The organism is Nocardiopsis baichengensis YIM 90130 (assembly GCF_000341205.1).
GTDB classification, from domain to species: domain Bacteria; phylum Actinomycetota; class Actinomycetes; order Streptosporangiales; family Streptosporangiaceae; genus Nocardiopsis_A; species Nocardiopsis_A halophila.
The window spans coordinates 1-54,365 of record NZ_ANAS01000017.1; the positions used below are offsets into that span (position 1 = coordinate 1).

45 protein-coding genes are annotated in these 54,365 nt (G+C 74.8%); 34 read left to right on the top strand and 11 right to left on the bottom strand.

The features are described 5' to 3' along the window. The 3 genes from C892_RS28960 to C892_RS0114640 form a co-directional block, all read right to left on the bottom strand. Positions 1-935, bottom strand: a 935-nt coding sequence (locus tag C892_RS28960; RefSeq protein WP_017557824.1) for a protein kinase domain-containing protein, incomplete at its 3' end; no start/stop codon positions are given. Between the two features lie 550 nt (positions 936-1,485). Next, entirely contained in the window at positions 1,486-1,800 is a 315-nt protein-coding gene (locus C892_RS0114635; RefSeq protein WP_017557825.1) for a DUF2470 domain-containing protein, read from the bottom strand. 146 nt (positions 1,801-1,946) lie between these two features. Beyond that, entirely contained in the window at positions 1,947-2,501 is a 555-nt protein-coding gene (locus C892_RS0114640; protein WP_017557826.1) for a YceI family protein, read from the bottom strand. Between the two features lie 196 nt (positions 2,502-2,697). On the opposite strand from C892_RS0114640, the gene C892_RS0114645 reads away from it, so the two are divergent. From C892_RS0114645 to C892_RS0114690, 10 genes are all read left to right on the top strand, one after another. Continuing rightward, the gene (locus C892_RS0114645) at positions 2,698-3,402 is read left to right on the top strand and encodes an SseB family protein (protein WP_017540416.1); all 705 of its coding nucleotides are present in this window, start codon (positions 2,698-2,700) and stop codon (positions 3,400-3,402) included. A gap of 59 nt (positions 3,403-3,461) precedes the next feature. Next, positions 3,462-4,283, top strand: coding sequence for a prepilin peptidase (locus tag C892_RS0114650; protein WP_017557827.1), 822 nt, complete (start codon positions 3,462-3,464; stop codon positions 4,281-4,283). A 112-nt stretch (positions 4,284-4,395) separates the two neighbouring features. Continuing rightward, positions 4,396-5,574 carry a chorismate synthase gene (gene aroC / locus C892_RS0114655; RefSeq protein ID WP_017540418.1) on the top strand — a complete coding sequence of 393 codons (1,179 nt, stop codon included), beginning with the start codon at positions 4,396-4,398 and terminating at the stop codon, positions 5,572-5,574. 5 nt (positions 5,575-5,579) lie between these two features. Then, positions 5,580-6,110 (top strand): shikimate kinase, encoded by a 531-nt coding sequence (locus C892_RS0114660; protein ID WP_017557828.1) that lies wholly within the window; start codon positions 5,580-5,582, stop codon positions 6,108-6,110. Then, positions 6,107-7,189 (top strand): 3-dehydroquinate synthase, encoded by a 1,083-nt coding sequence (gene aroB, locus C892_RS0114665; RefSeq protein ID WP_017557829.1) that lies wholly within the window; start codon positions 6,107-6,109, stop codon positions 7,187-7,189. The genes C892_RS0114660 and aroB overlap by 4 nt, the downstream gene beginning before the upstream one ends. A 211-nt stretch (positions 7,190-7,400) precedes the next feature. Beyond that, positions 7,401-7,964 carry an elongation factor P gene (gene efp, locus C892_RS0114670; protein WP_017540421.1) on the top strand — a complete coding sequence of 188 codons (564 nt, stop codon included), beginning with the start codon at positions 7,401-7,403 and terminating at the stop codon, positions 7,962-7,964. 34 nt (positions 7,965-7,998) lie between these two features. Beyond that, a complete protein-coding gene (nusB, locus tag C892_RS0114675) occupies positions 7,999-8,412 on the top strand; it encodes a transcription antitermination factor NusB (RefSeq protein ID WP_017540422.1) in 414 nt (137 codons plus the stop codon). A 146-nt stretch (positions 8,413-8,558) separates the two neighbouring features. Further along, complete coding sequence (locus tag C892_RS0114680; protein WP_017557830.1) at positions 8,559-9,362, top strand: methyltransferase; 804 nt, start codon at positions 8,559-8,561, stop codon at positions 9,360-9,362. Positions 9,363-9,701: 339 nt separating this feature from the next. Further along, positions 9,702-10,976, top strand: a complete 1,275-nt coding sequence (locus C892_RS0114685; RefSeq protein WP_239647401.1) for a DNA polymerase IV — start codon at positions 9,702-9,704, stop codon at positions 10,974-10,976. Between the two features lie 369 nt (positions 10,977-11,345). Beyond that, the gene (locus tag C892_RS0114690) at positions 11,346-11,735 is read left to right on the top strand and encodes an SCO2097 family morphological protein (RefSeq protein ID WP_039820710.1); all 390 of its coding nucleotides are present in this window, start codon (positions 11,346-11,348) and stop codon (positions 11,733-11,735) included. A 316-nt stretch (positions 11,736-12,051) separates the two neighbouring features. Here the strand turns inward: C892_RS0114690 and C892_RS0114695 are convergent, their stop codons facing one another. From C892_RS0114695 to C892_RS0114705, 3 genes are read right to left on the bottom strand one after another with little or no spacing between them, the layout of a single operon-like run. Next, on the bottom strand, positions 12,052-14,448 hold the full coding sequence (locus C892_RS0114695; protein WP_275041827.1) for a transglutaminase TgpA family protein: 2,397 nt from the start codon (positions 14,446-14,448) through the stop codon (positions 12,052-12,054). Further along, entirely contained in the window at positions 14,445-15,644 is a 1,200-nt protein-coding gene (locus C892_RS0114700; RefSeq protein ID WP_017557833.1) for a DUF58 domain-containing protein, read from the bottom strand. Before C892_RS0114700 ends, C892_RS0114695 begins: the two co-directional genes overlap by 4 nt. A gap of 3 nt (positions 15,645-15,647) precedes the next feature. Beyond that, positions 15,648-16,640: an AAA family ATPase gene (locus C892_RS0114705; protein ID WP_017557834.1), complete on the bottom strand. Its 993-nt coding sequence runs from the start codon at positions 16,638-16,640 to the stop codon at positions 15,648-15,650. A gap of 456 nt (positions 16,641-17,096) precedes the next feature. Between C892_RS0114705 and mraZ the strand changes: the two genes are divergently transcribed. The 19 genes from mraZ to C892_RS31350 all read left to right on the top strand — a co-directional run bounded on the left by mraZ (position 17,097) and on the right by C892_RS31350 (position 42,013). Further along, a complete protein-coding gene (mraZ, locus tag C892_RS0114710) occupies positions 17,097-17,528 on the top strand; it encodes a division/cell wall cluster transcriptional repressor MraZ (protein ID WP_017540430.1) in 432 nt (143 codons plus the stop codon). Positions 17,529-17,718: 190 nt separating this feature from the next. After that, positions 17,719-18,693 (top strand): 16S rRNA (cytosine(1402)-N(4))-methyltransferase RsmH, encoded by a 975-nt coding sequence (gene rsmH, locus C892_RS0114715; protein WP_193374782.1) that lies wholly within the window; start codon positions 17,719-17,721, stop codon positions 18,691-18,693. Positions 18,694-18,730: 37 nt separating this feature from the next. Further along, a complete protein-coding gene (locus C892_RS0114720) occupies positions 18,731-19,228 on the top strand; it encodes a cell division protein FtsL (protein WP_017557836.1) in 498 nt (165 codons plus the stop codon). A 203-nt stretch (positions 19,229-19,431) separates the two neighbouring features. Further along, the gene (locus C892_RS0114725; RefSeq protein ID WP_017557837.1) at positions 19,432-21,372 is read left to right on the top strand and encodes a peptidoglycan D,D-transpeptidase FtsI family protein; all 1,941 of its coding nucleotides are present in this window, start codon (positions 19,432-19,434) and stop codon (positions 21,370-21,372) included. Positions 21,373-21,618: 246 nt separating this feature from the next. Next, the gene (locus C892_RS0114730) at positions 21,619-23,193 is read left to right on the top strand and encodes a UDP-N-acetylmuramoyl-L-alanyl-D-glutamate--2,6-diaminopimelate ligase (protein WP_017557838.1); all 1,575 of its coding nucleotides are present in this window, start codon (positions 21,619-21,621) and stop codon (positions 23,191-23,193) included. Positions 23,194-24,950: 1,757 nt separating this feature from the next. Then, complete coding sequence (locus C892_RS0114735) at positions 24,951-26,387, top strand: UDP-N-acetylmuramoyl-tripeptide--D-alanyl-D-alanine ligase (RefSeq protein WP_017557839.1); 1,437 nt, start codon at positions 24,951-24,953, stop codon at positions 26,385-26,387. Between the two features lie 41 nt (positions 26,388-26,428). Next, the gene (mraY, locus tag C892_RS0114740) at positions 26,429-27,442 is read left to right on the top strand and encodes a phospho-N-acetylmuramoyl-pentapeptide-transferase (RefSeq protein ID WP_051060546.1); all 1,014 of its coding nucleotides are present in this window, start codon (positions 26,429-26,431) and stop codon (positions 27,440-27,442) included. A gap of 3 nt (positions 27,443-27,445) precedes the next feature. Next, positions 27,446-28,858: a UDP-N-acetylmuramoyl-L-alanine--D-glutamate ligase gene (gene murD / locus C892_RS0114745; protein ID WP_017557840.1), complete on the top strand. Its 1,413-nt coding sequence runs from the start codon at positions 27,446-27,448 to the stop codon at positions 28,856-28,858. A 662-nt stretch (positions 28,859-29,520) separates the two neighbouring features. Then, entirely contained in the window at positions 29,521-30,894 is a 1,374-nt protein-coding gene (gene ftsW, locus C892_RS0114750) for a putative lipid II flippase FtsW (protein ID WP_017557841.1), read from the top strand. Next, positions 30,891-32,057, top strand: coding sequence for an undecaprenyldiphospho-muramoylpentapeptide beta-N-acetylglucosaminyltransferase (murG, locus tag C892_RS0114755; protein ID WP_017540439.1), 1,167 nt, complete (start codon positions 30,891-30,893; stop codon positions 32,055-32,057). The genes ftsW and murG overlap by 4 nt, the downstream gene beginning before the upstream one ends. After that, complete coding sequence (murC, locus tag C892_RS0114760; RefSeq protein ID WP_017557842.1) at positions 32,054-33,484, top strand: UDP-N-acetylmuramate--L-alanine ligase; 1,431 nt, start codon at positions 32,054-32,056, stop codon at positions 33,482-33,484. The genes murG and murC overlap by 4 nt, the downstream gene beginning before the upstream one ends. A 44-nt stretch (positions 33,485-33,528) precedes the next feature. After that, positions 33,529-34,263, top strand: coding sequence for a cell division protein FtsQ/DivIB (locus C892_RS0114765; RefSeq protein WP_017557843.1), 735 nt, complete (start codon positions 33,529-33,531; stop codon positions 34,261-34,263). Between the two features lie 446 nt (positions 34,264-34,709). Further along, positions 34,710-36,158, top strand: a complete 1,449-nt coding sequence (gene ftsZ, locus C892_RS0114770) for a cell division protein FtsZ (RefSeq protein WP_017557844.1) — start codon at positions 34,710-34,712, stop codon at positions 36,156-36,158. Positions 36,159-36,282: 124 nt separating this feature from the next. Next, positions 36,283-37,005 carry a peptidoglycan editing factor PgeF gene (gene pgeF / locus C892_RS0114775; protein WP_017557845.1) on the top strand — a complete coding sequence of 241 codons (723 nt, stop codon included), beginning with the start codon at positions 36,283-36,285 and terminating at the stop codon, positions 37,003-37,005. Positions 37,006-37,418: 413 nt separating this feature from the next. After that, positions 37,419-38,183 (top strand): YggS family pyridoxal phosphate-dependent enzyme, encoded by a 765-nt coding sequence (locus tag C892_RS0114780; RefSeq protein WP_017557846.1) that lies wholly within the window; start codon positions 37,419-37,421, stop codon positions 38,181-38,183. A 124-nt stretch (positions 38,184-38,307) separates the two neighbouring features. Further along, positions 38,308-38,838: a cell division protein SepF gene (locus C892_RS0114785; protein WP_017540445.1), complete on the top strand. Its 531-nt coding sequence runs from the start codon at positions 38,308-38,310 to the stop codon at positions 38,836-38,838. A gap of 39 nt (positions 38,839-38,877) precedes the next feature. Then, on the top strand, positions 38,878-39,183 hold the full coding sequence (locus C892_RS0114790; RefSeq protein ID WP_017540446.1) for a YggT family protein: 306 nt from the start codon (positions 38,878-38,880) through the stop codon (positions 39,181-39,183). 156 nt (positions 39,184-39,339) lie between these two features. After that, positions 39,340-40,266, top strand: a complete 927-nt coding sequence (locus tag C892_RS0114795; RefSeq protein ID WP_017557847.1) for a DivIVA domain-containing protein — start codon at positions 39,340-39,342, stop codon at positions 40,264-40,266. 1,285 nt (positions 40,267-41,551) lie between these two features. After that, positions 41,552-42,013, top strand: a complete 462-nt coding sequence (locus tag C892_RS31350) for a hypothetical protein (RefSeq protein WP_152513399.1) — start codon at positions 41,552-41,554, stop codon at positions 42,011-42,013. Between the two features lie 379 nt (positions 42,014-42,392). On the opposite strand, the gene ileS is transcribed toward C892_RS31350, so the two are convergent. Beyond that, positions 42,393-45,581 carry an isoleucine--tRNA ligase gene (ileS, locus tag C892_RS0114805; protein ID WP_017557848.1) on the bottom strand — a complete coding sequence of 1,063 codons (3,189 nt, stop codon included), beginning with the start codon at positions 45,579-45,581 and terminating at the stop codon, positions 42,393-42,395. A 615-nt stretch (positions 45,582-46,196) separates the two neighbouring features. On the opposite strand from ileS, the gene C892_RS0114810 reads away from it, so the two are divergent. The 5 genes from C892_RS0114810 (at position 46,197) to C892_RS28970 (ending at position 50,001) form a co-directional block, all read left to right on the top strand. Further along, a complete protein-coding gene (locus C892_RS0114810; protein ID WP_017540448.1) occupies positions 46,197-46,460 on the top strand; it encodes a divalent-cation tolerance protein CutA in 264 nt (87 codons plus the stop codon). A 349-nt stretch (positions 46,461-46,809) separates the two neighbouring features. Further along, positions 46,810-47,205: a TraR/DksA family transcriptional regulator gene (locus C892_RS0114815; protein WP_017557849.1), complete on the top strand. Its 396-nt coding sequence runs from the start codon at positions 46,810-46,812 to the stop codon at positions 47,203-47,205. 35 nt (positions 47,206-47,240) lie between these two features. Continuing rightward, the gene (gene lspA, locus C892_RS32265; protein WP_017557850.1) at positions 47,241-47,996 is read left to right on the top strand and encodes a signal peptidase II; all 756 of its coding nucleotides are present in this window, start codon (positions 47,241-47,243) and stop codon (positions 47,994-47,996) included. Next, positions 47,993-48,919, top strand: coding sequence for an RluA family pseudouridine synthase (locus C892_RS0114825; protein WP_017557851.1), 927 nt, complete (start codon positions 47,993-47,995; stop codon positions 48,917-48,919). Before lspA ends, C892_RS0114825 begins: the two co-directional genes overlap by 4 nt. A gap of 152 nt (positions 48,920-49,071) precedes the next feature. Beyond that, on the top strand, positions 49,072-50,001 hold the full coding sequence (locus tag C892_RS28970) for a LysR family transcriptional regulator (RefSeq protein ID WP_051060545.1): 930 nt from the start codon (positions 49,072-49,074) through the stop codon (positions 49,999-50,001). Between the two features lie 602 nt (positions 50,002-50,603). Here C892_RS28970 and C892_RS0114835 read toward each other — a convergent pair. The 4 genes from C892_RS0114835 to C892_RS0114850 form a co-directional block, all read right to left on the bottom strand. Then, positions 50,604-52,289, bottom strand: coding sequence for a thiamine pyrophosphate-dependent enzyme (locus C892_RS0114835; RefSeq protein WP_017557853.1), 1,686 nt, complete (start codon positions 52,287-52,289; stop codon positions 50,604-50,606). Between the two features lie 182 nt (positions 52,290-52,471). Then, complete coding sequence (locus C892_RS0114840) at positions 52,472-52,789, bottom strand: AzlD domain-containing protein (protein ID WP_017557854.1); 318 nt, start codon at positions 52,787-52,789, stop codon at positions 52,472-52,474. Then, a complete protein-coding gene (locus C892_RS0114845) occupies positions 52,786-53,547 on the bottom strand; it encodes an AzlC family ABC transporter permease (RefSeq protein WP_017557855.1) in 762 nt (253 codons plus the stop codon). The genes C892_RS0114840 and C892_RS0114845 overlap by 4 nt, the downstream gene beginning before the upstream one ends. A 147-nt stretch (positions 53,548-53,694) precedes the next feature. Beyond that, positions 53,695-54,183: a hypothetical protein gene (locus C892_RS0114850; protein WP_017557856.1), complete on the bottom strand. Its 489-nt coding sequence runs from the start codon at positions 54,181-54,183 to the stop codon at positions 53,695-53,697. Between the last annotated feature and the right edge of the window lie 182 nt (positions 54,184-54,365).

The following is a 54,365-nucleotide window of genomic DNA, read 5'->3' on the forward strand; positions in this document are numbered from 1 at the left end:
GCGGCGGGCGCCTCCCGGCGCCCCTCCACCACCTCCGGGGCGGCGTACTCCTCGGTGACGGCCAGGGTGCCGTAGACGCGGCTCATGGTGGCGCGCACCGCGCCGCCGAAGTCGGTCAGCGCGAACACCGGCGGGTCGGCCGACCGGATCAGCAGGTTCTCCGGCTTGACGTCGGTGTGGTTGTGCTGCAGCTCCTCCTGCCAGTGCCGCAGGCACTCGGCGACCGCCCCGACCAGCTCCTTTGCCCGGTCGTCGTCCAGCGGCGCCTGCTCCAGCAGGGTGCGCAGCGAACCGTCGGGGAAGTACTCCTGGGCCTCCCAGGCGACCTGGTCGCCCCAGGCGCTGCCGGCGTGGCCGTAGCCGTGGATGGAGGGCGTGTGCGGGTCGGCCGAGCCCCGCGCCTGCAGCCGCTCCAGCAGCTCGCGGTTGATGTCGTGGCCCGGCCGGTACACCTTCAGCGCCAGCCGGGTGCCGGTGCCCTCCCCGGCGGGGGCGGCGGGCTCGGCCAGGTAGACGACGGCCTCGCCGCCGGCGCCGATCCGGCCCAGCACGGTGTAGCGGCGCCGCAGCTCGGCGGGGACCGCGTAGTCGAGCTCGCCGGCCGGGCCGACCACGACCCGCGCCATGATCCGGGCGAACCAGGAGGCGACGGCGGCCGCGGCCCTGCGCCACCAGGACGGCCGGCCGGAGGTGTGCACGGCGGTGGCCCCGGCCGAGGGGCCGCCGCGCGGGGCCGCGGTGGTGCGCGCGGTGGGCCGCGGGCGGGGCGTCGTGGTCCCCGCGCGGTCGACGCGGACGGTGGGCCCGTCGTCACCGCCGGGGCGCAGCACACGGGTGACCCACCGCGTCTTGCCGTCCGCGGCCGGGTCGAGCCGGGTGGTCGGCGCGGCCGGGTCGGAGGGGGTGTCGGGTTCGCTGTGCTGCGGATCGGCCATCGTGCGCGCGGCGTCCTTCGTCTGCGGTCGGGACCCGGGCCGGACGACCCGGGGAGGGGGCGGTCGGGGCGCTTCCCAGACTAGGCGAGCCGAAGCGGCGGGACGGGGGCCGAATACCCCATTCTTCCCCTACTGGGGTGCTCGGACCTGTGAGCGGGCCGAGTACACGGAGGCGGGCACCAGGAACGGTCGGAAGGGCCGGTGGGTCCAGAGGGCCGGAGGGGAGGCGAGCGTCGAGCGGGTCGCGCCCGTCCCCTCCACCCCCTCCACGCACAGGCGCCGGATGCGCGCGGCTCCAGCGGGCGGACGGCGGTCGGCCGGTCTCACCGCTCGAACCCGGCGGAGGCCGTGAGGGGCCGCTCTGGAGGGCGGTCGGCGTCCCTGCGTGCATCGAGGGTGGTGAATCCACCGCCCTCGGTCGCCGGTCCCTGCCATGGGGACAGCGGGGCGGTGGCCGTCCCACGGAACCGGCGGAACCGAAGGAGGTGTCACCTAGGGGGCGCAGGGGGTCGGGGGAGGGGCCTGGGGCAGGGGAGGGGAGCCGCTGCCCTCAGTGCTCCGCCCGGGGCCGCACGCCCAGCTTCTCGCAGGCCTCCCCGTACATGCGCACGACCTCGCGGCGGATCTCGCCGCGTCCGGTGAGGCGGTGCGCCCAGGGGATGCGCACCCGGACCTCCTCGCCGTCCACGGTGGCGGCGTACTCTCCCGCGACGTCGTCCAGCCCGGTCATGCGGGCCGCCGACGCCTCGGGGACGCCGCCCAGAGCCCGGCAGATCAGCAGGGTGTCCTCGGCGTGGTCATCGTTCATGTGCGCGGTCACGGCCCGGACCACCTCGGGCGCGAACGGAGAGCCTTCGGACGGCACGGCTGTCCTCCCAGGGCGTCGGCGGGTACGGGCAGGGCCGCCGCATCGGCGGCGGCCCTCCGAGACTATCGGGCCCGCCCGCACGGCCCCGCCCGCGCAGGCCCGCTCGGCCGGGTGACCGGGCCGGTCCTCCTCCGGCCCCCGGCTCAGCCCTCGTCCAGGGTGAACTCGGCGTCGATCTCGATGCCGATGCGGTCGCCCACCACGACGCCGCCGCCCTCCATCGGCATCTCGATGTCCACACCGAACTGCTTTCGGCTGATCTGCGCCTCGGCGTGGAACCCCGCGCGCTGCATCCCGAAGGCGTCCTTGAGCGCCCCGTTGAACTCCAGCGACAGCTCCACCGGCTGCGTCGTTCCCTTGATCGTCAGCTCGCCCCCGAGCAGGAACTCCTCGCCCGAGGGCCGCACCCCCGTGGACACGAACGTCCACTCCGGATAGGCCTCGACCTCGAAGAAGTCCGCCGAGCGCATGTGGTTGTCGCGCTGCTCGTTGTCGGTGTCGATGGAGGCCGGGTCGATGGTCGCCCGCACGCTGGAGGCCAGCGGGTCCTCCGGCACCGTCAGGACCGCGTCGAACCGCTCGAAGCGCCCCCGCACCTTGCTCACCATCATGTGCCGCACGGTGAACCCGACCACCGAGTGCGCCGGGTCGATGCGCCACGTGCCCGGGTACAGCCCGTGCTCCGCCGTCTGCGTCATGGATCCCCCCGTCTGTCCGTGCCGGCGGCCGTCACCGGCACCGGAATTCCGATTGTGCAGGAGCGACCTCCAACGGCGAGTAATCCGAACGGCAACGGTCCCCCGACCGGCGCGGAGGTGACATCCGACTCGCCTGTGCACCGGAACCGCCGTTCCCCCTCCTCTGACCGCGCCCGGGTGGGTAGAGTCGCGAGTCGTGACAAGACCGACCATCATCGGCGCCGAGCGCTACCGAGACGACGACGGCTCCCCCGACCCTCAGGTGGCCGCCCGCCTGGAGGCCCATTCCCGCGGGGAGGTCGGCGACCGCCAGGTGCTGGCCGTGCTCGCCCCCTCCCGCCTGCTGGTCCCCGTGGTCGCCGTGGCCACCGACGTCGGCGAGGGCGCCGGCGGCCTCGCGGTGGACAAGGAGAGCGAGGTCGCCATGCCGGTGATGGTCGGCAAGGACGGCCGCCGCGGCGTGCTCGCCTTCACCGGCGTCGACGCGGTCAAGCAGTGGCGCGAGGACGCCCGGCCGGTGCCGGTGCCCGCGGCCGAGGCCTGCCGCGCCGCCGTCGACGAGGGCGCCGACGCCCTGGTCGTGGACGTGGCCGGCCCCTACCCCTACACCGTGCAGGGCCGCTTCCTGAGCGTGCTCGCCGAGCGCGGCGAGGTGCCCGCCCCCAAGGACGACCCGCAGGTGCTGGCGGTCATCTACCGCATCACCCACACCGAGTTCGGCATCGAGCGGGTGCGGGTGCACGCCTCCGAGCGCGCCGACATCGGGGTGCGCCTGGAGCTGGACCGCCGCGACGACGCCCAGCTGCGCCGCGTCGCCGAGCGGCTGGCCGACGACCTGGCCCCGATGCTTCCCGGGGGCGTGGAGCTGAGCGCGGTGGTGCGCGCCCGCAAGGAGCGCTGAGGCGCCTGCCGGCCGGGCGCGGCGGCGCGCCGGGCCCCCGGTTCCGGTAGGTTTCCGGCATGCCCACCCCCCTCGACCTCGTCCTGGCCGCGGTGCTCGCGCTGGTCGGCGCCGCCGTCGGTGCGGCGTCCGGGCGGCTGGTCCGGCTGTTCACCCCGCACGAGCCCGAACCCGGCGACGAGTCGGGCCCGCCGCCTCCCGCCTGCCCGCACTGCGCCGCCCCGGTGCCCTTCCTGCGCGCCCTTCCCGCCCCCGCGGTGCGCGGCTTCGCGCTGCGCGGGGCCTGCCCGGTGTGCGGCCGCGCCCTGCCCACCTCGGCCGCGGTGGCCGCGGCCACGGGCGTGCTGTTCGGGCTCGTCGGCCTGACCGCCGGGGCCTGGGAGGGGAACACCGCCCCGGTGGGCATCGCGGCCCTGCTGTTCCTGGCCGCCGTGGGCACGGTGCTGGCGGCCGTGGACGCCCGCGTCAAGCGCCTGCCCGACGTGCTGGTGCTGCGCTCCTACCCGCTCGCGGCCGCCCTGGTCGCCGCCGCCGCGCTGAGCTCCGGCCCCGACTGGCGCGCCCTGGCCGGCGCGCTGGGCGGCGGGGCCGGGCTGTTCGCCTTCTACTTCGTGCTCTGGTTCATCCACCCCGCCGGGATGGGGTGGGGCGACGTGAAGCTGTCCGGGCTCCTGGGCCTCTACCTGGGCTGGCAGGCCGGGGCGGGCGGGGTGGTCTCGGGCACCCTGCTGGCCTTCGTCGGCTCGGCCGCCGTGGGGCTGTTCCTCATCCTGCTGGGCAAGGCCACCCGCAAGACCGAGATCCCGCTGGGGCCCTTCATGATCGGCGGCGCCCTGGCGGTCCTGGTCTTCGGCGACCCGCTGGCCGCCCTGACCGCCTGAGAGGCGCCGGTCGCGGCGCCGCGCGGCGCCGCCCCGCCCGAGGGCCGGCCCCGACCTGACGCAGGGGCCCCTCCGATGTGTGCCCCGCCCCGCGCCGTGGGAAGATCGTGCCATGTTGCGCTGGCTGACCGCGGGTGAGTCCCACGGGCCGGCCCTGGTCGCGATCCTGGAGGGCCTCCCGGCCGGCGTGTCCGTCTCCTCGGACGACATCGCCGCCGCGCTGCGCCGCCGACGCGCCGGGTACGGCCGGGGAGCCCGGATGAAGTTCGAGCAGGACCAGGTACGCCTCATCGGGGGCGTCCGGCACGGCCTGACCCAGGGCGGGCCCATCGCCGTCGAGGTGGGCAACTCCGAGTGGCCCAAATGGGAGAAGGTGATGTCGCCGGATCCGGTGCCGCCCGAGGAGCTGGAGGGCGCGGCGCGCAATGCACCGCTCACCCGGCCCCGCCCCGGCCACGCCGACCTGGTCGGCATGCAGAAGTACGGGCACACCGAGTCGCGCCCGGTGCTGGAGCGCGCGAGCGCGCGGGAGACCGCCGCCCGGGTCGCCGTGGGCGAGGTCGCCCGCCGCTTCCTGGAACAGGTCCTGGGCGTGCGCGTGCTCAGCCACGTCGTCGCCATGGGGCCGGTCGAGGTGCCCGAGGGGACGCTGCCCGGGCCCGACGACCTGGAGCGCGTCGACGCCGATCCGCTGCGCGTGTTCGACCCCGAGACGAGCGCGCGCATGGTCGAGGAGGTCGACGACACCAAGAAGTCGGGCGACACCCTCGGCGGGGTCGTAGAGGTCCTGGCCTACGGCCTGCCGCCCGGCCTGGGCAGCCACGTGCACTGGGACCGCCGCCTCGACGCCCGCCTGGCCGGCGCCCTCATGGGCGTCCAGGCCATCAAGGGCGTGGAGGTGGGCGACGGGTTCCGCACCGCGGCGCGGCGCGGGTCGGCCGCCCACGACGAGATCGAGCCCGGCCCCGACGGGGTGCGGCGGCGCACCAACCGCGCCGGCGGCGTCGAGGGCGGCATGACCACCGGGGAACCGCTCCGGGTGCGCGCCGCCATGAAGCCCATCGCCACCGTCCCGCGCGCGCTCGACACCGTCGACGTGGTCACCGGCGAGCCCGCCCAGGCCCACCACCAGCGCAGCGACGTCACCGCGGTGCCCGCCGCCGGCGTCGTTGCCGAGGCGATGTGCGCCCTGGTCCTCGCCGAGGCCGCGCTGGAGAAGTTCGGCGGCGACTCCGCGGACGAGACCGCGCGCAACCTCAAGGCCTACACGGACGCGCTGGAGATCACCTGAGAGCCATGAGCACACCCATCACGGTCCTCATCGGATCGCCGGGGGCGGGCAAGACCACCGTCGGCGAGGCCCTGGCCCGGCGCCTGGGCGCCGAGCTGCGCGACACCGACGCCGAGATCGAGGCGCGCGCCGGCAAAGCGGTCGCCGACATCTTCGTCGAGGACGGCGAGGAGGCCTTCCGCGAGCTGGAGCGCCGCGTCGTCGCCGAGACCCTGGCCGGGTGGGACGGGGTCGTGGCCGTGGGCGGCGGAGCCGTCCTGGACGCCGACACCCGCCGCGACCTGGCCGACCACCACGTCGTCTACCTCCAGGTGGGGTTCGAGGACGCCGCCAAGCGGGTCGGGCTGAACCAGGCCCGCCCGCTGCTGGCGGTCAACCCCCGCGCCCGGCTCAAGAAGCTGCTGGAGGAGCGGCTGCCGGTCTACGAGAGCCTGGCCACCGCCACCGTCCCCACCGGCGGCCGCCACCCCGAGGAGGTCGTCGACGCCATCGTGGAGCTGCTGCCCGAGAGCGACGGGGACGGGGGCGGGCGGTGAGCGCCACCCGCATCCCCGTCAGGGACTCCTCGGCCCCCTACGACGTCGTCATCGGCAGCGGCGTGTTCGGCGAGCTGCCCGGCCTGGTCGGCGAGCGGGCCGAGCAGGTCGCCGTGGTCCACCCCCGAGGCCTGGGCGAGCTGGCCCGGCCCGCGGTCGGCGCCCTGGAGGCCGCCGGGTACCGCGCCCACCCCGTGCCCGTGCCCGACGGCGAGGCCGCCAAGGACGCCGCGGTCGCCGCCGACCTGTGGTCGCGCATGGGGCGGCTGGGCTTCACCCGCACCGACGCCGTGGTCGGCGTGGGCGGCGGCGCCACCACCGACCTGGCCGGCTTCGCCGCCGCCACCTGGCTGCGCGGGGTGCGCGCGGTGCTGGTGCCCACCACCCTGCTGGGCATGGTGGACGCGGCGGTCGGCGGCAAGACCGGCATCAACACCGCCGAGGGCAAGAACCTCGTCGGCGCCTTCCACCCGCCGGCCGGGGTGCTGTGCGACCTGGCCACCCTGCCCGGGGTGCCGCGGGCCGACTACATCGGCGGACTGGCCGAGGTGGTCAAGGCCGGGTTCATCGCCGACCCGGCCATCCTCGACCTGGTCGAGAACGACCCGGAGGGCGCCGGGCGCCCCGACGGCCGGCACACCCGCGAGCTCATCGAGCGGGCCGTGGCGGTCAAGGCCGACGTGGTCTCCTCGGACCTGAAGGAGAGCGGGCGCCGGGAGATCCTCAACTACGGGCACACCCTGGGGCACGCCATCGAGCGCGCCGAGAACTACACCTTCCGGCACGGCTACGCGGTGGCGATCGGCATGGTCTTCGCCGCCGAGCTGGCCCGCCTGCACGGGCGCATCGGGTCCGACCTGGTGGACCGCCACCGCTCCATCCTGACCTCGGTCGGCCTGCCGACCGGCTACGCCTCCGAGGCCTGGCCGGAGCTGCGGGAGGCCATGCGGGTGGACAAGAAGACCCGCGGCGCGGTGCTGCGCTTCGTCGTGCTCGACGGCCTGGCCGCCCCCGGGACGCTCGAAGGCCCCTCCGAGGAGCTGCTCGACACCGCCTACGAGGCGGTCGCTGCCTCCTGAGGAGGGGCCCGACCGGGCCGGACTGCGCATCCGCACCCGGTGAAGCCACTAGACTGCCATGTACGAACCGGCGCACGGCGCCGCCTGAGCGCGCACCTCCCGCCTCCCGCGGGCGGCACGCCGTGCCGGAGCGGCCGGGCCGCGACCCGCGGCCAACGGAGGCCGGCGCCGGAGGACCGGGCCCCACCGACCCCTTGGAGAGACGACCGAAGTGGCCACGACGAACGACCTGAAGAACGGCATGACCCTGAAGCTCGACGGCGGCGAGCTCTGGAGCGTCCTGGAGTTCCAGCACGTCAAGCCCGGCAAGGGGGGTGCGTTCGTCCGCACCAAGCTCAAGAACGTCAACTCGGGCAAGGTCGTCGACAAGACGTTCAACGCCGGGATCAAGGTCGAGACCGCAAACGTCGACCGCCGTGACATGCAGTACCTGTACCACGACGGCGATTCCTTCGTCTTCATGGACAACCAGACCTACGACCAGCTCAACGTCCCGCAGGAGGTCGTCGGCGGCGCCGCCGACTACCTGCTGGAGAGCGCGGTCGTCACGGTCGCGACCCACGAGGGCAACCCGCTCTACGTCGAGCTGCCCGCCGCCGTCGAGCTGGTGATCTCCCAGACCGACCCGGGCGTGCAGGGCGACCGCTCCACCGGCGGCACCAAGCCCGCCACCCTGGAGACCGGCGCCGTCGTCCAGGTGCCCCTGTTCATCACCACCGGCGAGCGGATCAAGGTCGACACCCGCAGCGGCGACTACCTGGGCCGCGTCAACTGATGCGGAACTTCCACGGCGAACGGGGGGAACGGCAGTGAGCGGGGCGCGGCGCAAGGCCCGCAGACGCGCGATCGAGGTGCTCTACGAGGCCGAGCTGCGCGGCGCGACGGTGCCGGAGGTGATCGAGCGGCGCCGGGCCCAGCCCGAGCCGCCGATCAACGAGTTCACCGAGCAGTTGGCCGCCGCGGTCGACGAGCACCGCGGGCGGATCGACGCGCTGCTGGACGAGTACGCGATCGGCTGGACGCTGGAGCGCATGCCGGTCGTGGACCGCAACATCCTCAGGATGGGCGCCTACGAGCTGCTGTGGGCCGGCGACATCCCGGACGGAGTGGCGATCGCCGAGGCGGTGGCCGTGGCCAAGGAGCTCTCCACCGAGGAGTCGCCGACCTTCATCAACGGGCTGCTCTCGCGGCTGATGGAGAACAAGGCCGGGCTGGCCCTGTAGGGCGCGGCGTCCGCGGGCGCCGCGCCGGCCGAGTACGAACCGAGGACCGCCTCCGAGGGGCCCGGGACCGGCCCCGGCGCCCGGCACGCCGGTGCGGCGGCGCCGGGAGGGACCGCGGGGACGCGGTCGGCAGGGAAGGGGACTGCGTGAGCGAGAAGGCGGTCGGCACCGCGGAGGGCGAGGCGGCGCGGGCCGCCGCCCGGTCGGCGCCGTGGACGGCGCGCAGCGCCGTGGTGTGGGAGGCCCTGCGGGAGCTGCTGGCCGAACTGGCCGAGCGGGGGAGCCGCGGGGGAGGCCCCCTGCGCATCGTGGACGCGGGCGGCGGGACCGGGGGAGCCGCGGTTCCGCTGGCCGCCCTGGGGCACGAGGTGACCGTGGTCGAGCCCAGCCCCGACTCCCTGGCGGCGCTGGAGCGCCGCGCCGCCGACGGCGGTGTGCGGGTGCGCGGCCTGCAGGGCGACACCCGCGACCTGGCCTCCCTGCTGCCCGCCGGGGACGCGGACCTGGTGGTGGTGCACAACGTGCTGGAGTACGTCGAGGACCCGCAGGCGGCGCTGGCCGACGTGGCGGCCGCGGTGGCGCCCGGGGGCGCGGTGAGCGTGCTGGCGGCCAACGCCTCGGCCGCGGCGCTGCACCGGGTGCTGCAGGGCGGGGTCGCCGAGGCCCACCGGATGCTCCGCGACCCGCAGGGCCGCTGGGGCGAGGCCGACCCGATGCCCCGCCGGTTCACCGCCGAGGGGCTGGCCGCCCTGGCCGCCGCCGTCGGCCTGGAGAGCCCGCGGGTGCGGGGGGTCGGGGTCTTCTCCGACCTGCTGCCCGGGCGGGCCTACGACGCGGGCACCGTCCAGGAGGAGGAGTTGACCGACCTGGAGCGCGAGGCGTCGTCCCGCCCGGAACTGGCCGGGATCGCCACCCAGCTCCACGTGGTCGCCCACCGCCCGGAGGCCTGAGCCGGAGCTCTCGGGAAGGACCCGGACCGAAACGGCCGACGGCCGCCCCCCGCGTGTGCGAGGGCGGCCGTTCGGCGTTCGAGGACCGACCACGGGGGCGAACACCGGGGGCACGGCGTGCACCTGCCGAAGCGTTCGGCCGGCGGTGTGTGCCGCCCGCACCGGTGGCGCCCCGACGGATCCGCGCGGCACGGGCACGAGGAATCCACTGCTCGGCGGAGGGGGCGGCCTCCTCCGCGCCGATGGGGAGGCCGAGCGCGTGGCCCGGGGCCGCCGACCGCCTCTCCGTCCGCTCTGAGCCCGTCCGCGGCCGTGCCCACCAGGGGGCACACTGGACGCATGAGCCGACGGCAGCTGGAGCGGGGCGAACCCGTGCGGGGGATGGTCGGCGCCGGGGGCATCGAGCCGCTGAGCGCCGCCCGGCCCGAGGACGAGGCCGACTGCGGCATCCTCCACATCGACATGGACGCCTTCTTCGCCAGCGTCGAGGAGCTCGAGCACCCCGAGGCGCGCGGCAGGCCGGTGATCGTCGGCGGCACCGGCCCGCGCGGCGTCGTCTCCTCCGCCAACTACCTCGCCCGCACCTTCGGCGTGCACTCGGCGATGCCGATGGTGCGGGCCCTGCGCCTGTGCCCGGACGCGGTGGTCTTCCCGCCCGACGGCGCCGCCTACCGCACGGTCTCCGAGGCCGTCATGGACGTCTTCCGCTCGGTCACGCCCGAGGTGGAGCCGCTCTCCATGGACGAGGCCTTCCTGGACGTCTCCGGGGCGCGCAGGCGCCTGGGCGGCGCGGTGCGCATCGCCGAGCTGATCCGCGAGCGCGTCCGCGCCGAGCAGCGGCTCACCTGCTCGGTCGGGATCGCCTCCACCAAGTTCACCGCCAAGCTCGCCTCCACCCGCTGCAAGCCCGACGGGCTGCTGCTGGTGCCCACCCGCAACGTCACCGCCTTCCTCGAACCGATGCCGGTGGGGGCGCTGCCCGGGGTCGGGGAGAAGACCGAGCGCGCCCTGACCCGGCTGGGGCTGCGCACCGTGGGCGACGTGGCCCGGGTGCCGCGCGAGACGCTGCGCTCCGAACTGGGCCAGGCGCTGGGGGAGCAGCTGGCCGACCTGTCCCGGGGCCGCGACCCGCGCCGGGTGGTGCCCACCTCGCCGGACAAGAGCATCGGCGCCGAGGAGACCTTCCCGACCGACGTGGACGATCCGGCGGCGATCCGCCGCGAGCTGCTGCGGCTGTCCGAGAAGACCGCGCGCCGGCTGCGCGCCTCCGGCCAGGTCGGCCGGACCGTGGTGGTCAAGCTGCGCCGGGCCGACTTCACCACGGTGACGCGCTCGCGGACCCTGTCCGACCCCACGGACGTGGCCCGGGACATCAGCGCCGTGGCCCGGGACCTGTACGCCTCGGCGGGGATGGAGCGGGTGCGGCTGCGCCTGGTCGGGGTGCGGGTGGAGGGGATCATGGCCGCCTCCGAGGCGCACCACCAGCCCACCCTGGACGAGCCCGAGCGGGGGTGGCGCGAGGCCGAGCGGGTGATGGACGCGGTGGCGCGGCGCTTCGGCAGCGCGGCCCTGCGCCCGGCCAGCCTGGCCGAGCGCGAGGGGGACGACGAATGACCCGGGAAAGGGAACGGAACACGGCACTTTCGCGTCGGACCGTACGTTCAGCCGACACCGGGCGTTCGTCCGTGCGACGACGTCCGATCGGCCCCGGGTTGCCGGACGGTGCCTCGGGAACAATGGAGGGACACCCGGCGGTCGGTCCGGGACCGGATCGCCCGCAGGGCGGGAGGAACAGCGGAAGCGGGGTGGCCGTACCGGTGTGGAGTTCTAACGGTGAGGGTAATGTGACCGATGTGGGACGGCTACAGGCTCGGCGCTTCTTTCCAGTAGGCGCTAGGGCACCGTATTCTGGGCATATCACTGACCAACAGACCGTCGTTCAGTACCCGTCGCCCCAACCGGGGACTGTCTTTGGGAGGCGCCGTGCCGCTCTCTGAACACGAGCAGCGAATGCTCGACCAGATCGAGCAGGCGCTGTATGCCGAGGACCCGAAGTTCGCGAACACCGTTCGGCACACGAACCCCGCGGTCCACTACAAGCGCTGGATCATCAAGGCCTCCATCGGCTTCGTCCTGGGGATCGCCGTCCTGATGGGCGGTATGGTCCTCCAGCAGCCGGTGGTCGGCGCCCTGGGGTTCCTCATCATGCTCGCCTGCGCCCTGTGGGGGCTCTCGGGCTGGCGCAAGGGCTCCGGGGGAAGCGAAGGCGGGGCCGCGAGCGCCCCTAAGGCCAAGCAGCCCCGGCAGCAGAAGCCGGGGATGATGCACCGCTTCGAGGAGCGCTGGCGCCGCCGCCAGGAGGGCGACGGCTGACCGCGCCCGCCGGCGCCACCGCCCGGCTCTAGCCGGACCCACCACGACGGGCCAGCCTGCGCCGCCGCAGGCGGGGACGACGACGAGGTGAAGGCGCGCCCGACCGTGCGATCGGTCGGGCGCGTTTTCGTGCTTCCCCGGTGAGGTCCGCGCAGCGGAGAGGGGCCCCTGGCGCCCTTGTCGGCGGCCGCCACGACGGAGGCCGCCCGAATGCCGTGCGTTCGGCGGCGCTACCGCTGGAGCGGTGTCACCCCCCCCGTCCCCGGCACCCCCCGTGTCGTCGATCTCGGGGAGGCCGGCCTTAAGAGGTCCTCTGTCAGGTCGATCTCCCCGAGATCATCGCGGGTCCGGCCCGGTGGGCCGCCTCCTGCCGGCGGCGCGGCCGCAGCCCCATGGTGACGAGCGAACGGGGCAGCAGGGCGGCACGGACCCGGGCGCCCCGGGAGGCCGATGCCCGCAGCGCCGTCCTGGTCCTCCTCATGTCGGCGACGAGGGCCCCCGGGGTGGTCGCCGCCGGCTCCGGGGCGTAGCGCGCGGCCTCCTCGGCGAGGGCCAGCCGCCACAGCGCCTCGGTGCCCTCCCGCGCCGGCCCGCAGGCGCCGGTGAGCCTGCGCGCCGCTGCGCGCGGGGACTCCGCCGGGGTCCAGCCCAGCCCCAGGTCCTCGGCCTGGGCCCGGACCTCGCGCCAGGCGGCCGACGCCGCCTGTGCGGGCGCGCCCCCGCGGCCCGCGCGGGCCACCCGGGAGCGGCGCGCCACCGTACGGGCCGCCGCCGGGAGCAGCAGGAGCACCAGCACCCCGACCGCGGCCGCGGCGGCCGACGCCGCGGAACCGGCCCACTCCGGCCACGCGAGGCCCCCGTCGGACCGCGGCCCGTCCGGGGCGTCGGCGCCGCCGGCGGCCTGCTCCTCCTCCGGCTCGGGCTCCTCCTCGTCCTCCTGCGGCCGGTCGGGCCCGGAGGTCTCCTCCGGCCGGTCCGGGGAGGCGGTGGCCTCGGGCTCCTCCGCCTCCTCCAGCGCCCCGGGCGCGGCGTACTCCGGCACCGTCGCCGACCCCTGGCCGTCCGACGAGGACGGCGTGGGCTCGAAGCGCAGCCACCCCGCCCCCTCGACGTACAGCTCCGGCCAGGCGTGGGCGTCGGACTCGCGCACCTGCCACGCGTCCCCGCCCGCCGGGGAGCCGGAGGTGTAGCCCACCGCCACCCGCGCGGGGATGTCCAGGGAGCGCGCCATCACCGCCATCGCGGCGGCGAACTGCTCGCAGTAGCCCACCCGGTCCTCGAACAGGAACCGGGCCAGCGGGTCCTCGCCCTCGGGCACGGCCGGGGGGTCGAGGTCGTAGGTGAAGGCGCCGGCGGTGAACCACTCCTGCAGGGCCACGGCCTGCTCCAGCGGGCCGCCCTCCTCCCCGGCCACCGATCGCGCCAGCTCCCCGACCCGGGGGTCCATCCCTCCGGGCAGGTCCGTGTAGCGGCCGGAGACCCCCGGGGACGAGGAGCGGTCGGCCAGGTCGGCGGGGTCGGGTGCGGCCAGGCTGGTCACCGTGTAGCGGGGCTCCACGTCCTGGTCCTCGACGCTGAACACCATCAGCGAGTCCGGGTCGGCGTACCAGCTGCCGTCGACGTCGACCCGCCGCGCCGGGTAGGGCAGCGGGAGGAAGTCGACCTCGCCGGGGTCGCGCCGGAGCCGCACCTGGGTGGTGACCTCCCGGGCGGGCGCCGCCGGGCCCAGCCCCGGCGGCGGGGGGAGATCCCCGCCGACCCGGGTGCCGTCCTCGGCGCGGACGGACGACATGGTCCAGTCGGTGCCGTCGAAGGAGTCCAGGGTGAAGGTGCGCAGGTAGCCCGGGGCGTCGGTGTCGGTGGTGTAGTCCAGCACCACCGTGTCCGAGCGCGAGCCCAGGTCCCGCCGGAGGGACACCAGGGGGTGCTGGGTGGTGACCGTCTCCTCGCCGAACCGGGTGGGGTCGGCGATCCGGTGCACCTGCCCGTCGCTCAGCCCCGGCACCGCCGACGGCACCACGAGCGCGAGCACGAGCGCCCCCGCGGCGGCTCCGGCGCCCGCCGTCCCGTGCCACAGCGCCCCCAGGGCGCGGGCCTGTCCGGAGGAGGCCATGGGGGACCCCGCCGCGCCCTCGGTGCCGCGCAGCAGACCGTCGACGGCCAGCAGCGCGACGAAGCCGCCGGCGGCCAGGGCGAAGGGGCCCGGGCCCAGGCCGGCGTCGTCGACGGCCAGCGGCACCGCGGCGAAGGCCGCCACCGGAAGGCCGACCAGCGCGGGCGTGCGCGCCACCGCCGTGAACAGGTCGGCGACCAGGGCGACCAGCACCGCGGCGGCGGCCACGATGAGGGAGAGCGCCGGGGTGCCGTCGATCGGCGGGGGGCTGGCGTCGATCTCGGCGCGCCCCTGCGCGAACAGCTCGGCGGCGTGCTCGAAGGACGCCCCCGTGGGCACCACGCCCAGCACCGCCTGCCCGGGGGCGGCCAGCGCGGTGACGACCGCGACGCCCACCAGGACCTGGACCGGTGTGGCGGCGGGGGCGGCGCGCGGCACGGCCCGCAGGGCCGCCCCGGACAGCGCCATCGCGATCACGGCCGCCACCGCGGGGTGGGCCCACTCCGGCCCGGTGAACAGGGGCGCCAGCAGCGGGAGCGAGCACAGCACCGCGCCCCCCGCGGCGAGCGTCAGGGCGGCCGAGCGCATTCCGGCCCTCATCGCGGGCCTCCCACCGCGGCCGGCAGCGCCGCCCATGCCCGGGGCAGGTCGTCGATCCCGCGGATGCGCAGGGTCCTCCAGCCCGACCGGGCCAGGGCGGCCTCGGCCTCGGCGATGCCCGGGGCGTCCGGGGAGCACAGGAGGGCCACGCGGTCCCGGTCGGCCCCGATCGCCGAGAGCGCCTCGGCGTCGGCCGTGCCGAGCGCGCCGGCCACCGCGACCAGGGGGCCGCCCGAGGAGTCGGCCTCGGCCAGGGCCCACGGCCCGGGGGCGTCCGGGCGGTCGGCCGGGGCGAGCGCCAGCGCCTCGGCGATGCGCGCGCCGCCGCCCTGCACCGCGTCGGCCTCGGCGATCCGGCCGGAACCGGTCACCACCCGCACCCGGCGCCCCCGCGCCTGCAGGTGCACCGCCACCGACGCGGCCGCGCTCACCGCCGTCTCCAGGACCGGGCGGGACGCCCCGCCGCGCATGTCCACCAGCACGTCGGCGTCCTCGGCGTGGTGGGCCTCCTCGCGCCGCACCATCAGCGCCCCGTGCCGGGCCGTGCTGCGCCAGTGCACCCGGCGCAGGTCGTCGCCGCGCTGGTAGGGGCGGGGCACCGGGTCGTCCTCGCCGCCCGCGGCCATCGACCGGGTCGGGCTCTCGCCCAGCTCGGCCGCGCCGCCCTGCGGTCCGTCCGGGCCCAGCGGGACGAGCCGGGGCGTCACCAGGAGCGAGGCCGCGTCCCCCAGGCGCCGGCGCAGGCGGGCGCACCCCAGGGCGTCGGTCAGCACCACGTCCAGCGGACCGACGGGGTGCAGGCCGCGCTCGGCCGCGGCGACCCGGTAGGCCATGTCGTGCGCGCCGCGCGGCGGCAGCAGGCCGATCCGGAACCGCGGCCGCTCGCCCAGGGCGGGCGGCAGGGCGTCCTCCGCCTGCACGCCGCCGATCGAGCGGACGGGGCCCGCGTTGGCGACCCGCACCATCACCAGCGCCTGCGCGCCGACGGGCACGCGGGCCGGGCGCAGCGTCCGGCTGTGCACCAGCGACCGCCGGGCCCCGGCGAGGGAGAGCAGCGACAGCAGGGGGAGCGCCAGCAGGAGCACCGCCACCGCCGCGAGCGCGCGCTCGCCGATGAACAGTCCGGCGCCCAGGAACACCGCGCCGGCGACCAGTAGTCCCGTACCTCGGGCGGTGAAGGGGGGCAGGGTGCTCACCTCTCAGCGGGGGCTGGGAATGGGCAGGCGCGCCACGAGTTCGGCGACGACCTGCTCGGAGGTGCGGCGCTCCACCCGGGCCTCGGGGGCCAGCAGGAGGCGGTGGGCCAGCACCGGGACCGCCAGCGCCTGCACGTCGTCGGGCACCACGTAGCCGCGCCCCTCCAGGGCCGCGTACGCGCGCGCCGCCCGCACCAGGTGCAGGGTGGCGCGCGGGGAGGCGCCCAGCCGCAGGGCGGGGGAGGTGCGGGTGGCGGCCACCAGGTCCACCACGTAGCGCCGCACGCCCGGGGCGACGTGCACGGTGTGCACCTGCTGCACCATGGACCGCACGTCGGCCACGGAGGCGGCCGGGGCGATGCGGTCCAGGGGCGTGTCGGCCCCGTGCATGTCGATCATGTCCAGTTCGGCCTGGGGCGTGGGATAGCCGACCGCGATGCGCGCCATGAACCGGTCGCGCTGGGCCTCGGGCAGGGGGTAGGTGCCCTCCATGTCCCCGGGGTTCTGGGTGGCCACCACCATGAAGGGCCGCTCCAGCGGGCGCGGGGTGCCGTCGACGCTGACCTGCATCTCCTCCATGCACTCCAGCAGCGCGGACTGGGTCTTGGGGGAGGCGCGGTTGATCTCGTCGCCCAGCACGATGTTGGCGAAGACCGGGCCGGGGTTGAACTCGAACTCGCCCGTCTCCTGGTGGTAGACGCTCACCCCGGTGATGTCGCCGGGAAGCAGGTCCGGGGTGAACTGGACGCGCTGGACCGAGCAGTCCACCGCCTTGCCCAGCGCCTTGGCGAGCATCGTCTTGCCCACCCCCGGGACGTCCTCGATGAGCAGGTGCCCCTCGGCCAGCAGGACGGTCAGCGCCATGCGCACGACCTCGGGCTTGCCTTCGATCACCGACTCGACCGCCTGGCGGATGCGGGCGGCGGCCGCCGGAAGCGGTTCGGCCGCCCCCGGGCCCGGGTGGCCCTGGCCGTTGTGGTGGGTGCCGAGTGACACGTGTCCCCTTCCCGGTGGAACGGCCGACGGTTGCACCGGCGCCCGGAGAGGAGGGCGCCGCGGAATTGAGGCTAGAAGGAAAAGGGAGGAAAGCAAACCTAAACGGAACAACCCGTAGCGGCCGGTCCGCGGCGGGGGAGCGCGCGCGGCTCCGGTGGGAATCGGGTGCCGGACGCCGGCGCGACGGTCGGCCCGGCTGTCGGCCCGGCTGTCGGCCCGGATGGCGGAGCGGCCGGCGGAGCGGCCGGCGGGGTGGGGCGACAGGGGGTGATCCGCGCCGCCCCCGGTGCCCCTCCCCGCGCCCCCCACTCCGCCCCACCTGTTCTGACCTGCGCGTTTGTGGCCCGAAATGCCGCGGAAGCGCGATTGGAACTGTTGACGGTGGGGAAGAGTGGAGTACAGTGGGGCAACGTGGAGGAGGAGACTGCTCCACCGGGGCTTGGGAGGTGGGGCCGGATGTTCCTCGGCACGCACTCCCTGCGCCTCGATGAGAAGGGGCGGCTGTTCCTTCCGGCGAAGTACCGCGACGAACTGTCGGGGGGACTGGTGATCACGAAGGGCCAGGAGCGCTGCCTCTACGCCTTTCCCGTGGACGAGTTCCAGCGGATCACCGAGAACCTCCGGACGGCGCCCGTCACCGCCAAGGCGGTGCGCGACTACAGCCGCGTCCTGTTCGCCAGCGCGTCCGACGAGGTCCCCGACAAGCAAGGGCGGATCACCGTGCCGCCCGCCCTGCGCGGCTACGCGGGGCTGGAGCGGGAGTGCGTCGTCATCGGGGCCAACACGCGCCTGGAGATCTGGGACGCCGGCGCCTGGGCCGACTACGAGGCCGAGCAGGAGCAGGCGTTCGCGGAACTCTCCGAGGAGGTGTTGCCGGGGGTGCTGTGAGCGCGGCGCCCGATCCCGATCTCATCACCGCCCCGCCTGGACCCCCGGCCTTCAGACGCGGCCCGGTGCCAGCTGACGTGACTTCCCCGGCGCCAGGTGGCCCCCGCGTCTGAAGGCCCGTCCGGGCGGGGGCGGAGCGGGGGACGGCCGCCGAGGGCGGCAACGAGCAGGACCAGGGGGAGCTGTGCTGATGGGGGAGACCGACGCCGGAGAGGGCGAGCGCGCCGCGCACGTTCCGGTGATGCTGGAACGGATCGCGGAGGTGCTGCGCCCGGCGCTGGAGGCGCCCGGCGCGGTCGTCGTCGACGGGACACTGGGCCTGGGCGGGCACGCCGAGGCCCTGCTGCGCGCGCACCCGGCGCTGCGCCTGGTCGGCATCGACCGGGACACCACCGCCCTGGACCGCAGCCGCGCCCGCCTGGCCCCCTACGCCGACCGGGTGCACTTCGCCCACGCCGAGTACGACGCCGTCCCCGGCGTCCTCGACGGGCTGGACATCCCCGAGGTCCAGGGCGTCCTGCTCGACCTGGGCGTGTCCTCGCCCCAGCTGGACGAGGCCGGCCGCGGCTTCGCCTACTCCTACGACGCCCCCCTCGACATGCGGATGGACCGCACCCAGGCGCTCACCGCCGCGGAGGTCGTCAACGCCTACCCCGCCGCGGACCTGGCCCGCATCCTGCGCGACTACGGCGAGGAGCGCTTCGCCGGGCGGATCGCCCAGGCCATCGTCCGCGAGCGCGCCCGCACCGCCATCGACTCCACCCGGCGCCTGGCCGAGCTGGTGCGCGAGGCGATCCCGGCGGCCACCCGCCGCACCGGAGGCAACCCCGCCAAGCGCACCTTCCAGGCGCTGCGCATCGAGGTCAACGGCGAGCTGTCGATCCTCGAGCGCGCCCTGCCCGCCGCGATCGACCGCCTGGCCGTGGGCGGGCGCATCGCGGTGCTGTCCTACCACTCCCTCGAAGACCGCATGACCAAGCGGGCGCTGACGGCGCTGGCCACCGACACCACGCCGCCCGACCTGCCGGTCCCCCTTCCCGACCGGCAGCCCGAGCTGCGCCTGCTGACCCGGGGCGGAGAGGTCCCCGGCGACCAGGAGAGCGAGCGCAACCCCCGGGCCGCCTCGGCGCGTCTGAGGGCCGCGGAGCGGACGCGACGGCGCTGAGCGGCCGCCGCGAGGACCGGTAGAGGGAGGGCAGGAGATGACCACGACCACCCGAGGCGCCCCCCGCGGTACGCGTGCCCCCGCCGGCGGCCCGCGCACGGGCGCCGCCGCCCCGGCGCGCACCCGTCCGTCGGAGAAGGGGAAGGGGGCGGCCCCGCGCACCCGCACGGCCGGCGCGCCCCGCCGCACGGCGGCGCAGGCGCGCGCCCCGCGCATGCCGTTCGTGCTGCTGGTGCTGGGGCTGCTGGCCGGAGCGCTGATCAGCCTGCTGGCGCTGCGCACCGTGCTGGTGGAGGACTCCTTCACCATCTCGCGCCTGCAGGCCGAGAACAGCGAGCTCACCCACCGGCAGGAGGGCTTGGCCGAGGAGGTCACGCACGGGGAGTCCACCGAGCGGATCGCCCGCGAGGCCGAGGAGCTGGGCATGGAGCAGGGCGATGCGCCCGTGTTCCTCTACACCGAAGAGGGCCGGATCAGCGGCGAGGGCGCCGAGGAGGGCGCGGACGCCGGAGCGGCCTCCGGAAACGGCCGATGAGGCCCCTCGGGGCGACCGACGGACGGCAGGGCGCGGGGACGGCGGGCAGGGCCCGCCGGCCCCGTCCCGGGCGCGGCGCGCCGGAGGCGGCGGCGCGCGGGGCGCGAGCGCAGGGGGGCCGTGGGCGCACGAGGTGCACGGAAACGGAGAGGACGGCAGGTGAGCGCGAGACCAGTCCGCAGAGGTAGAGCGGAGGGCCGCCGTTGAGCTCGTCCCGAGACGGGCGCCCCCGCGACCCGCGGCGGCCCGCCCGCGGCCCGGCGCCGCGCGGCGCGCGCCCGGACCGCCCCCGCGGCCAGAGCGCCCGCCCCCGTCGGCCCGCGGGGCAGGAGCCGCCGCGCCGCCGCCCCGCCTCCCGGCCCCGGTCGGGCGGAGGGGCACCGCCCTCCCCGCCGCCGCTGCTGCGGCGCCGCTTCCGCCGGGGCGACTCGCAGCGGCGGCTGCGCATGGCGGTGCTGATGATGGCGGCGGTGATGCTGGTCTTCTCCGGCCGCCTGGTCTACGTCCAGGGCATCAACGCCGCCACCTACGCCGAGAAGGCGGCGGGGTCGCGCATGGCCACCATCGACATCCCCACCACCCGCGGGTCCATCACCGACGTCGACGGCAACCCTTTCGCCCTGTCGGTGGAGGTGCGCACGGTCTTCGTCGACCCCGAGGAGATCCGCGACGACGAACGCGACCGGGTCGTCTCCGAGCTGTCCTCCCGGTTCGACCTGGACCCCGACGCGGTCGCCGAGAAGGTCGACGCGGCGCCCGACCGCTACAAGGTGGTCGAGCACGACGTCTCGCCCGAGGACTGGAAGGACCTGTCCGACCTGGGACTGCAGGGGGTCGGTGCCCAGAAGGACTACAAGCGCGTCTACCCGGAGGAGTCCGGAGCCGCCGACCTGGTCGGGTTCGTCGGCGACGACGGCTCCGGCCTGGAGGGTCTGGAGGCGGTGCTGGACTCCACCCTGGCGGGGCGGCCCGGCAAGCAGCAGGTGGAGATGGGGGCCACGGGCACCCAGATCCCCATGGCCGGCGGGTACGCCGAGGAGCCGGTGCCCGGCAAGGACGTGCGCCTCACCCTCGACCAGGACGTGCAGTGGTACGCCCAGCAGGCCCTGGCCGAGACCGCCGAGGAACTGGGGGCCCTGGGCGGCAGCGTCATCGCCATGCGCCCCACCGGGGAGGTGGTGGCGATGGCCGACTACCCCACCTACGACCCCACCGACATCGCGGACACCGATGCCGAGGACCGTAAGAACGGCGCGGTCGCCGACGTGTTCGAGCCGGGCAGCACCAACAAGGTGATCACCGCGGCCGGGGCGCTGGAGGAGGGGGTGACCACGCCGGAGACGGTCTACACGGTGCCGTTCGACATGCAGGTGTTGGACCGCACCTTCAAGGACTCCTCGTTCCACGACACCGAGCGGATGACGCTCAACGGGATCATGGCCCAGTCCTCGAACGTCGGCACCATCAAGGTCGGCCAGCAGCTGGGTGCCCAGGGGCTCTACGACTACCTGACCAAGTTCGGCTTCGGCCGCCCCACCGGCCTGGACCTTCCGGGGGAGGAGGCCGGCGTGCTCAAGCACCCCGACGACTGGTGGGGCACGCAGCTGGCGTCGGTCTCCTTCGGGCAGAGCCTGTCGGTGACCGCGATGCAGATGGCCAGCGTGTACGCCACCGTCGCCAACGGGGGCGTGCGGGTGGAGCCCACCGTCGTCGCGGGCACCGAGGACGAGGCGGGGGAGTTTCACCCCTCGGAGGAGCCCGCCAAGGAGCGTGTGATCAGCGAGAAGACCGCCGAAGAGGTGTCGCTGATGCTGGAGGCGGTCACCGGGGAGCACGGCACCGCCCAGCAGGCGCGGATCGACGGCTACCGGGTGGCGGGCAAGACCGGCACGGCCAACAGGGTCGACCCGGAGACCGGGCAGTACGAGAAGCGCAGCTACACGGCGATGTTCGTGGGCTTCGCCCCGGCGGACGACCCGGAGCTGATCGTGCAGGCGGTCCTGCACAACCCGCAGGAGAAGTACTACGGGGGCGAGGCCGCGGGGCCGTTGTTCAAGGACGTGATGTCGTTCGGGCTCAAGACGTTGAAGATCCCGCCGACAGAGACCGAGCCGCCCAACATCAAGCTCTTCGAGGACGAGTAGTCCGAGTGGCCCGAGTGGCCCGAGTGGCCCGAGTGGCCCGAGTGGCCCGAGTGGCCCGAGGGATCCGAGTGGTGTGCGCGGGCCTTTCCGCGCGCCTGCCGGGCCCCGCCTCAGAGGCGGGGCCCGGCAGGCGCCCGGGGGAGCGGGCCACCGGAGGAGCGGCCGCGGCCGCGTGCCGAGGAGCACGGCGCGGTGGATTATCCGTGGGCCCCGAACAGCCGATAACCTCTCGGCGTGCCACCCCTTATGCGACCTGACCACAAGCAGCTCCGCCCGCTCTCCGAGCTGGCCCGCCTCCTGGGCCCCGACGCCTTCGTCACCTGCGTCGACCAGGGCCTGGACGAGGAGGCCGCCGACCCCGGTGCGACGGTGATCACCGGGATCACCCACGACTCGCGCGCCGTGCGGCCCGGCGACCTCTATGCGGCCCTGCCGGGGACACAGGTGCACGGCGCCGACTTCGCCGACCAGGCGGCCCGCGCCGGCGCGGCGGCGATCCTCACCGACCCGGCCGGTTACGACCGGGCGGCCGCCACCCGGCTGCCCGTGGTGACCGTGGGCGACCCGCGGTCGGTGCTGGGCGAGGTGGCGGCGTGGGTGTACGGCCACCCGGCCGACCGGATGATGCTCATCGGCACCACCGGCACCAGCGGCAAGACCACGGTCAGCTACCTGGTGGAGTCGGGGCTGCGCGCCGCCGGGGAGAGGACCGGACTGATCGGCACCGTGGAGATGCGGGTGGGCGGCGAGCGCGTCGACTCCTCGCTCACCACCCCGGAGGCCACCGACCTGCACGGGCTGTTCGCCGCCATGCTGGAGCAGGACGTGGCCGCGACCGCCATGGAGGTCTCCAGCCACGCCCTGGCGCTGGGGCGGGTCGACGGCACCACCTACGACGTGGCGATCTTCACCAACCTGTCCCAGGACCACCTGGACTTCCACTCCGACCTGCGCGAGTACTTCGAGGCCAAGGCGCGGCTGTTCACGCCGGGCTTCACCAAGGTCGCCGTGGTCAACCGCGACGACCGGTTCGGGCGGGCGCTGGTGGACATGGTCGCCGCCGACGGCGAGGTTCCGGTCACCACCTTCTCCTCGGAGGGCGACACGGAGGCCGACTGGCGGGCCGAGGGCGTGCGCCTGGGCGCGCAGGGCAGCACCTTCCGCGTGGTCGGCCCCGGCGGGGTGGAGCTGGAGGCGTCGGTCGGCCTGCCCGGGCCGTTCAACGTCTCCAACGCGATGGCCGCCATCGTCGGCCTGGTGGAGGCGGGCGTGCCGGTGCACACCGCCATCGACGGTGTCGCGGCCGCGCCGGGGGTGCCGGGCCGGATGCAGCGGGTCGATGCGGGCCAGGACTTCACCGCGGTGGTGGACTACTCGCACAAGCCGGGCGCGATCGAGGCGGTCCTGACCTCCCTGCGGGAGGTCACCGAGGGGCGGCTGACGATCGTGGTGGGCTGCGGCGGCGACCGCGACCGGTCCAAACGCCCCCTCATGGGGGAGGCGGCGGCGCGGTTGGCCGACGCGGTGGTGCTGACCGACGACAACCCGCGCAGCGAGGACCCGGTGGCGATCCTCGGGTCGATGCTGGAGGGCGTGGCCAGGGCGCCGCGCGAGGAGCGGGCGCGGATCACGGTGGAGCCGGACCGGGCGGAGGCGATCGCCCTGGCGGTCGACCGGGCCGGGGCCGGGGACGTGGTGGTCGTGGCCGGGAAGGGCCACGAGCGGGGGCAGAAGATCGGCGGCGAGGTTCTCCCGTTCGACGACTGCGAGGTCCTGGAGGAGGCTCTCCGCCGCCGCGTGGCCCGCGAAAAGGAGCGCTGACGAGCCGCAGGCACTGACGAGCCCCCGGGGAGCGCTCGCGGTCGGCCGCGGCGCGGTGGGGGCGAGTGGTCGCTGGAGTCCGCGGAGGCCGTCAGGCCTGCGTCCTTCGGGCGGGGCTTCGGTCCCGCAAGTCCTGCGGTGCGGGGCGGGAGGTGCGGTCGGTGCATCCAGCCCAGGGTGGTGGATTCACCACGCTCGACGGACCCGAGACCTCTGCGGCGCCCGGGTAGTGCGTTTGTGAAGGTGCGCCGCTCGAATGGCCGCCATCCGCGGTCGCGCACTTCTTCCACCACTCCAGCGGACCCCGCCTGAGTCGAGGTCGATGGGTGACACCGGTGCACGGGTGGTCGTCGTCCGGGCCGATCGAGGGGGCGGTGCTCCGTCTGCTCATAGGTGGGGCCGAACGGGGCCAGGCGGGTCTGAGAACGCTCCTTGGAGCTCCCCGGGCCCTTCGGGCCGCCCCCGCATCGTTCTTGCCCTCCTCGTCGGCCTGAGGCGTCCGAAACGCGGGCTCCGGCCGACTGAAAACCCGTATCGCGCCCGGAATGTTCGGTTTGGGCGGAGTTCTGTCCCTCTTGGATCCCCCTCCGGCAGCCTGATCGTCCGCGAGGGAGGCGGCGGTGTGCGAAGTCGGCGACACCAGAACCGGATTCGGTGCCGAATCGCCCGCTTGTGGCACGCCAATGCCGTTTGTGGTGGCGGATATCACTCCCGGTAGTCGGATTCGGGTCGGCTGAGCGGGCGAGGGACGGGGAGGGGAGGAATCGGGGTGCGGTCGACCCGAACCGCGTTCTGGTCGCGCCGTCTCCGTATCCGCAGGTCGTGTCCGCTGGCGTGGTGGAGCTCTCCGGGCCCCGGCCGCCCCGGGGGGCACTGCCTGCCGCCCGCATCGATACCCCCGTTGATCTCGGGAGAGTCGGGGTAATACCGGCGAGTATTACCCCGACTCTCCCGAGATCAACGGCGAGGAGGGGGCGCGCTCGCGGGGCGGGGAACGGTGCTCGTCGTTGCTGCTCGTCACCCGGAGTTCCGGTGGGCCGGTGGTCGGATCAGGCCCCGTTGGTGCTCCGGTCGTCGCTGCCGCTGTCCTGAGCCGGGGGAAGCAGGGTAGGGGGGAGAGGACCGTGCGGCGGCGTTCGCCGGACGGTCGGCCGGGTGTGCGGCGGGATGGCGCATCCGCGTGGAACTCCATGCGAATTCTCCTGTTTCTTCCCTCCCCGACTCTTCGGCTCTCCTCGGCATGGTGGCGCCATGAAAGCGGACAAATGGGATGAAAGTGTGTCGTGGTGACGATGCACGGGAATCTGCTTCGGGATCGTTACCGACGGCCGATGCCGGGAACGCGAGACGGGGGCGCCTCCCGCCGTGAGCGGTCGGCGGGGTGCCTCCGATCGGCTCCGCGCGTGCGGTGACCCTGCGCACGCGGCACCCGATCGCTGCAGGTGGGGGCTGTGGCCCCGGGGTCGTGCGCGCGTTCCGGCCGAACGTCGGCGGGCGCGGTTCCGGAGTGCGCCCGTGGGGCGGGCGATTCGAACGCCGATCCGGTCCCGCAATGCGGCCGTGACGCAACCCCCGATATCCCGGATGCTCTAAGGTGGGTCCGGCAATCGCTGCCCGGCCCCGCGGCGTGCCGCTGCCGCCTCGCGGTCGACCAGCCCCAGCGCGATCCCCGGACCGGCGCCGTGCATGGGCTGTGTCCGCCACCCCGATCGAGGCGCCGCAGGCGCGGAGGACCGGGCCCGACATGAGGAGTGGATTTGATCGCGCTGACGCTCGATCGGATCGCTGAGATCACCCGAACCCGGATACGCGGATCCGCGCGCCCGGACACCGCCGTGACCGGCCCGGTCGTCGTGGACTCTCGGCAGGCCGGTCCAGGCTCGCTGTTCGTGGCGCTCGGCGGGGAGCGCACCGACGGGCACGACTTCGCCGGCGCCGCCCTCGCCGCCGGCGCCGCGGCCGTCCTCGGGTCCCGGCCGGTCGAGGCGCCGCAGCTGCTGGCCGACGGCGGCGACGACGAGGTCGTGGCCGCGCTCGGCAGGCTCGCCCGCGAGGTGGCCGACCGCGTCACCGCGGCCGGGGCCGACATCGTGGGGGTCACCGGCTCGTCCGGCAAGACCACCACCAAGGACCTGCTTGCCCAGGTGCTCGGGGGACTCGGCCCCGTGGTCGCGCCGGCCGGCTCGTTCAACAACGAGATCGGCCACCCGCTGACCGTGCTGCGCGCCGACGCCGACACCCGCTTCGTGGTCATGGAGAAGGCCGCGCGCGGTATCGGGCACATCGCGCACCTGTGCACCATCGCCCCGCCGCGCATCGGCGTCGTGCTCAACGTCGGCAGCGCCCACATGGGCGAGTTCGGCGGGCGCGAGGCCATCGCCCAGGCCAAGGGGGAGCTCGTCGAGGCGCTGCCCTCGGCCGCCGACGGCGGGGTCGCGGTGCTCAACGCCGACGACGACGCCGTGCGCGCCATGGCCGCGCGCACCTCGGCCCGGGTGGTGACCTACGGCCGCGGCGAGGACGCCGACGTGCGCGCCCGCGACGTCCGGATGGACGGCGCCGGGCGGGCCGCCTTCACCCTGGAGATGAACGGCGGCAGCGCCCCGGTCCGGCTGGCGGTGGTCGGCGAGCACCAGGTGCACAACGCGCTGGCGGTGGCCGCGGTGGCCGCCGAGTTCGGCATGGACGCCGCGGCGGCCGCCGCGGCGCTGGCCCAGGCCGGCCCGGTGAGCCGCTGGCGGATGGAGGTCGGCGAGCTGGCCGACGGCACCACCGTCGTCAACGACGCCTACAACGCCAACCCCGAGTCCATGGCGGCGGCGCTGCGCACGCTGGGCGCCATCGCCGGGGACCGGCGCCGCTCCTTCGCGGTGCTGGGGGCCATGGCCGAGCTGGGCGGCGAGGCGCGCGAGGCGCACGAGGAGACCGGGCGCCTGGCCGCCTCCCTGGGCGTGGACGGGCTGATCGTGGTCGGTGAGGAGGCCGCCCCCATCGCCGACGGGGCGGCGCGGGTCGCCGGCTGGCAGGGGGAGGCCGTCGCCGTCCCCGACGCCGCCGGCGCGGCCGAGGCGCTGCGCACGCGCCTGCGGCCCAAGGACGTCGTCTTGGTGAAGGGATCGCGCGTGGCCGGGCTGGAGAAGGTCGCCGAGAAGGTGGCCGAGGGGCTTACCGCGTCGGGGAAGGACGCCCAGTGAGCAATATCCTCATCGCAGCGGCGATCTCCCTGGTCATCTCCATGCTGGTGATGCCGCCGCTGATCCGCATCCTGTTCCGGTTCAAGTTCGGGCAGGAGGTCCGCGACGACGGCCCCGAGGGCCACAAGACCAAGCAGGGCACGCCCACCATGGGCGGCATCGTCATCATCCTGGGCGCGGTGCTGGGCTACTTCGGCTCGCACCTGGCGCTGATGACCCGCCCCACGGTCTCCGGCCTGCTGGTGATGTTCCTGTTCGTCGGGATGGGCGCGGTCGGCTTCCTCGACGACTTCATCAAGATCTACAAGCGCCGCAGCCTGGGCCTGCGCAGCGGCGCCAAGATGCTCGGCCAGACCGTGATCGGCGTCGGCTTCGCCTACGGGGTGACGAAGTTCCCCAACGGCTACGGCTACACCCCCGCCTCGCCCCAGCTGTCGTTCCTGCGCGACTTCGGGCCGCCGCTGTGGATCGGCATCTTCGTGATCTGGGCGCTCTTCCTCATCGTGGGCTTCTCCAACGCCGTCAACCTCACCGACGGCCTGGACGGGCTGGCGACCGGCGCCACCATCCTGACGCTGGTCTCCTACGTGATCATCGGCAACTGGCAGCTGCGCCAGAGCTGCAGCGAGGCGCTGCTCTCGCCCAACTGCTACCCGGTGCGCGACCCCCTCGACCTGGCGGTGGTCGCCGCCGCCGGACTGGGCGGCTGTATCGGCTTCCTCTGGTACAACGCCCCGCCCGCCAAGATCTTCATGGGCGACACCGGCTCGCTGGCCCTGGGCGGCCTGGTGGTCGGCCTGGCCATCACCACCCGCACCCAGCTGCTGCTGCTCGTCATCGGCGGCCTGTTCGTGCTCATCACCGCCTCGGTGATGCTGCAGGTCAGCTCGTTCCGCCTGACCGGCAAACGGATATTCCGGATGGCGCCCCTCCAGCACCACTTCGAGCTGAAGGGCTGGGCGGAGACGACCATCGTCATCCGCTTCTGGATCATCCAGGGCCTGCTGGTGGGCACCGGCATCGGCCTGTTCTACCTGGAATGGATGCCGAGGTAGCCGATGGCGGACGGATTCGAAGAGGGCCTGCGCGGCAGGCCGGTGTGCGTGGCCGGGCTCGGTGTGTCCGGCCCGCCGGTCGCCCGCGCGCTGCTGGCGTGCGGCGCCCGGGTGACGGTCGTGGACGGCCGGGACGACGCGGCCTCCCGCCGGGCGGCCGAGGAGCTGCGCGCCGAGGGCGCCCGCGTGGTGCTGGGCTCGGACGCCCTGCCCGAGGACACCTCCCTGGTGGTCACCTCCCCGGGGTGGCGGCCGGACGCGCCGCTGCTGACCGCGGCGGCCGGCGCCGGGATCGAGGTCATCGGCGACGTCGAGCTGGCCTGGCGGCTCAAGCCCGCCGACCAGGTCTGGCTGGCGGTCACCGGCACCAACGGCAAGACCACCACGGTGCGGATGCTGGAGGCGATGCTGCGCGCCGACGGCCGCGACGCCCTGGCCGTGGGCAACGTGGGCACCCCCATCATCGAGGCGGTCCGCCCCGGCCCCGACGGGACGTGCCCGCAGGTGCTGGCGGTGGAGCTGTCCAGCTTCCAGCTGCACTGGTCGAGCTCGGTGCGCCCGCAGGCGGCCGCCGTCCTCAACCTGGCCCCCGACCACCTGGACTGGCACGGCGGGTTCGACGCCTACGCCGAGGCCAAGGGCCGGATCTACGCCCGCGGCACGGTGCGGGTGGCCAACACCGCCGACGAGCACTCGGTGCGCCTGGCCTCCGAGGGCGACCCGCACACCCCGCTGGTCGGCTTCGGGCCGGGCACCCCGCGCCCCGGTGAGCTGGGCGTGGTGGAGGACCTGCTCGTGGACCGCGCGTTCGTGGACGACCCGGTGCACACCGCCGAGGAGCTGGCCGCCCTGCAGGACGTGCGCCCGGCGGCGCCGCACCAGGTGGCCAACGCCCTCGCGGCGGCGGCGCTGGCGCGGGCGGCGGGCGCCGCCCCCAAGGCGGTCCGGGAGGGGCTGGCGGCGTTCGGCCCCGAGCCGCACCGCATCGCCCCGGTGGCCACCGTGGACGGCGTGCTCTACATCGACGACTCCAAGGCGACCAACGCCCACGCGGCCGGCGCCTCCCTGGCGGCCTACGAGCCGGTGGTGTGGATCGCCGGGGGACTGCTCAAGGGTGCCGAGGTGGACGAGCTGGTGCGCTCGGCCGCGCCGCGCCTGCGGGCGGCGGTGCTGCTCGGCCGCGACCGCGCCGAACTGCGCCGCGCGCTGGACGAGCACGCCCCGGAGGCGGACGTGGTGGAGGTCGCCGAGACCGGCGACGACGCGATGGACCGGGTGGTGGCCGAGGCCCGCGCCCTGGCCCGGGAGGGGGACACCGTGCTCCTGGCCCCCGCCGCGGCGTCGATGGACATGTTCACCGACTACAACGCCCGCGGCGACCGCTTCGCCGAGGCGGTCCGCAGACTCCGGGCCTGATCGGCCCCATGCGTGCCCGGAGCCCCAGGGGCTCCGGGCACGCGGCGTGTACGGGGCCCTGCGCGGGTCCTTCCCGGTGCTCCTCCTGCCCCCGGGCGTCCACCGGGCCGGCGAACGACCGGGGCGGCTCCGCCACGCCCGATCAGCGGTGCGCTCCGGAGATACCGGTAGGGCGCCCGCCGGGGCGGCGGAGCTTCCGGCGGCCGTGGCCGCCGTCGGCGGGCGGCCTTCGGCCGTCCGCCGACGGGCGGGGCGCCGGTCGGGGCTGCGAAGGCGGCCCGGGTTCGGCCCGGAGCCGTGACGACGGCGCTGAAGTGGTCGGACGGAAACGACACCGCTCCGATGGACGCCATCGATACCGGGAGCGACCTCAGGGGCGCGGCCGCCGGTCGCACGGCCACGGTCCCGGCGGGCACGTGTGCCCCCTCCGGTGCCCCGCGACCGTCTCTCAGACGCCTTCCCGCGGGGTTCCGGTGCGGTCCCGGCGGGCGATCCGGTCCGTCCCGGACCGTCCGTTCGGTCGCCGAGTGCCCCGTTCGCCCGTCCTGCGCGCCTGTGTGGGAGAAAAGAACCCCAACACGCGCGTTATGTCCGACGCTTGCGCCACCGTAGCCACCACACTTGTTCGACGCTGGGAAAGTGTGTCGCGGCGGAGGTGGCGTATGGCGGTGGTGCCCCGTGGGGGAGCGCCCGGGAAGAAGAAGGCGGCCCGGACGCGTCCGCCCGGCGGTCGCCCCGGGAGCGCTCCGCGCGCCTCGTCCGGGGGCGGCGCGGGCGCGGGCGGCAACTGGCTGCGCGAGCTCGGCCGGCGCCCGCTCACCTCCTACTACCTCATCTTCGGTACCAGCGCCATGCTCATCGCCCTGGGCCTGACCATGGTGCTGTCGTCCTCGATGGTCGACTCCTACACCGAGACCGGCTCGCCCTACAGCCTGTTCCAGAAGCAGGTCCTCGCCGCCGCCGTGGGCCTGCCGCTGATGGTGCTCGCCTCGCACATGCCCATGCACGTGTTCCGCGCCCTGGGCTACCCCGCCATGCTGGTCTCGGTCGCGCTGCTGGTGCTCACCGTCTTCAAGGGCGAGGAGTACAACTCCGGCGCGATGCGGTGGGTGGAGATCGGCGGCATGACCATCCAGGCCTCCGAGCCGGCCAAGCTCGCCTTCGCCCTGTGGGGCGCCAACGTGCTCGCCCGCAAGGAGGAGCTCAAGGAGCTCAAGGAGTGGCGCCAGCTCCTCTTCCCGCTGATGCCCGGGTGCGCCGTGCTCGTGCTGCTGGTGCTGCTCGGCACCGACCTGGGCACCACCATGGTCCTGCTCACGATCTTCCTGGCGCTGCTGTGGGTGGTGGGCGCCCCGGGCAAGCTGTTCGTGGGCATGCTGGGCCTGGTCGGGACCCTGGTGGCGATCATGGTGGCCGTCGAGCCGTTCCGCATGGCCCGCGTGACCTCCTTCCTCAACCCCGAGGCCGACCCCACCGGGTCCGGCTTCCAGCTCATCCACGGCCTGTACGCGCTGGGCACCGGCGGCCTGTTCGGGGTGGGCATCGGCGGGAGCCGGGAGAAGTGGGGCTTCCTGCCCCACCCCGAGAGCGACTTCATCTTCGCGATCATCGGCGAGGAGCTCGGCCTGGTCGGCACCCTGGTCGTCGTCGGACTCTTCGGCGTCCTGGGCTACGCTGGGCTCCGCGTCGCGTCGCGGGTCGACGACCCCTTCGTGCGCCTGGCCGCGACCTCGGTCACCGCCTGGATCGTGCTGCAGGCCATGGTCAACATCGGCACCGTCATCGGCGTGCTGCCGGTGACCGGCATCCCCCTGCCGCTGGTCTCGGCCGGGGGGTCCGCGCTGATCCCGACCATGCTCGGCCTGGGGGCGCTCCTGGCCATGGCCAAGACCGAGCCGGACGCCCGCAGGGCGCTGGCCGCGCGCGGTCCCGGCCGGGTGGAAAGGGCTCTAAGCTGGCTGGGCCTGGGCACCGCGATCGAGCGGCGCGACGGCGACCACGGGCAGGTTCAAGCGAGGAGGAATCGGCGACGATGAGGGTAGCCCTCGCCGGAGGCGGCACGGCCGGGCATATCGAGCCCGCGCTCTCCCTGGCAGACGCGCTGCGGCGGATCGACCCCGACACCCGGGTGATGTGCCTGGGCACCGAGCGGGGGCTGGAGACCCGGCTGGTGCCCATGCGCGGGTACGAACTGGGGCTGATCCCCGCCGTCCCCCTGCCCCGCCGGCTCACCCCCAAGCTGCTCCAGGTGCCCGGCAAGCTCGCCGGCGCCATCAGCGCCGCGGGCGACCGCCTCGACGAGCTGCAGGCCGACGTCCTCGTCGGCTTCGGCGGCTACGTGGCCACCCCCGGCTACCTGGCGGCCCGGCGCCGCCGGATCCCCATCGTCGTCCACGAGGCCAACCCGCTCCCCGGGCTGGCCAACCGGCTGGGGGCGCGGCTCACCCCGCACGTGTACACCGGCCACCCGCACACCGAGATCCGCAACGGCCGCTTCATCGGCATCCCGCTGCGCGAGCAGATCTCCACCCTGGACCGCCTGGCCATGGGCGACAAGGCGCGCGCCCACTTCGGCCTGCGCTCCGACCTGCCCACCCTGCTGATCTTCGGCGGCTCCCAGGGCGCCCAGGCCGTCAACGAGGCCGCCTTCCAGGCCCAGCCCGCGCTCACCGCCGCCGGGGTGCAGGTCCTGCACGTGGTCGGCCCCAAGAACGCCGAGGAGCCCCAGGACCGCACCCGGGACGGCGTCCCCTACGTCGTGGTCCCCTACGTGGACCGGATGGACATCGCCTACGCCGCCGCCGACATGGCCATGTGCCGCTCGGGCGCCATGACCTGCGCCGAGCTGACCGCGGTCGGCCTGCCCGGCTGCTTCGTCCCGCTGCCCATCGGCAACGGCGAGCAGCGCCTGAACGCCGAGCCCATCGTCGAGGCCGGCGGCGGCCTGCTCATCAACAACGCCGACCTGACCGCCCGCTGGATCACCGAGGAGCTCATCCCGGTGCTCACCGACACCGACCGGGTCGTGGCCATGTCCGAGGCCGCCTCGGCCATGGGCCGCCGCGACGCCGACGCCGAGCTGGCCCGCGAGGTCCTGGCCGTCGCCCGCGGGGACAACCCGGGCGACGAGGTGCCGGTGCCCGAGGACGACGATGACGAGGACGACACCTTCGTCGACGACGGGAAGGACGCCCGATGAGCCTGGTGCGGCCCACCGAGCCGCTCCCCGTCGAGGAGATGGGCCGGGTCCACTTCGTCGGCATGGGCGGGGTCGGCATGTCCGGCATCGCCCGGGTGCTCCTACAGCGCGGCGCCGAGGTCTCCGGCAGCGACGCCAAGGACGGCGCACTGCTGCGCGAGCTGGAGGAGCTGGGCGCCCGCGTGCACGTGGGGCACGACGCCGCCAACGTCGGCGACGCCCAGACCCTGGTCGTCTCCTCGGCCGTGCGCGAGGACAACCCCGAGGTCGCCGAGGCGCGCCGCCGCGGCCTGCGCATCCTGCCGCGCGCCGCCGCCCTGGGCGGCCTGCTGCTGGGGCGCACGGGCGTGGCCGTGGCCGGCACCCACGGCAAGACCACCACCACCTCCATGCTCACCGTGGTGCTGCAGGAGCTGGGGGCCGAGCCCGGCTACATCATCGGCGGCCGCCTGGTCACCACCGGCCTGGGCGCCGACGCCGGGGCCGGGGACGTCGTCGTCGCCGAGGCCGACGAGAGCGACGGCTCCTTCCTGATGCTCTCGCCCGAGATCGCCGTGGTCACCAACGTCGAGGCCGACCACCTGGACAACTACGGCGGACTGGACGAGATCCACGCCGAGTTCGCCGCGTTCGCCGACCGGGTCGGGCGGACCCTGGTCGTCGGGGTGGACGACCCCGGGGCCCGCAAGGTCGCCGAGAGCGCCCGCGCCCGCGGCCTGCGCGTGGTCACCTACGGCCAGGCCCCCGAGTCCGACTTCCGGGTCGGCGGGATCGGCGCCGAGGGCTTCTCCACCCGCTTCACCCTCACCCCTCCCGAGGGCGAGCCCCTGGAGTGCGTGCTGGCCGTGCCCGGGCTGCACAACGTGCTCAACGCCGCCGCGGCGATCGCCGTCGCCGACGAGCTGGGCCACGACCCCGAGGTCGCGGTGGAGCAACTGGCGCACTTCACCGGCGCCGCCCGCCGCTTCGAGCCCAAGGGCGAGGCGGCCGGCACCGCGGTCTACGACAGCTACGCCCACCACCCCACCGAGATCGCGGCGGACCTGCGCGCCGCCCGCGCCGCCCTGGACTCCCGCCCCGCGGGGGAGGGCGCCTCGGCGCGCGTCGTGGCGGTCTTCCAGCCCCATCTGTACAGTCGCACCCGGATCTTCGCGGCGGAGTTCGGCGAGGCGCTGGCCCTGGCCGACGAGGCCGTGGTGATGGAGGTCTACGGGGCCCGGGAGGACCCCGAGCCCGGCGTCACCTCGGCCCTGATCACCGACCGGGTCGGCCACGGGCGGGTGCACCGGCCCGCCACCCGCGACCAGGCGGTGGCGGCGGCGGCCGAGCTGGCCCGCCCCGGGGACATCGTGCTGACCATGGGCGCCGGGGACGTCACCGAGCTCGGCCCGCGGATCGTCGCGGCCCTGGAGGAGCGCGGCGCCTGAGGCGGCGCCCGCGCGGGGCCCGCGTGGGAGGGAAGGTGCTTGCCGTGGCAGGCGGCGCTGCTCAGGCGGGCCGCGCGGGCGGTGCGCCCCGCTCCGACCCGTGGAAGGCCGCCTTCATCGTCCTGCTCATCGTCGCGCTGCTGGCGGTGGTGACCTGGGTGCTGCTGGGGTCGCGGCTGCTGGTGGTGCGCGAGGTGCGGGTGGAAGGTCTGGACCGGATCGACCGCGAATCCGTCGTGGGGGCGCTGGACGTGCCCACCGGCACCCCGCTGGCCCGGGTCGACACCGAGGCCGCGGCCGGCCGGGCCGCGAAGCTGCGGCTGGCCGAGCGGGTCGAGGTGGACCGGTCCTGGCCGGCCGCGCTCACCGTGCGGGTGCACGAACGCGAGCCGCGCCTGGCGGTGCGGGCCGGGGACGGGTTCCGCCTCGTCGACCACGACGGGGTCCGGATCACCGACGCCGACTCCCGCCCCGAGGCCTACCCGCTGGCGCGGGTCCGGGGCGAGGTCGAGGGCAACCCCGCGGTGGCGGCGGCGGCCTCGGTCGCCGACGCGCTGGACGGGGCGCTGCCCGCCTCCACGGCCCGGGTCGCCGCCATCGACGCGCGCGACGCCGACTCCATCACCGTGGAGCTGGAGGGCGGCGCGACGGTGGAGTGGGGCGACGCCGAGGACGGCGGGCGCAAGGCGCGGATCCTGGAGGTGCTGGCGGGCGAGCACCCGCCCGACTCCGAGCGCGTCTACGACGTCAGCTCCGTCGACATGGCCGTCGTGGGCTGAGGTCCGGGCGGTGCGGGGCCCGCGCGGCCCCGGGCGCGGTGCGGAGCGGCGGGCGGCGGCCCAGGGGCGGCGCGGAGCCCGGGACATTCCAGACGCGACGCGCCGGGACGGCGCATCGCTTCCGGAGCCGACACGCCGTTAGGCTGAACACCTGGTTGGTTGCCCGTCGGCAGGCCGCGGCCTACTGTCGGGAGGCAGACCATGGTTGACATAAGTATGGACTCGAACCGATAGGGGCGAAAGTCCCGTGGGCCCCGGGGAACCCGGGGCCGGGGCCCAGCCCCTGGGCGGTCCGGCCGGCGGCGGTCGGCCCGGGGCGCCGCAAGTAAGACTGTAGAACCGGACAGCCGGTCGGCCCGACCCGCGGTCGGGGAGCGCGGCCCAGGCCGCGGTCGCCGACGACACTCGGTAGCGACCGGCCGATGCGAGCGGAAAGGCCCCTCGTCGTGGCAGCACCGCAGAACTACCTCGCGGTCATCAAGGTCGTCGGTATCGGCGGCGGCGGCGTCAACGCCGTCAACCGGATGATCGAAGAGGGACTCAAGGGCGTCGAGTTCATCGCCATCAACACCGACGCTCAGGCGCTGCTCATGAGCGATGCCGACGTCAAATTGGACGTCGGGCGCGAGCTGACCCGGGGCCTGGGCGCCGGGGCCGACCCGGACGTCGGCCGCAAGGCGGCCGAGGACCACCGAGAGGAGATCGAAGAGGTCCTCAAGGGCGCCGACATGGTGTTCGTCACCGCCGGAGAGGGCGGCGGCACCGGCACCGGCGGTGCGCCCGTGGTCGCCAACATCGCCCGGTCGCTGGGGGCGCTCACCATCGGCGTGGTCACCCGCCCCTTCGGGTTCGAGGGCAAGCGCCGCGCCACCCAGGCCGAGTCCGGCATAGCGATGCTCCGCGACGAGGTCGACACCCTCATCGTCATCCCCAACGACCGGCTGCTGTCCATCTCCGACCGCCAGGTCAGCGTGCTGGACGCGTTCAAGGCCGCCGACCAGGTGCTGCTCTCCGGTGTGCAGGGCATCACCGACCTGATCACCACCCCGGGCCTGATCAACCTGGACTTCGCCGACGTCAAGTCCGTCATGCAGGGGGCGGGGTCGGCCCTGATGGGCATCGGCTCGGCACGCGGGGACGACCGGGCGGTGGCCGCCGCGGAGATGGCGATATCCTCGCCGCTGCTGGAGGCCAGCATCGACGGGGCGCACGGCGTCCTGCTGAGCATCCAGGGCGGCTCGGACCTCGGCCTGTTCGAGATCAACGAGGCGGCCCAGCTGGTCGCCAACTCCGCCGCCCCCGAGGCCAACATCATCTTCGGCGCGGTCATCGACGACGCCCTGGGCGACGAGGTGCGGGTCACCGTCATCGCCGCCGGGTTCGACGAGCCCCGCTCGGAGTCCCCGGCGCCGCCCCGCGCCACGGCCGCGGCGCCTGCGCCCGAGGTCGAGCGGCGCCCGGAGCCGGCGCCGCGCCCCGAGCCCGCGCCCCGGCCCGAGCCCGCCGCGCGGCCGGAACCGGCCGCCGCCGAGCCCGCCCCGCGCCCGGAGCCGGCCCCGCGCCCCGAGCCCGAGCAGGCGGCCCGCCCGGCCGCTCCGGAGCAGGTCCGCCCCGAGCCGGAGCCCGAGCCCGCGCCCGCCGAGCCCGAGCCCGAGCCGGCCCCGCGCGCCGAGCCCGCGGCGCGGCCGGAACCGGCCCCCGCGCAGGAGGAGCCCGAGCCGGAGCCCGAGCCCGAGGAGGAGGCCCGTCCCCGCGGCATCCACGCGGTCGGCGAGAACGGGTCGCGGCGCACCGGCACCGACGGCTTCTCCCGTCCGGGCGAGGTGCCCACCCCGCGTCGCCGGGTCATCTTCGACGACCCCGACGACCTGGACGTGCCCGACTTCCTGAAGTGAGGCGCACGTGAGCCGCGCGGCCCGCAGGCCCGCGCCACCCGTCGGAGCAGGCGTACCGGCGGCGGGATCCCCGCCGCCGGTACGCTTTTTCGCGTCCCGACCGCACCCGTCCCCAGGGAGGGCCATGAGCGCCGCATTCGAGTTGGCACCGGGCGTGCTCGCCGGGTTCACCGGCCGCTACGACGCAGGGGTGAGCGCCCCGCCGTTCGACACCTTCAACCTCGGCAAGAGCGTGCCGGACGAGGCGGCGGCCGTCGAGGAGAACCGGCGCGCCGCCGCCGCCCTCTACGGCTTCGACCACACCCGGGTGGTGTGGATGGAGCAGGTGCACAGCGCCGACGTGGCGGTGGCCGCCGAACCGGGCGGGGCCGGCCGGGTGGACGCGGTCGTCACCGCCCGCGACGACCTGGTGCTGGCGGCGCTGTCCGCGGACTGCCTGCCGATCGTCGCCGCCGACCCCGGGGCCGGGGTGATCGGCGCGGCCCACTCCGGGCGGGTGGGCACCATCAAGCGGGTCGCCCCCGCGCTGGTGGAGGAGATGGTGCGCCAGGGGGCCGACCTCGAGCGGATCAGGGTGGTGCTGGGACCCTCCATCTGCGGGCGGTGCTACGAGGTGCCCGCGCACATGCGCGACGAACTGGCCGCGCACACCCCCGAGGGCGCGTCGGAGACCCGGGAGGGCACGCCGGCCGTGGACATGCGCGCCGCGGTCGAGGCGCAGCTGCGCGCGGCCGGAGTCGGCCACGTCAGTGCGGACGGGCGGTGTACGTATGAGACCGCGGACCTGTTCTCCCACCGGAGGCAGGCCCCGACCGGGCGGCTGGCCTCCTACGTATGGCGGACCTGAGGGGCGGCGCAGGGGACCTAGGGCACGGCCTCTAGGACACCGCCCCTAGGACACGGGCCGAGGAGACGGACCTGAGAGGCCGCCCCGGGTCGGACCCGGGGTCGTCCCGGGAGGACGGGTCGGCGGGGTCCCGGACGACGGATCCCTAGAGGGTCCGGAGGGTACGGACGCGCGGCCGAGCCCGGGCGGCGGAGCCGGCGCGGGGCGTTTCGAGGCGCGGAGCCCGCGTGGGGCGGGGGCACGCGGGGCGGTCCGGGCTGCGGCACCGGAGGAGACGGCGGAACCGGGGCTCCCGGGGCGGCTCCGTACGGAGCGCTCCGGACCGCGGCGGCGTCGGAGGAAGAGGACGGCCGCCCGGCGCCGCCCCCGGCGGGCGGCGGAGACGCGGCAGTGACGAACGAGCGGAAAGAGCGATGGCAGCGGAACACGGCGGACATGCGGAGCGGGCGGAGGCCGGGGAGGCGGCCCTGCGCCGGCGGCGCATCGCCGCCAACCTGGAAGCGGTGCGCGAGCGGGCCGCCACGGCCTGCGAAAAGGCGGGGCGTCCGGCCTCCGATGTGAGCATCATCGCTGTGACCAAGACCTATCCCGCCTCCGACGTGCGCATCCTCGCCGGCCTGGGGGTGGGCGACGTGGGCGAGAACCGCGACCAGGAGGCCTCCGCCAAGGCGGCCGAACTCGGTGATCTGCCCCTCACCTGGCATTTCGTCGGGCAGCTGCAGACCAACAAGGCGCGGTCGGTGGCGCGCTACGCCGACGTGGTGCACTCGGTCGACCGGGGGCGGCTGGTGAGCGCGCTCGGCGGCCGCGCCCGTCTGGAGGGGCGGCGGCTGACCTGCCTGGTCCAGGTGAACCTCGATCCCGACTCCCAGGCCGGGGTGATCGGCCCGCGCGGCGGGGCGGACCCGCGCGACGCCCCGGCGGTCGCCGACCTCATCGCCGCGGAGGAGGGCCTGGAGATCGGCGGCGTGATGGCGGTCGCCCCGCGGGAGGGCGACCCGGGGGCCGCGTTCGCCCGTCTGCGCGCGGTCGCGGCGGGGATCCGGGATCGCTACCCTCAGGCCAAGGTGATATCCGCGGGCATGAGCGGGGACATGGAGGCCGCCATCGAGCACGGCGCGACACACCTGCGCGTGGGTACGGCGTTGCTCGGTGATCGGGGTCCGAACGTGGGGTAATGTCCCCACATGGACCTTGGCGCCCATCTGTCGAGTTCGCCCGCAGCGCGGGGACCGGCGGGCACGGGCGAACTCAGAGAAGTCTTCTGCGGTGCCGCACCACAGGGACGACGGAGGACATGAGATGGCCGGCGCGATGCGCAAGATGGCGGTCTACCTCGGCCTCGTGGAGGACGACCGCTACGATCACCGCTATGCGGACGAATACGATGACTTCGACGACTTCGAAGAGGCCGTCGAGGACAGGCGGGAGCGGGAGACCGACCCGCATGGCGGCGATCTGCGCTCCGACGCCGTGAGCGAGGGAGAGGACCGCACCCCGCTGGCGGGCGGGGCGTCCGAGCGCCGCGTCTCCGCGGCGACGGCGATGGCCGACCTCGCCCGGATCACCACGCTCCATCCGCGCACCTACAACGAAGCGCGTACTATCGGAGAGCATTTCCGGGAGGGCACCCCGGTGATCATGAACCTCACCGAGATGGTCGACAGCGACGCCAAGCGTCTGGTCGACTTCGCGGCGGGGCTCATCTTCGGGCTGCACGGCAGCATCGAGCGCGTGACCAACAAGGTGTTCCTCCTGTCCCCGGCTAATGTTGAGGTGACGGCTGAAGACAAGGCACGGATCGCCGAGCGAGGCTTCTTCAACCAGAGCTAGACCACCACGGCTGTACACAGATTGGGTCGAGGAACGACCGTGAGCATCGTCCTGTACGTACTCCTCATCCTGCTGAACCTCTTCATGCTGGTGCTGATAGGGCGGCTGGTGTTCGAACTCGTGCAGTCGTTCGCCCGGTCGTGGCGCCCCTCGGGCTTCTCGCTGGTGCTCGCGGAGAGCGTCTACACGATCACCGACCCGCCGCTGAAGTTCCTCCGGCGGTTCATCAAGCCCATCAGGTTGGGGAGTGTGGCGCTGGACCTGAGCTTCACCGTCCTCTTCCTCTTCGTGGTGATCCTCATCCAGATCGTGCGGTACGCCATGTTCACGACCGCGACCGTGTAACCGGTGCTTCCCTGCGGTGCCTTCCGGAAAGGCATACATGTCGGACGGGTAAGCTCCGGTTCCGATATGTGGTCTTGGTCATGATCCGGATTGCCGTAAGGTCACGATCAGGTAGCGTCCCTACGGACGGAGTCCAAGCGCGCCAAGGAGACGAACATGCCGCTGACACCCGCGGATGTGCGGAACAAGCAGTTCAGTACGACCCGGCTACGGCCGGGCTACGATGAAGAAGAGGTCGACGCCTTCCTCGATGAGGTCGAGTCCGAGCTCGACCGTCTGATCCAGGAGAACGAGGAGCTTCGGGGCAAGCTGGCCGAGTGCCTGCGGGGCAAGGTGCCCAACGCCGGCATGCAGGACTTCCAGCAGCAGCCCCAGGAGCAGATGCAGCCGGAGCCGCAGCAGCAGCCGGCGCAGCAGCAGCCCGAGCCGGCGCCGGCGCCGGCCCCGGCGCCCGCCCCCGCGCCCCAGGCGGTGGAGCAGCAGCTTCCCGCGATGGCCGCCCAGATGGGCCTGCCGGGCTCCGAGGAGAACATGGACACCGCCGCGCGTGTCCTGGCCCTCGCCCAGCAGACCGCCGACCAGGCCATCTCCGACGCCCGCCGCGAGGCCGACGAGACCCTGGGCCGCGCCCGGCACGAGGCCGACGACATTCTCGGCAAGGCCCGCCGCCAGGCGGAGCAGATCGTCAACGAGGCCCGCGCCCGCTCCGAGAACCTGGACCGCGACGCCCAGGAGCGGCACCGCCAGGTGATGGGCTCGCTGGTGCAGCAGCGCGAGGAGCTGGAGCACAAGGTCGCCGAGCTGAAGGACTTCGAGCGCGAGTACCGCAGCCGCCTGAAGGACTACTTCGAGCGCCAGCTGCGCGAGCTCAACGAGGGTGGCCAGGAGCCCAGCGGCGCACCGGCCAACCCCAACACCACCGGCGGCTTCCAGACCATGTCGGCGCCCACCGGTGCGGGGCCGGCCCTGCAGCACGGCGGCCCGGCGGCTCCGGCCGGCGGCAACCCGTTCGCCCAGCAGCAGCCCGAGCCCGCGCCGCACGGCGGGTTCCACCCGGGCGAGGCGCCGCACGAGCGCCGCTGACCGCCCGGGAGGGCACGCCACCCTCGAAGGAACCCACCAGTAAAGGCCCTCTCGACCAGTGTTGATCCTCGGCAGCCTCGTCGTCCTGGCGGCGGCCCTGCTCCTCATCGCGATCGCCGTGGTGCTCGCCCAGGCGAGCCTGGTGTACATCGCGCTCGCCCTCGGCGGCGTCGGCGCGGTACTGCTCATCGCGGAGGCGGTGCGGAGCCGCGAGCAGCTCGGAATCCGCGAGGCGGGCACGGGGATATCGACGGCGGTGCGACGTGCCCGCGAGCAGGCGGGCGCACGGACGGACGGATTGGGGAAGGCGTCCGTCCCCGCCGCAGTCGCCCGGGTTCGGCCCTCAGGGGCCGCCGGCCCGACCCCGCCCCCCGGGGCGGCCGGTCAGGGCCCGGCAACGCCGCAGGCCGGTACGGACCGGCCCGGCGCACCGGTCGGAGGGGCACGGCAGGAGGGTTTCGCCGGGGCAGCGTCCCCGTCCGCACCGCAGGCGCGGACGGCCGCGCCCGGTGCGGGCGCGGCGGGCGGACCGGGCACAGGCCCGGCCGTCCCCGGCCCCCGATCGACCGAGGCCCCTGATCCCGGCCCGTCGACGCAGGCCGAGCCCTCTGAGCCTTCCTCACCCACCACCCCCCGACCCCCCGAGACCTCTCCCGGCGGCGGCGACGGCGATGCCCCGTCCGCCGAGGAGCCCGCCCGGACCGGCGCCCACCCGCTCCCGCCCGAGGACGCGGCCACGGAGGCCGGACCGGACGACGACACGGGCACGGACGCGGAGACGACGACCTCCGCTGTGTCCGAACCGGAGCCCGAGATGGAGCCGACGGCGGACACGTCGGCCGACCCGGTACCCGACTCGGCGGACGCCCCCGTGGCCGAAGGGCCGTCCGAGAAGGCCGAGCGCTCCGGGCTCTCCGAGCGTTGGGAGCATGCCGAGTCCGCGGGGCCTGCGGAGTCCGCCGAGCCCGCTGGGGCTGCCGAGCCCGCTGAACGCACGAGTGCCGCGGAGGCGGAAGGCGCACACTCCCCGGGAGAAGCCCCGGAGTCCGCTGCCACCGCCGGGCCCGACACCGACCCCCACACCGGCGGTCCCGAGTCCCGAACCGGCCCCGACACGGAATCCGATACCGGGTCGCCTGCGACGCCGGAGTCGCCCGAGACGGAGGCCGAAGCCCCGTCGAGCGAGCCGACCGCTGACCGGGGTGAGACGCCCCGGCCCACCGCCGTCACGGGCGAGCCCCATGGCGAGAGCACCGAGGCAGCGGCAAGCGGCGTGGAGCCCCCGGTGGCCGAAGGGGCGGGACGCGCGGAGTCCGCCGAGGCCGCGGAGCTCGCGGAGGTCGCCGAAGACGAAGCGCCGACCACCGGTCGCCCCCATGACGTGGCCCCGGCCGACGGCGCCGCCCACGAAGACGGCGCAGAGAGCGGAGCCGTGAGCGCCGAGCTCCCGGACCCCGAGCCGCTGCCTGACCTCGACGAAGAGCCGCAGTCAGGGGCGGTGGCGGGGCCCGGAACGAGTACGCACGCCGACCGGTCGACGAAGGCGGAAAAGGACGGCACCGCTGCTCCGGACACCCCCGAGGCCGGGGAAGCGGTCACCGACTCGGACGAAGCCGGGACGGCCGCAGGGGACGAAGAGCCGGAGGAGACCAGCGACATCCCGGCCGAGGGCAGGGCCGAAGACCCGGACGAGCCGTCCTTCTCAGAATTCGTCGAGGGCCTGAAGCGCATGAAGACGAACGAATAGCCCACCGCTTCCCTCGACTTGCTTCGGTGGAATCTGCCGCCGTACCGCCATCGGCTCGGAGAGCCGATGACCGGGGCAGCACTGCCGAGCGCCACGTCTGCGAGCGTCACCGGGCGGTGCCGGATCGGCGGGTGCCCCGCTCGTGGCTGATTGCCGGGTGGCGGTTCACCGTCGGTCGGTGTGCCCCCCGAACCTCCGTCCGTTCTTCCTGGCTCCCAGCCGTGACCAGGCGTTCGGCAGGGCCTCCCGGTTCCGGACGGCGGACGTGTGAGTATCCGATCCCCGAGCCGGGACCTGCTGCCCCAGGGAGGGAGGAGCCGGAGACGGGAAAGGCCCCGGACGCTGTGCGTCCGGGGCCCAGCCTGTGGCCTTGAGGGGGTCAGGCCTTGCGGATCCAGACGGTCAGGCCGAAGTCATCGGAGGTCACGGAGTGGGTGCCCTCCTCCTCGGGGGCCTTCTCGGTTCGGGCGAAGGACGTGGCCAGCACCTCGGCCGCGATGGTCTCGGCGTGCTCCTCCATCGCCTGCCCGGTCTGCGGGTCGGTCGCCGACCAGGCCAGCGCGATCCGGTCGGAGATGTCCAGGCCGCTGCCCTTGCGGGCGTCCTGCACCAGCCGGACCACCTCGCGGGCCAGCCCCGCGCGCTGCAGCTCCGGGGTGAGCTCCAGGTCCAGGGCCACCGTCTCACCGTTCTCGGTGGACACCGCCCACCCCTCGCGGGGCTGCTCGGTCACCAGCACCTCGTCGGCGCTGATCTCCACCGGCTCGCCCTCGACCTCCACGTGCGCCCAGCCGGTGCCGCGCACCTGCTCCACCAGCGCCTTGGCGTCGGCCGCGCCGATCGCCTTCGCCACCAGCGGAGTCCGCTTGGCGAACCGCTTGCCCAGCGCCCGGAAGTTCGGCTTGACCGTGTACTCCACCAGGTCGCCGCCGACCGACGACAGCGCCTCCAGCGAGTGCACGTTGAGCTCTTCGGTGATCTGCGCGCGCAGCTGCTCGGGCAGCCGGTCGAACCCCCGGGCGCCCACCAGCGCCCGGGACAGCGGCTGGCGCGTGCGCACCGCCGACTCCACCCGGGCCGCCCGGCCCAGCTCCACCAGGCGCCGCACCAGCGCCATGTCCTGCGACAGCCCCTCGTCGATCAGCTCCCGGTCCGCCGCCGGCCAGTCGGCCAGGTGCACCGACTCCGGCGCCCCCGGGCGGCGCAGCGCCGCCCACACGTGGTCGGTCAGGAACGGGATGATCGGCGCCAGCAGCCGGGTCAGGTTCTCCAGCGTCTCGTACAGCGTGGCGAACGCCGCAGCGCCCTCCGGGGTGTCGGCGCCCGCCCAGAACCGGCGGCGGGAACGGCGCACGTACCAGTTGGACAGGTCGTCGATGAAGGCGGTCAGCCTGCGCCCCGCCCCCGCGGTGTCGAAGTCCTCCAGGGCGGCGTCCACGTCGGCCACCACCTGGTTCAGCTCCGACAGCAGCCACCGGTCCAGCAGCGGCCGGTCGGCCGGGGCCGGCGCCTCGTCCAGGCGCTCGGGGGACCAGCCCTCGCCGGCGCCCGCGTAGAGGGTGAAGAAGGAGGCCGTGTTGTAGTAGGTGAGCAGGACCTTGCGGACGATCTCCTCCAGCGCGGTGTGCCCCACCCGCCGGGCCGCCCACGGCGACCCGCTGGCCGCCATGAACCAGCGCAGGGCGTCGGCGCCGTGCCGGTCCATTACGGGGATCGGCTCGAGCACGTTGCCCAGGTGCTTGCTCATCTTGCGGCCGTCCTCGGCCAGGATGTGGCCCAGGCAGACCACGCTCTCGTAGGAGGAGCGCCCGAACACCAGGGTGCTGACCGCCATCAGCGAGTAGAACCAGCCGCGGGTCTGGTCGATCGCCTCGCAGATGTACTGGGCCGGGAAGTTCTCCTCGAAGACCTTCTCGTTGCGGTGCGGGGCGCCCCACTGGGCGAACGGCATCGAGCCCGAGTCGAACCAGGCGTCGATGACCTCCGGCACCCGCCGGGCCTCGGCGCCGCACTGCGGGCAGTCCAGCACCACGTCGTCGACATAGGGCCGGTGCGGGTCCAGCGCGCTCAGGTCGCGCCCGGCCAGTTCGCCCAGCTCGGCCAGCGACCCGACCACCGTGGTGTGCTCGTCGGCGCACTGCCACACCGGCAGCGGCGTGCCCCAGTAGCGGCTGCGGGACAGCGCCCAGTCGATGTTGTTGCGCAGCCACTCCCCGAAGCGCCCCTCCTTGACGTTCTCGGGGTACCAGTTGGTGGCCGCGTTCTGGGCCAGCAGCTCGTCCTTGACCTCGGTGGTGCGCACGTACCAGGACGGCACCGCGTAGTACAGCAGCGCGGTGTGGCACCGCCAGCAGTGCGGGTAGCTGTGCTCGTACTCCTGGGCGCGGTACATCAGGCCGCGCGCGGTCAGGTCCTCCACCAGGACCGGGTCGGCCTTCTTGAAGAACCGCCCGCCGACCAGGTCGAGGCCCTCCTCGAAGGTGCCGTCGGCGCGCACCGGGTTGACCACCGGCAGCCCGTAGGCGCGGGCGACCGCCATGTCGTCGGCGCCGAAGGCGGGCGCCTGGTGCACCATGCCGGTGCCGTCCTCGACGGTGACGTAGTCGGCCAGCACCACGTAGTGGGCGGGCGCGTCGAAGCCGATCAGTTCGAAGGGGCGCTGGTAGGTCCAGTGCTCCATCTCGCCGCCCTCGAACCGCTCCCCGGTCAGGGTCCAGCCCTCGCCCAGCACCTTCTCGAACAGCGGCTCGGCGATGAGCAGCCGCTCGGTGCCGTCGGTGGCCACCACGTAGGCGACGTCGGGGTGCACGGCCACCGCCGTGTTGGACACCAGGGTCCAGGGGGTGGTGGTCCACACCAGCATCGAGGTGGGGCGCTCGGGCGAGGCCAGCGGGCCGGAGGTGACGGGGAAGCGCACGTAGACCGAGGGGTCGGTCACCGTCTCGTAGCCCTGGGCCAGCTCGTGGTCGGAGAGCGTCGTCCCGCAGCGCGGGCAGTAGGGGCTGATCCGGTAGTCGCGGACCAGCAGGCCCTTCTCGTGGATCCGCTTCAGCGCCCACCAGACCGACTCCACGTACTGGGAGTCCATCGTGCGGTAGGGGTCGTCCAGGTCGACCCAGTACCCCATGCGCTCGGTCATCTCGGTGAAGGCGCCCACGTGCCGCAGCACCGATTCACGGCAGCGCGCGTTGAACTCGGCGACGCCGTACTCCTCGATGTCCTTCTTGCCGCTGAGCCCCAGCTCCTTCTCCACGGCGACCTCGACCGGGAGGCCGTGGCAGTCCCAGCCGGCCTTGCGGTCGACCCGGTGGCCCTTCATGGTCTTGAACCGGGGGAAGACGTCCTTGAAGACGCGGGCCTCCACGTGGTGGACGCCGGGCTTGCCGTTGCCGGTGGGCGGACCCTCGTAGAAGACCCAGTTGGGGCCGTCCTTGGTCTTGTCGAGTGAGCGCTCGAAGACCTTCTGCTCCGACCAGCGCTTCAGCACCTCGTGCTCCACCGCGGGCAGGTCGATCTGCGCGGGGAGGGCGGGGAAGGGCCGGGAGGCGGAGGGTTCTTCTGCTGACACGTGGCTGCCCTTTCCATCAGGGGTGCGGTCCTGATGGAGGGACGAGGCGCGCGGCCCCGCGGTACCACCCTCCTTGGGAGCGCGTGCGCCCCCCACTTCGTTCGCTGCGGTGCCGGTTCTACTGAGCCCCGGTCGGGGGCCGTTCCTCCGGCGGCTCAGGGGTGATCTTCCCGCCGGTCATACCCCCGGGCTCCCACCGTCCCCGGGTCGCTCTGGGCTGTGCTCCGCGCGGTACTCGTCCCCGTCATCGCCCTGCTTTGGAGTAGAGGATAACGCAACGCGACCTCCCTTCACGCGCGCCTTTCCGGAGCCGGCACCGGAGCCGGCACCGGCACCGGAGCCGGCACCGGAGCCGGCACCGGCACCGGAGCCGGCACCGGCACCGGAGCCGGCACCGGAGCCGGCACCGGAGGCGCCGCAGGGCCCCGTCGGGGCGTGCCGCGGCCGTGGAAGGGGCGGCCCGGCGGGGTCGGCGCGGGCGCGGGCGGCGCGTCGGGGCATACTGGCGCACGGCCGTCCACCGGGGACGGCCCGGGCACGGGCGCCCCCGCGGCCGACCGCGGGCGGCGCCGGGCCAGGCCGGAGCCGAAAGGCCGAAGGAAAGAGAGGGACCGGATGGGGGAGACGCAGTCGGCGGGCGCGGTGCTGGTGACGCTGCCCGACCGGGAGGACGCCGACGAGCTGGCCGAGCAGCTGGTGGACCAGGGCTATGAGCCGTGCACGGTCCACCGGGACATGCTCGCGGGCGAGGACGACGCCGAGGACGTCGACTGGGTGATCGAGGTGCGGGTGGGCCCGCACGGCGGCCCCGCGGTGTTCGACGAGCCGCACCTGTCCCGCCTGGCCGAGGACTACGGGGGCTTCGCCACCGCCGGGTAGCCCCGGCCCCGCGCCCCGCCCCTCGGCGCCCGGCCCCTCTGCCCCCGCCCTGCGAATCGGACGATGCGAACAGGGGAACAACAAAGGGGAAAGAGGCGGTGATTCCGTGGTACGCCGTGGTTCGTTGAATCGCCCGCCCCGGCCGCCTAAGCTACCCGGCACTGTGCGGATGACGCCCGAATCGACGGCGTTTTCGCACGTCGGGAAGTGGAACGGCGGGGGCGGCCGGGAGGTCGTCCGGATCGGAACGGGGGGCTTGAGGGTGACGTCTATGGCGGCGGAGCGATCGAGTGGTGGAGGGGGCCGCGCGCAGCGCGGCGCACGGCACGAGGAGGCCGACGTGAGTGCGGTGAATCTGCCCCCGGCGCGCAGCGGGGAGGACCCCTGGACCCCCGAGGAGCTCGCCGAGGTCCGCGGTGCGCTGGAGGAGGAGATCACCGCGCTGCGCGCCAACCTCGCCGACGCCGAATCGGGGCTGGCCGAGCGGCTCACGGACGCGGTGGCCAACGCCGGGGACGACCCCACCGATACCGGGGCGAAGGCGTACCAGCGCGAGCACGACCTCGCACTGACCTACAATAGCCGTGACCTGCTCGCGCAGAGCGAGCGGGCGATCGAACGGATGGACGCGGGCACCTACGGGGTGTGCGATTCCTGCGGCCACGCGATCGGAAAGGCCCGCCTCCAGGCATATCCGCGCGCCCTGCTGTGCGTGGCGTGCAAACAACGCGAGGAGCGTCGCTGACTGACGTAGAGCCCTCCGGGGACGGAAGACGAACGGTGAACGGATCCGCCGCGACCAAGCCGCGGCGGTTCGTTCTTGTGGCGGTGGTGGCGGCGGTCGCGCTGGCCCTGGACTTCGCCACCAAGGAGATCGCGCTGGCGCGCTTCGCCCCCGGTGAGAGCGTCGCGGTGGTGGGGGACCTCCTCCGCTTCACCCTGGTGTTCAACCCGGGGGCGGCCTTCTCCATCGGGACCGGCATGACGTGGGTGTTCAGCCTGATCTCGATCGGGGTGGTCGTCTACATCATCGTGATCGCGCGGCGGTTGCGCTCCCTGGCCTGGGCGGTGTCGCTGGGGCTGATCCTGGGCGGGGCGGCCGGGAACCTGGTGGACCGCCTGTTCCGGGCGCCCGGGCCCTTCCACGGGCACGTGGTCGACTGGATCCAGCTGCCGAACTGGCCGGTGTTCAACCTGGCCGACTCCAGCCTGGTGGTGGGCAGCGCCCTGGCGGTGCTGCTGGCCTTCCGCGGGGTGAACATCGACGGCACCCGGGAGGCCGGCAAGGACGACTCCGCGTCCGACGCCGGTGACGCCGACGCCGCCGACGCCGGCGGCGTCGGCGGTGACACCGGGGACGGCGGCGAGCGCGCCGGCGCGACCGGTGGGAACGGCACCGCCGGCACCGCCGAGGACACCACGATCGACCACGGCACCGGCGCCACCGGAGGGGACGGCGCCCCCGGGGCCGGGGCCCGCGCGGCCGGCGAGCCCGCGGCCGCCGACCGCGACGAGGCAGAAGGGGACGCGCGATGACCGACCACCGCAGCATGCCGGTTCCGGACGGGCTGGAGGGCGACCGCCTGGACGCGGCGATGGCGCGGCTGTTCGGGCTCTCGCGCACCCGCGCCGCCGAGCTGATCGCCGAGGGGAACGTGCAGGTCGACGGGGCCGAGGCGGCCAAGTCCGACCGGGTCAGCGCCGGGGCCTGGCTGGAGGTCGCGCTCCCTCCGCCGCCCACCGCCCCCGTCCCCCGGGCCGAGACGGTGCCGGGCCTGCGCATCGTGCACGAGGACGCCGACATCGTCGTCGTCGACAAGCCCATCGGCGTGGTCGCCCACCCCACCGTGGGCTGGACCGGCCCCTCGGTGCTGGAGGGGCTGCTGGCCATGGGCGTGCAGCTGGCCACCAGCGGGGCCGCCGAGCGCCAGGGGATCGTGCACCGCCTGGACGCCAACACCACCGGCCTGATGGTGCTGGCCAAGAGCGAGACCGCCTACTCGGTGCTCAAGCGCGCCTTCAAGGAGCGCACGGTCGACAAGCGGTACCACACGCTGGTGCAGGGCCACCCGGACCCGCTGCGCGGGACCGTGGACGCCCCGATCGACCGCCACCCCTCCGGCGACGGCCGCTTCGCCGTGGTCGCGGGCGGGCGCCCGTCGGTCACCCACTACGACACCACCGAGGCGTTCCGCGCGGCCAGCCTGCTGGAGATCAAGCTGGAGACCGGCCGCACCCACCAGATCCGCGTGCACATGTCGGCGCTGCGCCACCCCTGCGTGGGCGACCGGCTCTACGGCGCCGACCCGACCCTGGCCGAGCGCCTGGGGGTGAGCCGCCAGTGGCTGCACGCGGTGCGGCTCGGGTTCGACCACCCGACCGAGGGGCGACCGGTGGAGTTCGAGAGCCCCTACCCGGACGACCTGGCCAAGGCCGTGGAGATGCTGCGCGAGGAGTAGTCCGGCGGGGGCGCCCACAGGGCGCCCCCGTTCCGCGCGGCGGGCGGCGCCCGGCCCCGGGGAGGGGGCGGGCCGGCGAACATCTCAGTCCGTGGACGTCGAACCGCTCACAACCGCTTCGCAGCGGGCGTTCCCGGCGTTAGCATCGCTTCATGCTGAGCGTGGATCGAATGCGCGTCCTGCACGCCATCGCGGCCAACGGATCGCTCACCGGGGCCGCGGAGGAGCTCCACGTCACCAATTCGGCCGTCTCCCAGCAGCTGAGCAAGCTGGAGCGGGAGGTCGGCCAGCCGCTCGTGGAGCGCAACGGGCGCGGGATCCGGCTCACCGAGGCCGCCGAGGTGCTGGTCGAGCACACCGGGCAGATCCTGTCCCTGGTCCGCCAGGCCGAGGCCGACCTGGAGGCGCACCGCGACGCGGTCATCGGGCACCTGCGCCTGTCGTCCATCGCCACCGCCGCCCGGGGGCTGGTGCCGCACGCCCTGGTCACCCTGCGCGAGAGCCACCCCCGCCTCGTGGTGGAGCTCAGCGAGCAGGAGCCGCAGGACAGCGTCCCGGCCGTGAGCCGGGGCGAGGCCGACATGGCGGTGGTCGTGGACTGGACCGGCGCCCCGCTGCCGCTGCCGCGCGGTATGGAGCGCACCCCGCTGACCGAGGACACCGCCGACATCGCCCTGCCCGCCGGGCACCCCCTGGCGCACCGGGGGCTGGTGGCCCTGGACGAGGTGGTGGACCTGCCGTGGATCAGCTGGCCCCGCGGCGGCGCGTGCGGCCAGTGGCTGCACCAGATGATCAGCGCGCAGGGGGCCGAGCCGCGGATCGTGCACACGGCCGAGGAGCACCAGACGAAGCTGTCCCTGGTCGCCTCCGGGCTGGGGGCGGCGGTGATACCGCGCCTGGGGAGGGGGCCGGTGCCTGAGGGGGTGCGGCTGGTGCAGGTACAGCCGGCACTGGTCCGGCAGGTCTACGTGTTCTGGAACGCCGACGCCGCGAGGCGGCCGGCCATCAGCGCGACCGTCCGGGCACTGCGCGAGGCGGCCTGCCGAATGGAGCCGGGGACGGTGAGCGGTCGGCCCCAGTGAGGGAGGGGCCTGACGAGCGCCACCGAGTGCACGGACGCTGGGGCGCTTCTCGCGTAGGGGAGCCGTGCCCTGCCCTGCCCACCCCTGCACACGGTGGGCCGAATCCGTGGCTGCGGTGCCGGCATCCGTGCCTGCGAAGACGGCGGTCCGCGCCAGCGAAGCCCGTCTCCACCATCGCCGAGACCACAGTCCCCGGTCGCGATCCCGCCCCCGGTTTCCGCCCCGGGGGTGAGCCGCCGCGTCGCCTGCGGTACGGGGCCGCCACGGTCGAAGGGCACCGGCACCGCCCACCGGATGGTCGCCGCGCGAGCGGGGTGCCCGCTGGTCTCACCGGTCCTGGCGCGAGTCTCGTTCTCAGCGGGCCATCGCCGGTCGAGCCTGGGGCCGGCCGCCGGGCCTGGTCGCCGTGTCTCCTGTGGGGCGCGGTCGGCAGTGCCGACGGGCGCGGTCGGCGCCCGCCGGGCGTTGTCGGGTGTTGCCGTGCCAGCGGTGCGATCGCCGTCCTCACTGGCCGTGTCTCGGACTTCGTTTCTGTCGGCCATCGCCGATCGGACCCTGGGGAGCGGTGTCGGCCGTCCCCGGGGCCCGCATCGGTACTCCCGTCAGCCGCGGTCGAGCAGGCCGGACAGGGTCGCCCCCGGGCTGATCACGTCCGGGTCGGTCCGGGCGTCGATCAAGGTGGGCAGATCCGCCTCCACCGCCTCGGCCAAGGCCTTCTCGAACTCGTCGGGCGTGTGCGCGGTGGCCCCTCGCGCGCCCAGGGAGCGGGCGTACCCGGCCAGGTCCAGCGGGCCGCCGATGTCCACCGCCGCGGTGCGCCCCATCTCCTTGGCCTGGTGCATCGCGATCGTGCCGTACAGCCCGTTCTGGAACACCACCACCGTGACCGCCGCGCGCACTCGCACCGCCGTCTCCAGCTCCTGCCCGGTCATCAGCGCGCCGCCGTCGCCGACCGCCGCGACCACGGTGCGGTGCGGCTCGACCAGTTTGGCCGCGATCGCCGCCGGCACCGCGTAGCCCATCGCGCCGCTGGTGGGCGCCAGCTGGGTCCGGGGCTCGGTGAAGTGCCACCCCCGGTGCAGGAACGCGGCGAAGTTCCCGGCGTCGTTGGTCAGCACCGTCTCGGGCGACAGCACCGCGCGCATGCGCTCCACCACCGCCCAGGGGTGCATCCGCCCGCCGGGGTGCGAGGCGGCCCCCGGGTCGGGGACCGTGGTCGCCTCCCAGGCCGCGTGCGCCGGAGCGAAGTCCCGGTAGGGCGCGGTCAGCGGGGACGCCGCCAGCGCCTCCAACGCGCGCCGGGCGTCGGCGACCAGGCCGGTCCAGACGCCGGCGACCGCCCCCACCTGGTCGGGGTCGATGTCGATCTGGGCGACGTGCGAGTCCACCACCCGCGCCCCCGGGGCGGGGAACCGGTAGGCCTGGGTCGTGACCTCGCTGAGCCTGCACCCCACCACCAGGATCGCGTCCGCCTCCTCGAGCGCGCCCAGCACCTGGGAAGGGCAGCCCAGGCCGAGGTGGCCCAGGTAGAGCGGGTGGTCGTTGGGGAACACGTCCTGGCGCCGCCAGGAGGCGTACACCCCGGCCTGGAACCGCTCGGCGACCCGCACCAGTTCCTCCCGGGCGCCCCGCGCCCCGCCGCCGGCGATGATGACCGGCCGCTCGGCCCCGGCCAGCCACCGGGCCAGGCGGTCCCTCTCCTCCTCGGCCAGGGAGGGGCGCGGGGGGAACGTGCCGGGAAGGGGGCCCAGCGCCCCGGCCGGTTCGCCCCACAGGTCGCCCGGGACCGCGATCGCGACCGGGCCCGGGCGGCCCGAGGTGGCGATGCGCAGCCCGCGCGCGGTCGCCTCCACCAGCCGGTCGGCGCGCGTCACCGTCGTCGACCACTTGGTGACGGGGGCGTAGAACGCGGTGAGGTCCACCTCCTGGAAGGCCTCCCGTCCCAGGCGGTCGGACTCCACCTGGCCCAGGAAGACGATCATCGGGGTGGAGTCCTGCATGGCCGTGTGCACACCGACCGCCAGGTTGGAGGCCCCGGGGCCGCGGGTGGCGGCCGCCGCGGCGGGGAACCCGGTGAGCTTGCCCTCGGCCTCGGCCATGAACCCGGCGCCGCCCTCGTGGCGGGTGGACACCAGCTGCATGTCGCTGCGCCGGTCGATGGCGTCGGCCAGTTCCAGGAAGCTCTCACCGGGGACGGTGTAGCAGCGCCGCACATGGGCGGCGGCCAGCAGTTCCGCGACCGATTCGGCGGCGGTGGGCCCAGCGGGCCCGGTGGTCTCGGGGGGCACGGTCGTCCTTCCGTCGTCGCAAGGCGCCAGAAGGCGGGGGCGGTGGGCCGCCCCCGCCGGTCACCTGCATCCTGCCCCAGGGGGCGGGGAACGTCACCTCATCGGGCTCCCCGTCCCCCGTCCCCCGTCCCCAGGCGCGGCGCGCACGCGGCCCCGGCCGTGCACCGGGCCTGCACCGGGCCTCAGCCGATGCCGAGGGCCCGCAGGGCGGCCGTGGTGCCCGCCGCCGCGGCGACCACGACCAGGAAGGGGGCGCGCAGCAGCAGCGCCGCCGCGGCCGCCGCGACCCCGGCCAGGCGTGCGGTGTCGGCGGTGAGCGCGGCCCCGCCGTCGGAGAAGGTCTGCACGGCCACCAGCGCGGCGAGCAGCGCCACCGGGACGGTCATGGCGAACCGGCGCACCGCCGGGTGGTCGAGCAGGCGGCGCGGGGCGGCCAGCCCGGCGAACTTGAGGGCGTAGCAGCCGACGGCGGTGACGGCGATGGCGGTCCAGAGGGTCACGGCCGCACCTCCGTGTCCGCCCCGTCGCCGGTACCGCCGCCCGCTCCGCCCGCGCCGTCGCCGCCGTGGTCCGTCCCGGGCGCGTCCGCCGGGGCGCCGGCCAACGCCTGCGAGGCCACTGGCGCCTCCGGACCGGGGCCGATGAGCGCGGCCGCGGCGGCGATGAGCACCGGAACACCGGGCGGGAGCACCGGGACGGCGGCCAGCGCGACCACGGCGCCGGCGCCGGCGACCAGGCGGGTCCTGCGGCCTTCGCGCAGCCGGGACCAGAGCAGGGCCAGGAAGATCGCCGGCCCGACCGCGTCCAGCCCGAAGGCCGAGGTGTCGCCGACCCGCTCGGTGGCCAGCGCGCCCGCCAGGGTGGTGGCGTTCCAGAAGACGAACAGCGCGGCGAAGGTCGCGGTGAAGGCGGTGCGCGCCTCGTCGGGGGTGCGCTGGGCGAACGAGGCGGCGGCGGTCTCATCGATCACCCCGTGCGCGGCCAGGGCCCGGCGGGCGCCCCGCCAGCCGAGGACGTCGGCCAGGCGCAGGCCGTAGAGGGTGTTGCGGGCGCCCAGGAGCAGGGCCCCGGCCGCCCCGGCGATGACGTTGCCGCCTCCGGCGACGACGCCGATCAGCGCGAACTGGGAGGCGCCGGTGAAGGCGAGCAGGCTCAGGGCGCAGGTCTGGGCGACGGTGAGTCCGGCGGCCACGGAGGCGGTGCCGAAGGCGACCCCGGACACCCCGACGGCCAGGCCGATCCCCAGTGCGTCGCGCACCGGGGGAGTGAGGGCGAATGCTGACGTGTTCACGCCGGGAACGCTACGGAGCGCGGGAGACCGGGGTCTTGAACGTAATTGCGCCTCGGGGCCCGTGCGGTGGTGCGGTGGCGGTCCGATGGCCCAGGGCGCGCGCGTGGAGGCCCCTCAGAGCGGCCATTCAGCGCGGTAGTACTTCTCCAGGGCGGCGTCGTCCCCGAAGACGGTCGATCCGGTTCCCATGCGCTCGTTCGCGTCTGCGACAGCGGTGGCCAGCGCTCCCCAGTCCTGCGGGTGGACACGGTTTCGGCGCACGATCACCGGGCCGTGGGACGCGCCCTCAGGGGCGAGGACGATGGCGTTGTCATGGACGGCGAACCGCTGCCCCGGGCCGGGGGCGAAGGGGCCTCGACGTCTGAGGGGGGACCGGCGGGTCAGGGTGTTGGTCGCCGGGACGTATTCGCAGGCGGGCAGTCTGGCCGTCAGAACCGCCAAGGCGATGTTGACCGCGCCGCCGACGATGAACACCGCGCCGTCGATGGACGCCTCGGTTCCCAGCCAGACGATCCCCAGAAGCAGCAGGGGTACGCCTATGACGACGGTACGCATCGTCTCGCAGGGGTGGTGCCGGGCGTGTACGGGGCCGGACGACGCCATATGTGCTCCTTCGGGCGGGGGAGATCCGAACGGGCGAAGGGGGCCGGCGGCCGCTGCTCGTGGCGGCCGTTCAGGTCGCAGGGGCCCGTTCCGAGGGCTCGGGGACCGCGCCCAGGATTCCGCGCTGGAACGCGCCCGGCGGTACACCCGTGCGGCGTTTGAAGTGGCGGGGGAGGTGGGGC

Bases quoted from the DNA above. Each gene is read 5' to 3' on its own strand.
- C892_RS0114795 (WP_017557847.1), top strand. From the start codon at position 39,340: ATGCCGCTGACACCCGCGGATGTGCGGAACAAGCAGTTCAGTACGACC.
- mraZ (WP_017540430.1), top strand. From the start codon at position 17,097: ATGTTCCTCGGCACGCACTCCCTGCGCCTCGATGAGAAGGGGCGGCTG.
- C892_RS0114780 (WP_017557846.1), top strand. From the start codon at position 37,419: ATGGCAGCGGAACACGGCGGACATGCGGAGCGGGCGGAGGCCGGGGAG.
- C892_RS0114810 (WP_017540448.1), top strand. From the start codon at position 46,197: ATGGGGGAGACGCAGTCGGCGGGCGCGGTGCTGGTGACGCTGCCCGAC.
- C892_RS0114695 (WP_275041827.1), bottom strand. From the start codon at position 14,448: ATGAGGGCCGGAATGCGCTCGGCCGCCCTGACGCTCGCCGCGGGGGGC.
- C892_RS0114660 (WP_017557828.1), top strand. From the start codon at position 5,580: ATGAGCACACCCATCACGGTCCTCATCGGATCGCCGGGGGCGGGCAAG.
- C892_RS0114640 (WP_017557826.1), bottom strand. From the start codon at position 2,501: ATGACGCAGACGGCGGAGCACGGGCTGTACCCGGGCACGTGGCGCATC.
- murG (WP_017540439.1), top strand. From the start codon at position 30,891: ATGAGGGTAGCCCTCGCCGGAGGCGGCACGGCCGGGCATATCGAGCCC.
- murD (WP_017557840.1), top strand. From the start codon at position 27,446: ATGGCGGACGGATTCGAAGAGGGCCTGCGCGGCAGGCCGGTGTGCGTG.
- murC (WP_017557842.1), top strand. From the start codon at position 32,054: ATGAGCCTGGTGCGGCCCACCGAGCCGCTCCCCGTCGAGGAGATGGGC.
- C892_RS0114720 (WP_017557836.1), top strand. From the start codon at position 18,731: ATGACCACGACCACCCGAGGCGCCCCCCGCGGTACGCGTGCCCCCGCC.
- ftsW (WP_017557841.1), top strand. From the start codon at position 29,521: ATGGCGGTGGTGCCCCGTGGGGGAGCGCCCGGGAAGAAGAAGGCGGCC.
- aroC (WP_017540418.1), top strand. From the start codon at position 4,396: ATGTTGCGCTGGCTGACCGCGGGTGAGTCCCACGGGCCGGCCCTGGTC.
- C892_RS0114730 (WP_017557838.1), top strand. From the start codon at position 21,619: ATGCGACCTGACCACAAGCAGCTCCGCCCGCTCTCCGAGCTGGCCCGC.
- mraY (WP_051060546.1), top strand. From the start codon at position 26,429: ATGCTGGTGATGCCGCCGCTGATCCGCATCCTGTTCCGGTTCAAGTTC.
- C892_RS0114685 (WP_239647401.1), top strand. From the start codon at position 9,702: ATGAGCCGACGGCAGCTGGAGCGGGGCGAACCCGTGCGGGGGATGGTC.
- C892_RS0114825 (WP_017557851.1), top strand. From the start codon at position 47,993: ATGACCGACCACCGCAGCATGCCGGTTCCGGACGGGCTGGAGGGCGAC.
- rsmH (WP_193374782.1), top strand. From the start codon at position 17,719: ATGGGGGAGACCGACGCCGGAGAGGGCGAGCGCGCCGCGCACGTTCCG.
- C892_RS0114785 (WP_017540445.1), top strand. From the start codon at position 38,308: ATGGCCGGCGCGATGCGCAAGATGGCGGTCTACCTCGGCCTCGTGGAG.
- pgeF (WP_017557845.1), top strand. From the start codon at position 36,283: ATGAGCGCCGCATTCGAGTTGGCACCGGGCGTGCTCGCCGGGTTCACC.
- C892_RS0114650 (WP_017557827.1), top strand. From the start codon at position 3,462: ATGCCCACCCCCCTCGACCTCGTCCTGGCCGCGGTGCTCGCGCTGGTC.
- C892_RS28970 (WP_051060545.1), top strand. From the start codon at position 49,072: ATGCTGAGCGTGGATCGAATGCGCGTCCTGCACGCCATCGCGGCCAAC.
- C892_RS0114850 (WP_017557856.1), bottom strand. From the start codon at position 54,183: ATGGCGTCGTCCGGCCCCGTACACGCCCGGCACCACCCCTGCGAGACG.